At 65.7% G+C, this 57,671-nt stretch carries 49 protein-coding genes, 1 tRNA gene and 3 pseudogenes (1 of these 53 only partly in view); 34 read left to right on the top strand and 19 right to left on the bottom strand.

Annotated elements, in window-relative coordinates; translation table 11 throughout:
• Positions 1–102: 102 nt before the first annotated feature.
• A complete protein-coding gene (locus tag BST12_RS00795) occupies positions 103–957 on the top strand; it encodes a TIGR02569 family protein (RefSeq protein WP_083111084.1) in 855 nt (284 codons plus the stop codon).
• Here the strand turns inward: BST12_RS00795 and BST12_RS00790 are convergent.
• Both BST12_RS00790 and BST12_RS00785 read right to left on the bottom strand, forming a co-directional pair.
• Positions 954–1,262 carry an MGMT family protein gene (locus BST12_RS00790; RefSeq protein ID WP_083111083.1) on the bottom strand — a complete coding sequence of 103 codons (309 nt, stop codon included), beginning with the start codon at positions 1,260–1,262 and terminating at the stop codon, positions 954–956. The genes BST12_RS00795 and BST12_RS00790 overlap by 4 nt on opposite strands.
• 3 nt (positions 1,263–1,265) lie before the next feature.
• The gene (locus BST12_RS00785) at positions 1,266–2,051 is read right to left on the bottom strand and encodes an alpha/beta fold hydrolase (protein ID WP_083111082.1); all 786 of its coding nucleotides are present in this window, start codon (positions 2,049–2,051) and stop codon (positions 1,266–1,268) included.
• Between the two features lie 9 nt (positions 2,052–2,060).
• Here BST12_RS00785 and BST12_RS00780 point away from each other — a divergent pair, with 9 nt between their 5' ends.
• The 5 genes from BST12_RS00780 to nudC are packed head-to-tail and all read left to right on the top strand — an operon-like array spanning position 2,061 to position 11,496.
• The gene (locus tag BST12_RS00780) at positions 2,061–3,002 is read left to right on the top strand and encodes a DUF6159 family protein (RefSeq protein ID WP_245849988.1); all 942 of its coding nucleotides are present in this window, start codon (positions 2,061–2,063) and stop codon (positions 3,000–3,002) included.
• A 40-nt stretch (positions 3,003–3,042) separates the two neighbouring features.
• The gene (locus tag BST12_RS00775; RefSeq protein ID WP_083111080.1) at positions 3,043–6,165 is read left to right on the top strand and encodes an ATP-dependent helicase; all 3,123 of its coding nucleotides are present in this window, start codon (positions 3,043–3,045) and stop codon (positions 6,163–6,165) included.
• Positions 6,162–9,458 (top strand): ATP-dependent helicase, encoded by a 3,297-nt coding sequence (locus BST12_RS00770; protein ID WP_245849986.1) that lies wholly within the window; start codon positions 6,162–6,164, stop codon positions 9,456–9,458. The genes BST12_RS00775 and BST12_RS00770 overlap by 4 nt, the downstream gene beginning before the upstream one ends.
• A gap of 50 nt (positions 9,459–9,508) precedes the next feature.
• Positions 9,509–10,576 carry a potassium channel family protein gene (locus BST12_RS00765; RefSeq protein WP_083111078.1) on the top strand — a complete coding sequence of 356 codons (1,068 nt, stop codon included), beginning with the start codon at positions 9,509–9,511 and terminating at the stop codon, positions 10,574–10,576.
• Positions 10,576–11,496, top strand: coding sequence for an NAD(+) diphosphatase (nudC, locus tag BST12_RS00760; RefSeq protein ID WP_083111077.1), 921 nt, complete (start codon positions 10,576–10,578; stop codon positions 11,494–11,496). Before BST12_RS00765 ends, nudC begins: the two co-directional genes overlap by 1 nt.
• A 25-nt stretch (positions 11,497–11,521) precedes the next feature.
• Here the strand turns inward: nudC and BST12_RS00755 are convergent, their stop codons facing one another.
• Positions 11,522–12,199: a sensor domain-containing protein gene (locus BST12_RS00755; protein ID WP_083111076.1), complete on the bottom strand. Its 678-nt coding sequence runs from the start codon at positions 12,197–12,199 to the stop codon at positions 11,522–11,524.
• Positions 12,200–12,307: 108 nt separating this feature from the next.
• Complete coding sequence (mrx1, locus tag BST12_RS00750; RefSeq protein ID WP_083111075.1) at positions 12,308–12,553, bottom strand: mycoredoxin Mrx1; 246 nt, start codon at positions 12,551–12,553, stop codon at positions 12,308–12,310.
• Positions 12,554–12,659: 106 nt separating this feature from the next.
• On the opposite strand from mrx1, the gene BST12_RS00745 reads away from it, so the two are divergent.
• The 3 genes and pseudogenes from BST12_RS00745 (at position 12,660) to BST12_RS00740 (ending at position 15,438) form a co-directional block, all read left to right on the top strand.
• Positions 12,660–14,759, top strand: a complete 2,100-nt coding sequence (locus BST12_RS00745) for an ATP-dependent DNA helicase UvrD2 (RefSeq protein WP_170062031.1) — start codon at positions 12,660–12,662, stop codon at positions 14,757–14,759.
• 122 nt (positions 14,760–14,881) lie between these two features.
• Positions 14,882–15,178 (top strand): annotated as a pseudogene (locus BST12_RS34770) (hypothetical protein); the annotation flags it as partial.
• Positions 15,175–15,438: a WhiB family transcriptional regulator gene (locus BST12_RS00740; RefSeq protein WP_083111073.1), complete on the top strand. Its 264-nt coding sequence runs from the start codon at positions 15,175–15,177 to the stop codon at positions 15,436–15,438. The pseudogene BST12_RS34770 and the gene BST12_RS00740, both read left to right, overlap by 4 nt.
• On the opposite strand, the gene BST12_RS00735 is transcribed toward BST12_RS00740, so the two are convergent.
• Entirely contained in the window at positions 15,435–16,778 is a 1,344-nt protein-coding gene (locus BST12_RS00735) for a macrolide-binding ATPase MABP-1 (RefSeq protein WP_083111072.1), read from the bottom strand. The two genes, BST12_RS00740 and BST12_RS00735, sit on opposite strands and share 4 nt — an antisense overlap.
• 165 nt (positions 16,779–16,943) lie before the next feature.
• Here BST12_RS00735 and BST12_RS30545 point away from each other — a divergent pair, with 165 nt between their 5' ends.
• Positions 16,944–17,117, top strand: a complete 174-nt coding sequence (locus BST12_RS30545; RefSeq protein WP_139801423.1) for a hypothetical protein — start codon at positions 16,944–16,946, stop codon at positions 17,115–17,117.
• 1 nt (position 17,118) lies between these two features.
• On the opposite strand, the gene BST12_RS00730 is transcribed toward BST12_RS30545, so the two are convergent.
• Both BST12_RS00730 and BST12_RS00725 read right to left on the bottom strand, forming a co-directional pair.
• Positions 17,119–17,973, bottom strand: a complete 855-nt coding sequence (locus BST12_RS00730) for a cyclodehydratase (RefSeq protein WP_083111220.1) — start codon at positions 17,971–17,973, stop codon at positions 17,119–17,121.
• A gap of 38 nt (positions 17,974–18,011) precedes the next feature.
• A complete protein-coding gene (locus BST12_RS00725; protein ID WP_139801422.1) occupies positions 18,012–19,430 on the bottom strand; it encodes a zinc-dependent metalloprotease in 1,419 nt (472 codons plus the stop codon).
• 67 nt (positions 19,431–19,497) lie between these two features.
• Here BST12_RS00725 and BST12_RS00720 point away from each other — a divergent pair, with 67 nt between their 5' ends.
• The gene (locus BST12_RS00720) at positions 19,498–20,520 is read left to right on the top strand and encodes a YlbL family protein (protein WP_083111070.1); all 1,023 of its coding nucleotides are present in this window, start codon (positions 19,498–19,500) and stop codon (positions 20,518–20,520) included.
• Positions 20,521–20,578: 58 nt separating this feature from the next.
• Positions 20,579–23,560 carry a UPF0182 family protein gene (locus BST12_RS00715; protein WP_083111069.1) on the top strand — a complete coding sequence of 994 codons (2,982 nt, stop codon included), beginning with the start codon at positions 20,579–20,581 and terminating at the stop codon, positions 23,558–23,560.
• A gap of 79 nt (positions 23,561–23,639) precedes the next feature.
• Here BST12_RS00715 and BST12_RS00710 read toward each other — a convergent pair whose 3' ends face one another.
• The gene (locus BST12_RS00710; RefSeq protein WP_083111068.1) at positions 23,640–24,608 is read right to left on the bottom strand and encodes a GlxA family transcriptional regulator; all 969 of its coding nucleotides are present in this window, start codon (positions 24,606–24,608) and stop codon (positions 23,640–23,642) included.
• 113 nt (positions 24,609–24,721) lie between these two features.
• On the opposite strand from BST12_RS00710, the gene BST12_RS00705 reads away from it, so the two are divergent.
• Complete coding sequence (locus tag BST12_RS00705; protein WP_083111067.1) at positions 24,722–25,369, top strand: HD domain-containing protein; 648 nt, start codon at positions 24,722–24,724, stop codon at positions 25,367–25,369.
• Between the two features lie 85 nt (positions 25,370–25,454).
• On the opposite strand, the gene BST12_RS00700 is transcribed toward BST12_RS00705, so the two are convergent.
• The gene (locus BST12_RS00700) at positions 25,455–26,030 is read right to left on the bottom strand and encodes a peroxiredoxin-like family protein (RefSeq protein ID WP_083111066.1); all 576 of its coding nucleotides are present in this window, start codon (positions 26,028–26,030) and stop codon (positions 25,455–25,457) included.
• Positions 26,031–26,234: 204 nt separating this feature from the next.
• Here BST12_RS00700 and BST12_RS00695 point away from each other — a divergent pair.
• Positions 26,235–26,311, top strand: a tRNA-Met gene (locus BST12_RS00695).
• 80 nt (positions 26,312–26,391) lie between these two features.
• Here the strand turns inward: BST12_RS00695 and BST12_RS30540 are convergent.
• Positions 26,392–26,532 (bottom strand): transposase, encoded by a 141-nt coding sequence (locus tag BST12_RS30540; protein WP_139801421.1) that lies wholly within the window; start codon positions 26,530–26,532, stop codon positions 26,392–26,394.
• A 43-nt stretch (positions 26,533–26,575) separates the two neighbouring features.
• Between BST12_RS30540 and BST12_RS00690 the strand changes: the two genes are divergently transcribed.
• Positions 26,576–27,100 (top strand): hypothetical protein, encoded by a 525-nt coding sequence (locus BST12_RS00690; protein WP_083111065.1) that lies wholly within the window; start codon positions 26,576–26,578, stop codon positions 27,098–27,100.
• Positions 27,097–28,056, top strand: a complete 960-nt coding sequence (locus BST12_RS00685) for a hypothetical protein (RefSeq protein WP_083111064.1) — start codon at positions 27,097–27,099, stop codon at positions 28,054–28,056. Before BST12_RS00690 ends, BST12_RS00685 begins: the two co-directional genes overlap by 4 nt.
• On the opposite strand, the pseudogene arsB reads toward BST12_RS00685, so the two are convergent.
• Together arsB and BST12_RS00670 are read right to left on the bottom strand one after the other, a co-directional pair.
• Positions 28,044–29,515, bottom strand: a pseudogene (gene arsB, locus BST12_RS00675) (ACR3 family arsenite efflux transporter). The gene BST12_RS00685 and the pseudogene arsB sit on opposite strands and share 13 nt — an antisense overlap.
• A gap of 16 nt (positions 29,516–29,531) precedes the next feature.
• Positions 29,532–29,990: an ArsI/CadI family heavy metal resistance metalloenzyme gene (locus BST12_RS00670; protein ID WP_083111061.1), complete on the bottom strand. Its 459-nt coding sequence runs from the start codon at positions 29,988–29,990 to the stop codon at positions 29,532–29,534.
• A gap of 101 nt (positions 29,991–30,091) precedes the next feature.
• Here BST12_RS00670 and BST12_RS00665 point away from each other — a divergent pair, with 101 nt between their 5' ends.
• Genes BST12_RS00665 through BST12_RS00645 form a run of 5 tightly spaced genes read left to right on the top strand, consistent with a single transcriptional unit; the run spans position 30,092 to position 33,125 of the window.
• The gene (locus tag BST12_RS00665; RefSeq protein WP_083111060.1) at positions 30,092–30,451 is read left to right on the top strand and encodes an Rv2640c family ArsR-like transcriptional regulator; all 360 of its coding nucleotides are present in this window, start codon (positions 30,092–30,094) and stop codon (positions 30,449–30,451) included.
• A complete protein-coding gene (locus tag BST12_RS00660) occupies positions 30,438–31,106 on the top strand; it encodes a DUF1345 domain-containing protein (protein ID WP_372510954.1) in 669 nt (222 codons plus the stop codon). The genes BST12_RS00665 and BST12_RS00660 overlap by 14 nt, the downstream gene beginning before the upstream one ends.
• 42 nt (positions 31,107–31,148) lie before the next feature.
• Positions 31,149–31,988 carry a glucose 1-dehydrogenase gene (locus BST12_RS00655; RefSeq protein ID WP_083111058.1) on the top strand — a complete coding sequence of 280 codons (840 nt, stop codon included), beginning with the start codon at positions 31,149–31,151 and terminating at the stop codon, positions 31,986–31,988.
• Between the two features lie 22 nt (positions 31,989–32,010).
• The gene (locus BST12_RS00650) at positions 32,011–32,739 is read left to right on the top strand and encodes a DUF2652 domain-containing protein (RefSeq protein ID WP_083111057.1); all 729 of its coding nucleotides are present in this window, start codon (positions 32,011–32,013) and stop codon (positions 32,737–32,739) included.
• 32 nt (positions 32,740–32,771) lie between these two features.
• Positions 32,772–33,125 carry a nuclear transport factor 2 family protein gene (locus tag BST12_RS00645; RefSeq protein WP_083111219.1) on the top strand — a complete coding sequence of 118 codons (354 nt, stop codon included), beginning with the start codon at positions 32,772–32,774 and terminating at the stop codon, positions 33,123–33,125.
• Positions 33,126–33,128: 3 nt separating this feature from the next.
• On the opposite strand, the gene BST12_RS00640 is transcribed toward BST12_RS00645, so the two are convergent.
• On the bottom strand, positions 33,129–34,532 hold the full coding sequence (locus tag BST12_RS00640; RefSeq protein WP_083111056.1) for a flavin monoamine oxidase family protein: 1,404 nt from the start codon (positions 34,530–34,532) through the stop codon (positions 33,129–33,131).
• A gap of 128 nt (positions 34,533–34,660) precedes the next feature.
• Here BST12_RS00640 and BST12_RS00635 point away from each other — a divergent pair, with 128 nt between their 5' ends.
• Complete coding sequence (locus BST12_RS00635) at positions 34,661–35,629, top strand: alpha/beta fold hydrolase (RefSeq protein ID WP_083111055.1); 969 nt, start codon at positions 34,661–34,663, stop codon at positions 35,627–35,629.
• On the opposite strand, the gene BST12_RS00630 is transcribed toward BST12_RS00635, so the two are convergent.
• Positions 35,624–36,967 carry a flavin monoamine oxidase family protein gene (locus BST12_RS00630; protein ID WP_083111054.1) on the bottom strand — a complete coding sequence of 448 codons (1,344 nt, stop codon included), beginning with the start codon at positions 36,965–36,967 and terminating at the stop codon, positions 35,624–35,626. The genes BST12_RS00635 and BST12_RS00630 overlap by 6 nt on opposite strands.
• A gap of 82 nt (positions 36,968–37,049) precedes the next feature.
• Between BST12_RS00630 and BST12_RS00625 the strand changes: the two genes are divergently transcribed.
• Positions 37,050–38,036: a TIGR03617 family F420-dependent LLM class oxidoreductase gene (locus BST12_RS00625; RefSeq protein WP_083111053.1), complete on the top strand. Its 987-nt coding sequence runs from the start codon at positions 37,050–37,052 to the stop codon at positions 38,034–38,036.
• On the opposite strand, the gene BST12_RS00620 is transcribed toward BST12_RS00625, so the two are convergent.
• Both BST12_RS00620 and BST12_RS00615 read right to left on the bottom strand, forming a co-directional pair.
• Positions 38,019–39,134 (bottom strand): Rv3169 family protein, encoded by a 1,116-nt coding sequence (locus BST12_RS00620; RefSeq protein WP_083111052.1) that lies wholly within the window; start codon positions 39,132–39,134, stop codon positions 38,019–38,021. The genes BST12_RS00625 and BST12_RS00620 overlap by 18 nt on opposite strands.
• On the bottom strand, positions 39,134–40,279 hold the full coding sequence (locus BST12_RS00615; RefSeq protein WP_083111051.1) for a phosphotransferase family protein: 1,146 nt from the start codon (positions 40,277–40,279) through the stop codon (positions 39,134–39,136). The genes BST12_RS00620 and BST12_RS00615 overlap by 1 nt, the downstream gene beginning before the upstream one ends.
• A gap of 43 nt (positions 40,280–40,322) precedes the next feature.
• On the opposite strand from BST12_RS00615, the gene BST12_RS00610 reads away from it, so the two are divergent.
• The 11 genes and pseudogenes from BST12_RS00610 to BST12_RS00565 all read left to right on the top strand — a co-directional run bounded on the left by BST12_RS00610 (position 40,323) and on the right by BST12_RS00565 (position 53,451).
• On the top strand, positions 40,323–40,925 hold the full coding sequence (locus tag BST12_RS00610; protein WP_083111050.1) for a TetR/AcrR family transcriptional regulator: 603 nt from the start codon (positions 40,323–40,325) through the stop codon (positions 40,923–40,925).
• Positions 40,922–41,779: an SDR family NAD(P)-dependent oxidoreductase gene (locus BST12_RS00605; RefSeq protein ID WP_083111049.1), complete on the top strand. Its 858-nt coding sequence runs from the start codon at positions 40,922–40,924 to the stop codon at positions 41,777–41,779. The genes BST12_RS00610 and BST12_RS00605 overlap by 4 nt, the downstream gene beginning before the upstream one ends.
• A 186-nt stretch (positions 41,780–41,965) precedes the next feature.
• Complete coding sequence (locus BST12_RS00600) at positions 41,966–42,913, top strand: DUF4129 domain-containing protein (RefSeq protein ID WP_083111218.1); 948 nt, start codon at positions 41,966–41,968, stop codon at positions 42,911–42,913.
• Entirely contained in the window at positions 42,910–43,392 is a 483-nt protein-coding gene (locus tag BST12_RS00595; protein ID WP_083111048.1) for a hypothetical protein, read from the top strand. The genes BST12_RS00600 and BST12_RS00595 overlap by 4 nt, the downstream gene beginning before the upstream one ends.
• Before the next feature lie 18 nt (positions 43,393–43,410).
• Positions 43,411–44,382 (top strand): AAA family ATPase, encoded by a 972-nt coding sequence (locus BST12_RS00590; protein WP_083111047.1) that lies wholly within the window; start codon positions 43,411–43,413, stop codon positions 44,380–44,382.
• Positions 44,379–45,644, top strand: coding sequence for a DUF58 domain-containing protein (locus tag BST12_RS00585; RefSeq protein WP_083111046.1), 1,266 nt, complete (start codon positions 44,379–44,381; stop codon positions 45,642–45,644). The genes BST12_RS00590 and BST12_RS00585 overlap by 4 nt, the downstream gene beginning before the upstream one ends.
• Before the next feature lie 52 nt (positions 45,645–45,696).
• Positions 45,697–46,089, top strand: coding sequence for a hypothetical protein (locus BST12_RS00580; protein ID WP_083111217.1), 393 nt, complete (start codon positions 45,697–45,699; stop codon positions 46,087–46,089).
• 117 nt (positions 46,090–46,206) lie between these two features.
• Complete coding sequence (locus BST12_RS00575) at positions 46,207–49,392, top strand: PPE family protein (protein ID WP_083111045.1); 3,186 nt, start codon at positions 46,207–46,209, stop codon at positions 49,390–49,392.
• Between the two features lie 249 nt (positions 49,393–49,641).
• Positions 49,642–50,131, top strand: a pseudogene (locus BST12_RS34765) (PPE family protein); the annotation flags it as partial.
• Positions 50,132–50,181: 50 nt separating this feature from the next.
• Positions 50,182–51,507, top strand: coding sequence for a beta strand repeat-containing protein (locus tag BST12_RS00570; protein WP_372510952.1), 1,326 nt, complete (start codon positions 50,182–50,184; stop codon positions 51,505–51,507).
• 75 nt (positions 51,508–51,582) lie between these two features.
• Entirely contained in the window at positions 51,583–53,451 is a 1,869-nt protein-coding gene (locus BST12_RS00565) for a PPE family protein (protein WP_083111043.1), read from the top strand.
• On the opposite strand, the gene nuoN is transcribed toward BST12_RS00565, so the two are convergent.
• The 3 genes in view from nuoN to nuoL are tightly spaced (each overlapping or abutting the next) and all read right to left on the bottom strand, a layout consistent with a single transcriptional unit that may run on beyond the window.
• Complete coding sequence (nuoN, locus tag BST12_RS00560; RefSeq protein WP_083111042.1) at positions 53,448–55,022, bottom strand: NADH-quinone oxidoreductase subunit NuoN; 1,575 nt, start codon at positions 55,020–55,022, stop codon at positions 53,448–53,450. The two genes, BST12_RS00565 and nuoN, sit on opposite strands and share 4 nt — an antisense overlap.
• Positions 55,019–56,596 carry an NADH-quinone oxidoreductase subunit M gene (locus tag BST12_RS00555; RefSeq protein WP_169726721.1) on the bottom strand — a complete coding sequence of 526 codons (1,578 nt, stop codon included), beginning with the start codon at positions 56,594–56,596 and terminating at the stop codon, positions 55,019–55,021. The genes nuoN and BST12_RS00555 overlap by 4 nt, the downstream gene beginning before the upstream one ends.
• Positions 56,590–57,671, bottom strand: the 3' portion of a protein-coding gene (gene nuoL / locus BST12_RS00550; RefSeq protein ID WP_083111041.1) for an NADH-quinone oxidoreductase subunit L. 808 nt of this gene lie beyond the right edge of the window; the window shows 1,082 of its 1,890 coding nt (coding positions 809–1,890); its start codon lies off the right edge, out of view; it ends in the stop codon at positions 56,590–56,592. The genes BST12_RS00555 and nuoL overlap by 7 nt, the downstream gene beginning before the upstream one ends.

Here is a 57,671-nt window from a genome sequence, read left to right as displayed (position 1 = left end):
CAGCGCGTCGTGACGACGCGCATCGTCGCCCGACTAGTCGCATTGTCGCGCTCCTCAGCGCGTCGTGACGACGCGCATCGTCGCCCGACTAGGCTGACCCGTGTGACTGTCGAGCCGCCGCCCGAGCATGTGTTGGCGGCGTTCGGCCTGACCGGCGTGCAACCTGCGCTTTTGGGCGCCAGCTGGGAGGGCGGCTGGCGCTGCGGCGAGGTCGTGTTGTCGACGGTGGCTGATCATGCCCGCGCGGCATGGTCGGCGCGGGTGCGCGAGACGTTGTTCGTCGACGGGGTGCGCCTGGCCCGACCGGTCCGCTCGACGGACGGCCGCTACGTGGTTTCCGGCTGGCGGGCAGACACATTCGTCGCCGGGACACCGGAGGCCCGCCATGACGAAGTCGTCTCGGCGGCGGTGCGGCTGCACGAAGCCACCGGAAAGTTGGAGCGCCCCCGGTTCCTCACCCAAGGGCCGACCACCCCCTGGTCGGACATCGACGTCTTCATCGCCGCCGACCGGGCCGCCTGGGAAGAGCGGCCGCTGCAGTCGATTCCACCGGGGGCACGCACGGCCCCCGCGACCGCAGACGCCGAACGATCGATCGAACTGATCAATCAACTTGCCACCCTGCGCAAGCCGACCCGCAGTCCCAATCAGCTCGTGCACGGAGACCTTTACGGCACAGTGCTTTTCATTGGCACCGCCGCGCCCGGGATCACCGACATCACGCCGTACTGGCGGCCGGCGTCCTGGGCGGCCGGGGTGGTCGTCGTCGACGCGCTGTCATGGGGCGAGGCCGACGACGGACTCATCGAGCGGTGGAGCGCGCTACCGGAATGGTCGCAGATGTTGTTGCGCGCCTTGATGTTCCGCTTGGCCGTGCACGCCCTGCATCCGCGGTCCACCGCCGAGGCGTTCCCCGGTCTGGCCCGCACCGCGGCGCTGGTGCGGCTGGTGCTCTAACGCCGGCCGGGAAATTCGTGGCGGACCTCGGCCAGGGCGATCCGGCCGTCTACGGCCAGCACACCTTCGGCGCGCAGTAGCTCCAACTGACGGGTGCTCAGGTGCCGGGCCGGGCGGCCCGAGGCGGTGATCACCCGGTGCCAGGGCAGGTCAGAGGAGTCGACCCGCATGATCCAGCCGACGATGCGGGGGCTGGAAAGGCCTGCGACAGCGGCGATGTCGCCGTAGGTGGCAACCTTGCCGGACGGGATCGAGGCGACCAGCGAACGTACCAGTTCTACCTGCTCGTCGGTGATCGCCGCCATGGATCAGCGGGCCTTCAGCCGGTCGCGGATCACCGCGGCGGTCTGCGCGGGCATGGCTTGGGGCACCATGTGTCCGCACTCGAAGTCCAGCAGTTCGAAATCGTTCCCGAGTCGGTCTTGCAGCGCCGAGACGAGCTGCGGGCTGACGTACTGCGGGTCGGCGCGGGCCGCACGGACCAATGTGGTCGTCGTCCCCGCGTGCGGAAGCACGATGTCGCGCGCCAACTCACTCCAGTAGCACACCATCGCCGCCAGGTTTATCCGCCAGCTGCACCGTCCGTTCGGCAATGCGATGAGGTGCTCGGCTATTTCGGCATCGAGCACGGCCGGGTCCACATCCGACCAGGCGCCGAACGCCTTCTCCGCGCGCGCCTCCGCGGGGTCGGTGTAGTCGGGATAGGCCACCATCGCGTCGACGACCTCACGAACCCGGTCGCCGTCCAGGGCAACGGCGGGATCCAGCAGGACCAGCGCCGCCACCTGGTCGGGGTGAGCGGCGGCCAGTTGCAAGGCAATGGCGCCGCCGAACGAGTGCCCAACGACCAGCACCGGACCGTCGGCTTGAGCGTCGACCAGGGCGGCCAGCGCGGAAACATTGGCGTCGATGCTCCACGGTGCAGCCCACGAAGATCTGCCGTGGCCCAGCAGATCGGGTGCGGCGACGGTCGTTTCGGGCAGGTAGCCGGACAGCAGTTCCCAGGCCTGCCCGTGCTCGGTCACTCCATGGATCGCCAACACCTGCACCGGGCCGGCCGGACCGTAGCGGTGCACGTGAAGGTCGGCGGTCACGCGTCGATAATGCCAGCACCGCCGCGGCGGCTGTTACGCCCTCGCGGCTCCCGAGGCGGGCTAGGATACCGCTCACGTGAGGCGGTTGAGACCCTATGGGGGGCATCAATGGGCAGTATCAAACGTGGATGGGCGCTGACGGGACAAAGCTGGCAGGTCTTGAAGCGCGACCGATCGCTCGTCATCTTCCCGGTGCTGTCGTCCATCTTCGCGCTTCTCGCCGTGGCGGCCATCTGGGCATCGGCACTGATCGCAAAGGGTTTGTTCGGAGGACAGCAGACCGGCAAGCATGATCCTGTCCTGTATGTCGCCGGTCTGGCTACGGCGTACGTATCGACGTTCATCGCCATCTTCTTCAACGTGGCGCTCGCCGCGTGCGCGGTGCGGTCAATGCGTGGCGAGGACACCAAGGTCGCCGAAGGGATCAGCGCCGCGGCACGCCGGATCGGTCCCATCCTCGGCTGGACCTTCGTGGCGACAACCGTCGGCCTGATCCTGCGTGCGCTCGAGGAACGGTTGCCGGCGCTGGGCAGGATCGTCGTCTATCTGGCCGGCGCCGCCTGGGCCATCGCGACGTTTTTCGTGATCCCGGTGGTCGCGCTGGAAGGCACGGGTCCGATTCAGTCGCTGAAGCGGTCGGCCGGCGTGGTGAAGGCACGGTGGGGCGAGGGAGCGACGGGCGCCGCCACAATAGGTCTGGCAACCTTTCTGATCAGCCTTGGCATCGTGCTCGTCGGCGGTGCGGGTGGCGTCGCGCTGATCTCGATCCGCCTGCTGCCGTTGGGCATAGCCGTTCTGGCCGTTACGGTCGCGGCGGTCATCGTCGTCTCGTTCATCTCCAGCGCGCTGAGTCAGATATTCCGCGTCGCCGTCTACCAATACGCGGTCAGTGGCGAGGCGCCGGGTGAATTTGACCGCGAGATGCTGCAGTTGGCGTTCGTGCGGCGCTAATTCAAGGGGTCTTGTCAGACCCTTCTGATTGCATGCCGTTATGTCATTCAGTTGGGGAGCCGAGGCGCGGGGGATTCTGACATCGGGTGTGCGTGGCTTGGTGCGCATCCTCGGCGGTCCGGGCACCGGTAAGAGCAGCTTGCTGGTCGAGGCGGCGGTTGCGCACATCGAGGCCGGTGTCGATCCGGAATCGGTTCTGCTGCTTACCGGTTCGGGCCGGCTCGGGATGCGGGCGCGCAGCACATTGACGACGGTGTTGCTGGGGTCGCGCTGCGGTGGTCCGCGTCGTGCCGCGGTTCGAGATCCGTTGGTACGCAGCGTGCACAGCTATGCCTACGCGGTGTTGCGGCGGGCCGCCGAGCGTGCGGGGGACGCGCCGCCGCGGCTGGTCACCAGCGCCGAACAAGACGCCATCATCCGCGAATTGCTGGCCGGTGACCTGGAAGACGGATCGGCCGCGGCGACGAGCTGGCCGGCACATCTGCTGCCGGCGCTGAGTACCGCCGGTTTTGCCACCGAGCTGCGAGACATGTTGTCGCGCTGCTCGGAACGTGGTGTGGACCCCATGGATCTGGAACGACTTGGCCGTCGGTGCGGGCGCCCGGAATGGAGCGCCGCCGGTCAATTCGCCCGACAGTACGAGCAGGTGATGCTGTTGCGTGCGGCGGTGGGGACTGCCGCACCGCAAGCGAGCGCGCCGGCGCTGGGGGCCGCCGAACTGGTCGGGGCCGCGTTGGAGGTCTTCGCGGTCGATCCCGAATTGCTGGCCGCCGAACGCGCGCGGATCCGGGTCTTGTTGATCGACGACGCGCAGCAGCTGGACCCGCAGGCAACCCGGCTGGTGCGGGTGTTGGCCGGGGGCACCGAACTGACCCTGGTTGCCGGCGACCCGAATCAGGCGGTATACGGCTTCCGGGGTGGTGAGCGCACCGGGCTACTCGCCGACGAAAGCCCGGCGGTGAGATTGACTGTGTCACACCGTTGTTCGCCTGCTGTGGCGCGCGCCGTCAGCGGAATCGCCGGGCGGTTGCCCGGAGGCAGCGCCGGGCGGGAAATCGAGGGCACCGGAGACGACGACGGGTCGGTATCGGTGCGGCTGGCTGGGTCGGTGCACGCGGAGGCGGGCATGATCGCCGATGCGCTGCGGCGCGCCCATCTCATTGACGGGGTGCCCTGGTCGCAGATGGCGGTGATCGTCAGGTCGGTGCCGCGAGCCGCCGCGCGGCTGCCGCGGGCTTTGGCTGCCGCCGGGGTCCCGGTGGCCATTCCCGCGTCCGGCGGTTCATTGTCCGACGATCCCGCGGCGCGAGCCCTGCTCACTGTCCTGGCCGCGACCGCTGACGGACTCGACGGCGACCGGGCGCTGGCATTGCTGGCCGGGCCCATTGGCCGAGTCGATCCGGTCGCCCTTCGCCAGCTGCGCCGCACCCTACTGCGCAATCAAGTCAGCTGCGCGCCAAGCGAATTCGGTGACCTTCTGGTGGACACGCTCACCGGCGACACACCGCTAACGGGCCCGCAGTCAAGCGCAGTGCGCCGGGTGCGAGCCGTGCTGGCCGCGGCCGCTCGCTGCCACCGGGACGGACAAGACCCGCGGTACACACTGTGGGCGGCGTGGCATCGGTCCGGTCTGCAACGGCGCTGGCTGGCGGCCATCGAGCGGGGCGGTCCGGCCGGCGCCCAGGCCGCCCGGGACCTGGCAGCGGTGACCGGCTTGTTCGACATCACCGACCACTATGTGTCGCGCACCGCGGGCGCGTCGCTGCGTGGACTCGTCGAGCACGTCGCCGCCTTGCAGCTGCCCACTGTGAGCCGCGAGCCGGTAGCGCAGACGGAGCAGGTCAACGTGCTCAGCGCGCACGCCGCGTTGGGCCACGAATGGGATTTCGTGGTGATCGCCGGCCTACAGGAAGGGTTGTGGCCCAACACGATTCCGCGTGGTGGTGTGCTGGGCACCCAGCGGCTGCTCGATGAGCTCGACGGCGTCACGGCGGATGCGTCGGTGCGCGCGCCATTGCTGGCCGAGGAGCGCCGGCTGCTGGTCTCGGCGATGGGGCGGGCTCGACGGCGCTTACTGGTGACGGCGGTCGACAGTGACACCGACGGCGGCCAGCAGGTGGCGTTGCCGTCGGCGTTCCTGCACGAGATCGCGCAGTTGGCCGGCGATGACGATGCGATGCAGCCGGTCTCGGCTCCGCGGGTGTTGTCGACCGCCGCGGTGGTGGGCCGGTTGCGTGGTGTGCTGTGTGCGCCCGACGGCGTGGTGACTGAAGTCGCTCGGACTTGTGCCGCAAAGCAATTGGCCCGGCTGGCCAAAGCCGGTGTGCCAGGCGCCGATCCGGGCGGCTGGCACGGGCTGACTTCGGTCAGTACCACCGAACCCCTGCGCGATGCCGGCGATGTGGTCGCGTTGACACCGTCGACCCTGCAGACACTCAACGACTGCCCGCTGCGCTGGTTGGCCGAACGGCACGGGGCAACCAACGCGCGCGAACTTCGGTCCACCGTCGGTTCGTTGCTACATGCACTCATCGCCGATCCGGCCAAGAGTGAATCGCAATTGCTGGCCGAGTTGGACCGGGTGTGGAAGCAATTGCCCTTCGAGGCGCAGTGGTATTCGGCTAACGAACTTGCGCGGCATCGGGCCATGATCGCGGCGTTCGTCGACTGGCGCGCGCGCTCCCGGCACGAACTCACCGAAGTCGGCGTCGAGGTGGACGTCGACGGTGTCCTGGGCTCACTGCGCGAGGACGGTGGCGCGGTTCGGCTGCGTGGCCGCGTCGACCGGCTCGAATGTGACGCGGCCGGCCGACTGGTGATCGTCGACGTCAAAACGGGCAAGACGCCGGTGACCAAGGACGACGCCCAGCAGCATGCCCAACTGGCGATGTATCAGCTGGCGGTGGCCGAAGGTTTGGTGCCCGCTGGCGAAGAGCCCGGCGGCGCCCGACTGGTCTACGTGGCAAAGAGCGGAGCCGCCGGTGCTACCGAACGGCAACAGGATCCGCTGACCCCCACCGCGCGGGAGGAATGGCGCGAGCTGGTCCGGCGGGCTGCGGATGCGACCGCCGGGCCGCAATTCGTCGCCCGGCGCAACGCGGGCTGCTCGCATTGCCCGATCCGGCCCGCTTGTCCGGCCTACGCCGACGGGCCACAGTCGTGACTGCGGCCGCGGTGCGGTACAGCCCTGCCGAATTGGCTTGTGAGTTAGGTCTTTTCCCGCCCACCGACGAGCAGGCCGCCGTCATCTCGGCGCCGCCTGGCCCACTGGTCGTGATCGCCGGGGCTGGCGCCGGAAAGACCGAGACGATGGCTGCCCGAGTGGTCTGGTTGATCGCCAACGGCTACGCCGAAGCAAGCCAGGTGCTCGGGTTGACGTTCACCCGCAAGGCCGCGGGCCAGCTGCTGCGCCGCGTCCGCTCCCGGTTGGCCCGATTGGCCGGCCTCGGACTGGGCTCAGCGACGCCGGCAGCCGGCTCGCCGACGGTCAGCACCTACCACGCATTCGCGGGCTCGCTGCTGCGTGAGTCCGGCCTGCTGTTGCCCGTCGAGCCCGATACCAGGTTGCTCAGCGAGACCGAGCTGTGGCAGCTCGCCTTCGATGTGGTCAACGGCTATGACGGGCAGCTGAGCACCGACAAGAACCCCGCGGCGGTTACCTCGATGGTGCTGCGGTTGTGGGGTCAGCTCGCCGAACACCTGGTGGACACCCGGCAGCTGCGCGATACCCACGTCGAGCTGGAACGGCTGGTTCATGTATTGCCGCCGGGCCCCTACCAGCGCGACAGCGGTCCCAGTCAGTGGCTGCTGCGGATGCTGGCCACCCAGAATGAGCGGGCCGAGCTGGTGCCCCTGCTCGATGCTGTGCAGGAGCGCATGCGCGCGGGCAAGGTCATGGACTTCGGCATGCAGATGGCGTCGGCGGCTCGGTTGGCGGCGACCTTCCCGCAGGTCGGGCGCGATCTGCGCAGCCGTTACCGGGTTGTGCTGCTCGATGAGTACCAGGACACCGGGCACGCTCAGCGCATCGCGTTGTCGTCGTTGTTCGGCGGCGGTGTCGACGACGGGTTGGCGCTGACGGCAGTCGGCGACCCCATTCAGTCGATCTACGGCTGGCGGGGTGCTTCGGCGACCAACCTGCCGCGGTTCACCACCGACTTTCCCTTGTCGGACGGCAGCCCGGCGCCAGTCCTGGAGCTGCGCACCAGCTGGCGCAACCCGCCCCGAACGCTGCAGGTGGCTAACGCAATTTCGGCGGAGGCGCGGCGGCGATCGGTGAAGGTGCGCGCGTTGCGCTCGCGTCCGGACGCCCAGCCCGGGACTGTCCGCTGTGCGCTGTTGGCCGATGTGCGCGCCGAACGGGACTGGATCGCCGATCACCTGGAGAAGCATTACCAACGCGCCCGGGCCGACGGGGTCAATCCACCCACCGCCGCGGTGCTGGTACGCCGCAATGCGGACGCCGCACCCATCGCCGACGCCCTGCGCGCCCGCGGAATTCCGGTGGAAGTCGTCGGCCTGGCCGGCCTGCTGTCCATCCCCGAAGTCGCCGAGGTCGTTGCGATGTTGCGGCTGGTAGCCGACCCGACGGCCGGCGCCGCGGCGATGCGGGTACTCACCGGTTCGCGGTGGCGGCTCGGTGCCAAAGACCTCGCCGCGCTGTGGTGGCGCGCGCTGGCGCTGGTCGGCGGCCCGCCGCCCAACCCATCGCCTTCGCCCGAGTCGGTCGCGATGGCGACCCATATGGACACCGACACCGCGTGTTTGGCCGACGCCATCTGCGACCCCGGTCCACCCGACCGGTATTCGGTGGCGGGATACCAGCGCATCGCAGCGTTGGCCGGCGAATTGAACGCCCTGCGCAGCCACCTGGACCATTCGCTGCCCGACCTCATCGCCGAGGTACGGCGGGTATTGGGCGTCGACTGCGAAGTCCGGGCCGCGTCGGCGGCCGCGGGGGAGTGGGCGGGCGCCGAGCATCTGGACGCCTTTGCCGACGTCGTCGCCGACTACGCCGAAACAGCAAGCGGCACAGCCAATCAGCCCTCCGTGGCTGGTCTGCTTGCCTACTTGGACGTGGCCGCGGTGGTGGAGAACGGGTTGGCGCCGGCCCAAATCGTCGTTGCCCGCGATCGGGTCCAGGTGCTCACTGTGCACGCCGCGAAGGGTTTGGAATGGCAGGTGGTTGCGGTGGCACATCTGTCCGGCGGATCCTTTCCGTCGACAGTTTCGAGAAGCAGCTGGCTCACCGACCCCGGTGAGTTGCCGCCGCTGCTACGGGGCGATCGCGCCTCGACAGGAGCGCTCGGTATACCGGTCCTGGACACTTCGTCCGTCACCAACCGGAAACAGTTGTCGGACAAGATCTCCGAACACCGTCAGCAACTCGACCAGCGACGCGTCGACGAGGAGCGTCGGCTGTTGTATGTGGGCGTCACCCGGGCCGAGGACACCCTGCTGGTGTCGGGCCATCAGTGGGGGTCCAGCGGAATCAAACCGCGTGGCCCGTCGGATTTCCTGGTCGAGCTCAAAGACATCATCGACCGCTCGGCGCAGGGCGGTGATCCCTGCGGGATGGTCGAGCACTGGGCCCCCGCGCCGGCCGATGGCGAACGAAACCCATTGCGCGACAGTGTTATCGAAGCGATCTGGCCTGCTGAACCGCTGGCGCGCCGCGGCGACGTCGAGCGCGGGGCGGGGCTGGTGGCTGAGGCGATGTCGGCGGATGAAACCATTCCGCACGTCGATACCGGTGACGATGTAGGCGACGATGTCGAGGGCTGGGCCGCCGACGTTGATGCGTTGTTGGCGGAGCGTGCCCGTGCGACACAACCACCTGCCCTTTCGCTGCCGGCCCAGTTATCGGTGAGTGGCCTGGTGGAGCTGGCCCGCGACCCTGTCGGCGCCGCACTGCGACTGAAGCACCGGCTGCCCGCACGCCCGGATCCGCACGCCTTGTTGGGCAATGCTTTTCACTCCTGGGTCCAGCAGTTCTACGGCGCCGAGTTGCTGTTCGATTTAGGAGACATTCCCGGCGCCGCGGACTCCGCGGTTGGCGACTCCGAAGAATTGGCGGCGTTGCAGGCGGCGTTCGCCCAGTCGCAGTGGGCGTCTCGCACACCGATCGCGGTCGAGGTGCCATTTGAAATGCCGATTGGCGACACTGTGGTGCGCGGCCGCATCGACGCGGTGTTCGCCGACCCCGATGGCGGCTTCACGGTGGTGGACTGGAAGACCGGTGAGCCGCCACACGGACGCGAAGCCACGCGGCAGGCCGCGGTCCAGCTTGCCGTCTACCGGCTGGCGTGGGCGGCATTGCGCGGCTGCCCGGAATCCGCGGTGCGTACCGCGTTTTACTACGTGCGCACCGGATCCACCCTGGTCCCCGAGGTGCTGCCCGGTCCCGCGGAGCTGGCCGCCCTGCTGGCCGACTCCGGACGAGCTAGCGAGGCGTGAGCGTGGTTACATGTGTCTCGTGCGCTGGGTTGAGCCGATGACGGACCGCTGTGGGCAGCGTTAGGTCGCGCTTGAGCGGTCTGGATCAAAAGCTGACCGCCCAGCCCAGCTATGCGCTGGTCGGTGTGCTGCGGATCCCGCAGGGGCAGGCAAGCCCCGCTCGCATCATTTCTCGTCGCATCACCATCGCGCTGGTGGCGTTGTTGATCGCCGCGATCGCCGTTTATCTCGACCGCGACGGCTATCACGATGCGCGCGGCGAGCAAGTGACATTACTCGATTGCCTGTACTACGCGGCGGTGACGCTGTCGACGACCGGATACGGCGACATCACGCCGGTTTCTGAATTCGCCCGCGCGGTCAACGTCTTGGTCATCACACCCCTGCGGATCGCGTTCCTGATCTTGTTGGTCGGCACGACGCTCGAAGTCGTCACCGAAACGTCCCGTCAGGCACTGAAGATCCAGCGCTGGAGGAGCAAAGTGCGTAACCACACCATCGTCATCGGCTACGGCACGAAGGGAAAAACGGCCGTCGCCGCCATGCTCGGTGACGCGGTGACTCCGGGCGAAATCGTCGTCGTCGACACCGACCGGTCCGCCCTCGACCGCGCCGCGGCCGCCGGCCTGGTCACCGTGAACGGCGACGCGACCAAATCCGACGTACTGCGCCTGGCTGGGGCTCAACATGCCGCCTCGATCATCGTCGCCACCAGCCGAGACGACACCGCCGTGCTGGTCACGCTGACGGCGCGGGAAATCGCACCCAAAGCAAAGATCGTGGCGTCCATCCGGGAGGCCGAGAACCAGCACCTACTGCAGCAATCCGGCGCCGACTCGGTCGTGGTTTCCTCGGAAACAGCCGGCCGGCTGCTCGGCATCGCCACCACCACCCCGAGCATCGTGGAAATGATCGAAGACCTGCTGACACCGGATGCCGGGCTGGCCATCGCCGAACGCGAGGTGGAGACCTCGGAGATCGGCGGGTCTCCGCGGCACCTGCGCGACATCGTGCTCGGTGTGGTGCGCGACGGCCGCCTACTGCGCATCGGCGCGCCTGAGGTGGACGCCATCGAAGCCACCGACCGGCTGCTCTACATCCGCAACGTGGGGCACTAGTGCCCGAATTTCAACTGCACAGCGTTCCGTTGCTGTCGCGCGTCGGTGCCGACCGCGCCGACCACCTGCGCACCGACGTGGAAGCGGCCGCGGCGGGATGGGCGGACGGAGCGCTGCTGCGGGTGGATTCCCGCAGCCAGGTATTGGTTGCCAACGGCCGAGTGGTGCTCGGCGCGGCCGCGGCGCTGGGCGACAAGCCGCCGCCGGAGGCCGTATTCCTGGGCCGCATCGAAGGCGGCCGCCATGTCTGGGCCATTCGCGGCGCACTGGAGCCGTCCGAGGATCTGCACGCCGAGGTACTGAACATCCGCACGCTCGGCAAGATCATGGACGACATCAGCAGCCAATTGGTTTCCGCGGCGACGGCCCTGCTCAACTGGCATGAGAGTGCCCGCTTCAGTGCCCTGGACGGCACGCCCACGCGGCCGGCCCGAGGCGGCTGGTCGCGGGTCAACCCGCTCACCGGTCAGGAAGAGTTCCCGCGCATCGACCCGGCCGTGATCTGTCTGGTGCACGACGGCGGCGACCGGGCCGTGCTGGCCCGTCAGGCCGTGTGGCCGCAGCGAATGTTCTCGCTGCTGGCCGGGTTCGTCGAGGCGGGCGAATCGTTCGAAGTCTGCGTGGCCCGCGAGATCCGTGAGGAGATCGGGCTGACCGTTCGCGATGTGCGCTACTTGGGCAGTCAGCCCTGGCCGTTCCCGCGCTCGCTCATGGTCGGCTTCCACGCATTGGCCGACCCCGAGGAGGAGTTCTCGTTCAACGATGGCGAAATAACCGAAGCGTCGTGGTTCACCCGAGACGAGATCCGCGCAGCGTTGCAAGCCGGTGACTGGACCAGCGCGTCGGACTCCAAACTGCTTCTGCCCGGCTCGATTTCGATTGCCCGCACCATCATCGAATCCTGGGCCGAAGGCGACTGAGGCCGACTGAAGGACAACCAGCGGACTACTTGACCCGATCGCTGATGGTCTGAATGACGTTGGTGGCAATCCGCTCGGCCGGCTCGATACCCAGCACCCCGACCGACATCAAGACCGCGTTCTTGGCCCGATACAAATGGCTCCAGCCGTCATCGGTGATCCTCAGGGTGGAGGCGTCCGGCTTGTCCAGGGTGAAGTCGTAGTTCGGGTCATGCAGGGCCATGCACGCATTCAGCGAGGACTCCAGCTGGTCGAGGGCCTGGCGCGCGGTGTGTGCGTCCGGGTAGATCGCGACCGCCTGGCTGACGGAGTCGATCATGGCGGGCCCGCCGGGCCTCAGGTCGTCAGTCACTCCGCTGTAGCCCGCGCTGCGAAACTCCAGCCAGCCGCTGGCAAAGGTGAGATCGCTGGTTCCGGCCGCCCGGCACGGACCCGGAGCATTCATGTCCCCCTGCGGCGGATGGCGCAGGTCGGAATGTTCGTGCGAGGTCAGTTCGTCGTAGTTGGCGATGCGGCGCACTTCTTCGACGCTGATGATCAGCGCGTCGGCGCCCGAGGCGGTGGTGGTGGGCGTCGACTTGGCCGCCGTGCTGTTGTGAGAGCACGCCGTGATCGCAGCGACCGCAAAGCACGTGACGAAGGCCGACCTGCCCGCACGGGCAGCGGCGGTCCGAATTTTGCGGGTGGTGCCGTTGGGCCTCATCGTCGATAGCCGTTTTCTGCGGACTGCCGTCCGCGGTTGCTTTGGCGTTATGGTACCGACGGGTCTACCCCAAATGTGCGCCAACCACGCGGCCGTGTCGGTCCGCGATCAGCTGGCCAGCTTGTTTTTAACCTCACCCGCGCTCGGATTGGTCATCGTCGAGCCGTCGGCGAACTTCACCGTCGGCACCGTCCTATTGCCCCCATTGACCGAACCCACGAACTCCGCAGCCGCGGCGTCGTGCTCGATATCGACCTCGTCGTACGAAATCCCGTTGGCCTTGAGCGCTGTCTTGAGCCGATGGCAGTAACCACACCACGACGTGGTGTAGATGGTGAGCGCAGCATTGGTCATAGCCCGATAACGTAACCCGGCGAAGAACCATTCCGTGCACCGGCCGGCTGCGAAACGGCGTGGCGACACGCCAGGTTTGTCGGACACCCCTGTCAAGATGGACGCCATGCCGATGGTCGCTGACCAATTGACCACCGGGCTTGATGAAGAGCAGCGCGAAGCAGTGCTGGCTCCGCGCGGCCCGGTATGTGTGCTCGCGGGCGCCGGAACCGGCAAGACCCGCACCATCACCCACCGGATCGCCCAGCTCGTATCCAGCGGTCATGTCGCCGCGGGCCAGGTGCTGGCCGTGACGTTCACCCAGCGTGCCGCGGGCGAGATGCGATCCCGGTTACGAGCGCTCGACGCCACGGCGCAGGGCGGCTCCGGCGTCAGCGCCGTGCAGGCGCTCACCTTTCATGCCGCCGCGCACCGCCAGCTGCGGTATTTCTGGCCGCGGGTGGTCGGCGACACCCGTTGGGAGCTGCTCGACACCAAGTTCGCCGCCGTGGCCCGGGCCGCCAGCCGCTGCCGGCTCAATACCAGCACCGACGACGTACGCGACCTCGCCGGTGAGATCGAATGGGCCAAGGCATCCCTGATCGGCCCCGAGGAATACGCGGCCGCGGTGGCGGCCGGAGGCCGCGACATCCCGATGGACGCCGCCAAAGTCGCCCAGGTCTACACCGCGTACGAGGCGCTCAAGGTCCGCGACGAGAACCTCGCGCTGCTCGACTTCGACGACCTGCTGCTGCACACCGCCGCCGCGATCGAAAACGACGTCGCGGTGGCCGAGGAGTTCCGCGACCGCTACCGCTGCTTTGTCGTCGACGAGTACCAGGACGTCACCCCGCTGCAGCAGCGCGTGCTGTCCGCGTGGCTCGGCGGCCGAGACGACCTCACGGTCGTCGGCGACGCCAACCAGACCATCTATTCGTTCACCGGAGCCTCACCGCGCTTCCTGCTCGACTTCTCGCGGCGGTTCCCCGACGCCACGGTGGTGCGCCTGGAACGCGACTACCGGTCTACCCCGCAGGTGGTGTCGCTGGCCAACCAGGTGATCGCCGCGGCCCGCGGGCGCGTCGCGGGCAGCAAGCTGCAGCTGATCGGCCAGCGAGCGCCCGGTCCGGCGCCGTCGTTCCACGAGTACCCGGACGAGGCGGCCGAGGCCGCCGCGGTGGCGGCGTCGATCCATCGGCTCATCGAATCCGGCACTGCGCCATCCGAAATCGCCATTCTGTACCGGGTCAATGCCCAGTCGGAGGTCTACGAGGAAGCGCTGACCGAGGCCGGCATCGCCTACCAGGTTCGTGGCGGTGAGGGATTTTTCAACCGTCAGGAAATCAAGCAGGCGCTGCTGGCCCTGCAACGCGCGTCCGAGCGCGGCACCGAAGGGCCGCTGCCCGAGGTGGTTCGCGGCATCCTCGAACCGTTGGGCCTCACGGCCGAAGAACCCGTCGGTACCCGCGCCCGCGAGCGCTGGGAGGCACTCACCGCGCTGGCCGAACTGGTCGACGACGAGGTCGCGCAACGCCCGCAGCTGCAGCTGCCCGGTCTGCTGGCCGAGCTACGCAGCCGGGCCGACGCGCGGCACCCGCCGGTCGTGCAGGGGGTCACGCTGGCCTCCCTGCATGCCGCCAAGGGGCTGGAGTGGGATGCGGTGTTTCTGGTCGGCTTGGTCGACGGCACCGTGCCGATCTCGCACGCGTTGGCGCATGGTCCCGAAAGCGAACGCGTCGAAGAGGAGCGTCGCCTGCTCTACGTCGGAATCACCAGAGCGCGAGTGCATTTGGCGCTCAGCTGGGCGCTGGCACGTGCCGCCGGCGGGCGTCAGAGCCGTAAGCCGTCACGATTCCTCAACGGCATCGCGCCCCAGACGCAAGTCGAGCAGGCGGGCAAATCCCGACGCAACCGGGGCACGGCCACCCGGTGCCGGATCTGCAACAACCCGCTGACCACGCCGGCCTCGGTCATGCTGCGGCGATGTGAGTCATGTGCCGGCGATGTCAACGAGGAGTTGCTGCTGCAGCTCAAGGCGTGGCGGCTGGACATGGCCAAGGAGCAGAAGATGCCCCCCTACATCATCTTCAGCGACAACACCCTGATCGCGATCGCCGAGCTGCTGCCGGCCGACGACGCGGCGCTGATCGCCATTCCGGGGATCGGCGCCCGCAAGCTGGAACAGTACGGTCCCGACGTGCTCGCGCTGGTTCGCCAAGCGCGTTGATGGACGAAAACCGCTGGTCAGAAAATCGGTTGTCTCCGTCGGCGGCTAACGTCTACCCTCGTAGACGCATATCGCCGGCTCGCGCTGATGGCTGGCACGCGTACGAGAGGAGGGTGGCCACGATGATCGACAGCAATGCGTTCGGTGTAGGCGTGGCTGCCACGGTGCTAACCGCTGCAACTCCGCCCGCCGCCCATGCCGCCGTGCCGGCGGCAGCGGTCAAGCACCGTGTCGCCGCCGCGACTGAAGCGTCCGTGAATCGGGGCTCAACCTAGCTACCCAACGAGCCCGCCAGATGGCCACGGACCCGAAGTCAGCAGGATCCGTGGCCACAGTTTTTGGGTCGAGCACCTCCCGACCTGGTCCGGATCACTGAAAAGGACAGCCACCAGACCAGGAAGCAGGTGAATAGGACATGTCGGCCCCGACAGTCCCCAAAAGAAGGCAGCTGGCCCTGCCATGTCACGTCGGCGATCCCGACCTATGGTTCGCCGACACCCCAGCCGATCTCGAGCGTGCCAAGACGCTGTGCGTGGACTGCCCTGTCCGGCGGCAGTGCCTGGCTGCCGCGCTGGAACGCGCCGAACCCTGGGGAGTGTGGGGCGGCGAGATCTTCGAGCGCGGCTCGATCGTCAACCGCAAGCGTCCGCGCGGGCGTCCGCCAAAGGTCGCGGCTTAGACGACGGCCGTGTCGGGCTCGGCGAAGCCGGGAATCAGTTCCTCGGTCAGGGCCTTGATCGGTACGTGTGCATCCAGCTGGCACAGGATGGCTGCCACCGACGCGATCACCCGCATCGGAATCGCGAGCTTCGGTGGCAGGTCCATCTGCCGGGCCGCCTTGATCTGCGCCACCGAGCGGTCGATCTGACTCACCGTCATTCGCTGCAGCCACTTGCGGGTGTAGTGGAAGACCTCGACCTCGATGGGCTCGACATACTGACGCAGCATCTCGTCGATCTCGCGCACGGAAACCTGTTGCCCGCGCTGAATGAACCCGGCCTTCTCCATCGTCGGCAACAGCATGTCGTAGTTCTTGTCGCGGGCCAGGCGAATGGTCATCCCGAGCTCGATCGGGTAGCCGCCGGGCAGCGGCGCCACCGCACCGAAGTCGATGACGCCCATTCGGCCGTCGGGCAGCAGCATGAAATTCCCGGGGTGGGCATCGCCATGCAGCATTCCCACCCGGCTTGGCGCGTCGAAGGTGAGCTCGAGCAGCAGCGTGCCCATCAGGTCGCGTTGTTCGGGCGTCCCGTGCCGGATGATCTGGGACATCGGCACGCCGTCGATCCACTCCTGGATCACCACCTTGGGCGCGCTGGCCACGATGTGGGGCACCACAAAGCGTGGGTGCCCGGCGTACGCCTTGGCGAAGGCGCGCTGGTTGTCGGCCTCCAGCCGATAGTCGAGCTCCATCTCGGTGCGCTCGATCAGTTCGTCGACGACCCCCTGCACGTCGGCGCCCGGTGAAAGCTGCTTGAGCACGCCCACCATCCGCTGCATGGTTTTCAAGTCCGCCCGCAACGCCTCGTCGGCACCCGGGTACTGGATCTTTACGGCAACCTCGCGGCCGTCGGACCAGACCGCTTTATGTACCTGGCCGATGCTGGCCGAAGCCACCGGAGTGTCGTCGAACGAGCTGAACCGCTCCCGCCACTTGGTACCGAGCTGCCCGTCGAGCACCCGATGTACCTTCGCCGCGGGCAGCGGCGGGGCGTCCTTCTGCAGTTTGGTCAGCGCCTCGCGGTAGGGCTCGCCAAATTGCTCGGGAATGGCGGCTTCCATCACCGACAGCGCCTGGCCGACCTTCATCGCCCCGCCCTTGAGCTCACCCAGAACGGTGAAGAGCTGGTTGGCCGCCTTCTCCATCAACTCGGCGTTGACTTCGTCTTTGGATTTGCCGGTCAGCCGTTTACCGAAGCCCAGAGCCGCCCGGCCGGCCATGCCGACCGGCAGGCTGGCGAGCTTCGCGTTGCGCGCGGCGCGGCCACGCTTGATGTCTGCCACCCACCCATCATCCATGACCGCTGGTCGTTCGGGCCATTGATCTGACAACAACCGTTCGCAAGCTCCTCGTCAACCTGTGCGCCGGCGCTGCCGAGACCCCGCAACGTAGGTAGTGTCTTGCCCGTCGCAACGGCGCGATCTGTCGAAACCCCATGTCCGGAGGGTGGCCCGCGAAAAACCATGTCAGCTAAAACATCTCAGCACGACGCCGCCGAAGCTCTATTCAGGGCGATCATCGAAACGCTGGACAAGCACCGCAAGGACCGCACCCTGACCGAGGGCGTGCTCGACGACCTGGCCAGGGCCTATGCCTCCATCGCGACGAACGTGCCGGAGCAGGGACGTCAGGGATAGCTCAACAGGAGCACAGTGGGTGCTTGGTCCACTGACGCGCCACGATGGACCCTGCGTTGAGGTCGAATTCCAGCGTGGCATTGAGCGCCGAGGGCGGATCGGGTGCCGCGTCCTGGCCGCGCACCGCCGCGATCACCCGGTTTACCTGGCTGAGCGCCAGCGCCGCGGTTGCTAACAAGGTGGCCCTATCGGCCACTCCGACGGTGTCGCGCAGTTGGGCGGCAATGGCCGGCCATGCGGCGTCGCGGTCGCTGCGATGCAGATCTGCGCAGCCCAGGCAGCTCGTCACACCGGGGATGACCAGCGGCCCGACGAGCCCGGTTCCATCGCGAACCCGAACCGGAAGATGCGCGACACCTTTGTGGTGCAGGTCGCGCACCAGACGCGGATCGGCCACCAAGTAATCCGACAGCACCACCAGGTCCACGGTGGCCGCTGTCATCGCCGCATGCGGCTGACTGCTTTGCCCCACCCGGGCGCCCGAGCAGCGCAGCGTCTGCGCGAGCAGATCCGACAGCGGTCCGCGACCATGCACCCGAATCGACGGGGAGCGGCCCCGGGCAGCACGGCATCCCCGGGTGGCCACACCCGCGTCAACGAGCTGCGTCACCAGATTGGTCAGCTCGTCGCCATCGACCAAGCCACGCTCGGCGGCTTGGCGGCGCAACTCGGGCATCGCCATCGGTGAGCGCATGGAGCGCAAGAGTGTGGCCAAACCCGCCACGCTCAGACCGCCGGGCGGACGAACCAGCACCGCGCGGCGCGGGTCCCAGCCCACCTGCACGGCGCCGTCCGGCCGCATCAGCACCGGCATCGCCGGATCCAGGGCATACGAGGAGGGCGCGACCTGCGGCATGAGCTGAAACTGTGCCACGCCGGCGGCGACGGCTCAGTTCAGTTATCCACAGAACCGGGGTCGTCGGGGTCCTGGCGGTCGTCCTCGAACTCGGCATCTAATTGGGCATCGAATTGGGCGAGGGCCTCGTCGATACCACTTGTATCGCCGCCGATGATCCGGTCGATGAACGCGGCCGGGTCATCGAGGTCCTCGGAGTGGGGGAGCAGGTCCGGGTGCTGCCAGACGCCGTCGCGGGCATCGATACCGGCTGCCTGCGTCAGGCGCTCCCACAGTGCGCCGGCCTCGCGCAGCTTGCGTGGCCGCAGTTCCAGGCCGACCAGCGTCGCGAAGGTCTGTTCGGCCGGGCCGCCGCTGGCCCGGCGCCGGCGCAGCGTTTCGGACAGCGCTCCCGTGCCAGGAATCCGTTCGCCAAGCGCATCGGTGACCACGGTCTGCACCCAGCCCTCGATCAGCGCGAGCAGTGTCTCGAGCCGCTCGAGTGCCTGGGTTTGCGCCGGCGTCGCCTTGGGCTCGAACACGCCCTGGCTCAGCAACTGCTCCATGGCCGCAGGATCGGCCAGCGACGCCGGGTTGAAATCGCGGGCCAGCTCCTCGATTCCGGTCATGTCGATCTTCATGCCCATGGCGTAGGCCTCAACGGCGCCCAGCAACTGGCTGGCCAGCCACGGAACGTGGCTGAAAAGCCGGTGATGAGCGGCTTCCCGGGCGGCCAAAAACGTCAAGATCTCGCTGCGCGGCTGCTCGAGCCCCGACGCGAAGGATTCGACGGCATCCGGCAGGATCGCCCCGACGCCCTTGGGGCCCAGCGGCAGACCGATGTCGGTGGACGTCAGCACCTCGCGCGACAGCCGGCCCAGTGCCTGGCCCAGCTGCGAGCCGAACGCGATCCCACCCATCTGCGACATCATCGACAGCAACGGGCCGGCCATGTTCTTGGCCTCCTCGGGCAGCGACGACACCCACACCGAGGAAATCTGCTGGGCCATCGGATCGCACAGCCGCTTCCAGGTCTCGAGGGTGTTGTCGACCCAGTCGGTCGGGCTCCACCCCACCGCCTTGGTGGTGCCGGCGGGCAGCGTGGTGGCACCGTTCAGCCAGGTCTCGGCCAGGTGCACCGCATCGGCGATTGCCGAGTTGGTGGTCGCCGGAATGGGCGCGACGAACCCGATCGAACTCGACGCGACCTGTCGAGCCAGGTCGTAGTTCACCGGACCTGCGTCTTTACCCGCTGCCATCGCGGTTCCGACGCCGCCGAACATCTCGCCAAGCCGGGTGAAAAGCTGCCCCAGATCGGCCATGTTGAACTCCCCGCCCTGACCGAACGCGCCGAAGGGTCCCGACGGATTACCCCCCGAGCCGGAGTCGGGATCGTTCTTTCCGCGCTTGTCGCGATCGGGGTCTTCTCCGGAGGAGAAGCCGAAAGGCAGGTCAGCCATGAGGTCAACGGTACCCACCCGGGGAACAGAAAGCGGCATCCGCCGTCACGCTCGCAGCTGAACGGGTCCGGTTAGTGTATGCGGCGTGAACAGGCGGATTTTGACCCTGATGGTCGCGTTGGTGCCGATTGTGGTGTTCGGCGTGCTACTCGCGGTGGTGACGGTGCCGTTTGTGTCACTGGGCCCGGGACCAACCTTCGACACGCTGGGTGAGGTCGACGGCAAGCAGGTCGTCCAGATTGAGGGAACCGCTACCCACCCGACGTCGGGCCATCTCAATATGACGACGGTCTCCCAGCGCGATGACCTGACACTGGGTGAGGCCCTCACCCTGTGGCTGTCGGGCCAGGAACAGCTGGTTCCCCGCGACCTGGTCTACCCGCCGGGCAAGTCGCGTGACGAAGTCGACAAGGAGAACAATGCCGACTTCAAACAGTCCGAGGACAGTGCGGAATACGCCGCATTGGGGTACCTGAAGTACCCGGTTGCGGTTACCGTCGCCACCGTCAGCGATCCCGGACCGTCGCTGGGCAAGCTCAAGGCCGGTGACGCTATCGACGCCGTCAACGGCACTCCGACGGCCACCGTCGAGCAGTTCACCACGCTGCTGAAGAAGACCAAGCCCGGCCAGGTGGTGACCATCGATTTCCGCCGCAAGAACGAGCCGGCCGGCGTCGCCGAGATCACGCTGGGCACCAACAAGGATCGCGACTACGGATTCATGGGCGTCGCCGTGCTCGATGCGCCGTGGGCACCCTTCGTCGTCGACTTCAACCTCGCCAACATCGGTGGACCATCGGCCGGCCTGATGTTCAGCCTGGCCGTGGTCGACAAGCTCACCACCGGCGACCTGGTCGGATCGACCTTTGTGGCGGGCACCGGGACCATCTCCGTGGACGGCAAGGTCGGGCCCATCGGAGGGATCACCCACAAGATGGCCGCCGCCCGTGCGGCCGGTGCGACGGTGTTCCTGGTGCCGGCCAAGAATTGCTACGAGGCGACCTCCGACATCCCGTCGGGGCTCAAGCTGGTCAAGGTCGAGACGCTCGGTTCTGCGGTGGACGCCTTGCATGCGATGACGTCGGGTGCGCCGACGCCGAGTTGCTAACACCCCTCGATGCGTACAGTTGTGTCCGTCGGGAAAAAAGAGCAGGGGAGCGTAGCCAGTGGGAATGCGGCCCGCCGCGAGGATGCCGAAACTAACTCGGCGTAGCCGGATTCTGATCCTGATCGCACTGGGTGTGATCGTGTTGCTGCTGGCCGGTCCACGGCTGATCGACGCCTACGTGGACTGGCTGTGGTTCGGCGAGCTGGGCTACCGCTCGGTGTTCACCACCGTTCTGGTCACCCGCATCGTGGTGTTCCTGGTGGCCGGGCTGCTGGTCGGCGGGATCGTGTTCGGCGGGCTGGCACTGGCCTACCGCACCCGCCCGGTGTTCGTCCCCAACAACGACAACGATCCGATTGCTCGCTATCGCTCCATGGTGATGAGCCGGTTGCGGATGGTGGGCATCGGCATCCCCACGGCGATCGGTGTGCTGGCCGGTGTGGTGGCGCAAAGCTACTGGGTGCGGATTCAGCTGTTCCTGCACGGCGGTGACTTCGGTGTCAGCGATCCACAGTTCGGCAAGGATCTGGGCTTCTACGCGTTCGAGCTGCCGTTCTACCGGCTGCTGCTGAGCTACCTGTTCGTTGCGATCTTCCTGGCGTTCATCGCGAACCTGGTGGCGCACTACCTCTTCGGCGGCATCCGGTTGTCCGGACGCAGCGGCGCGCTGAGCCGCTCGGCGCGCGTGCAATTGGTCAGCCTGGTCGGAATCCTGGTGTTGCTCAAGGCCGTTGCCTACTGGCTGGATCGCTATGAGCTGCTGTCACATACCCGCGGCGGCAAGCCGTTCACCGGCGCCGGTTACACCGACATCAACGCGGTGCTGCCGGCCAAGCTGATCCTGCTGGCCATCGCGGTGATTTGCGCGGCCGCGGTATTTTCCGCGATTGTCTTGCGGGACTTGCGGATTCCCGCTATCGGCCTGGTGCTGCTGCTGCTTTCGTCGTTGATCGTAGGCGCCGGCTGGCCGTTGATCGTCGAGCAGATCAGCGTCAAACCCAATGCGGCGCAGAAGGAAAGCGAATACATCAGCCGAAGTATCACCGCGACCCGGCAAGCCTACGGGCTGACGTCGGATGTGGTGACCTATCGCAACTACACCGGCGACGGCCAGGCCACGGCCCAGCAGGTCGCCGCCGACCGCGCCACCACCTCCAATATCCGGCTGCTCGACCCCACGATCGTCAGCCCGGCGTTCACCCAGTTCCAGCAGGGCAAGAACTTTTACTACTTCCCCGACCAGCTGTCCATCGACCGCTACGTGGACCGCAACAACAACCTGCGCGACTACGTCGTCGCTGCTCGTGAGCTCAACCCGGACCGCCTGATCGACAACCAGCGCGACTGGATCAACCGCCACACCGTGTACACGCATGGCAACGGATTCATCGCCTCACCCGCCAACACCGTGCGCGGCATCGCCAACGACCCCAATCAAAACGGCGGCTACCCCGAGTTTTTGGTCAATGTCGTGGGCGCCAACGGCACGGTCGTTTCCGACGGGCCGGCGCCGCTGGATCAGCCGCGCATCTACTTCGGGCCGGTTATCTCCAACACCTCTGCCGACTACGCGATCGTCGGAAAGACCGGTGCCGACCGGGAATACGATTACGAGACCAGTACGGAAACCAAGAACTACACCTATACCGGCAGCGGGGGAGTCGCGATCGGGAGCTGGATCTCCCGTAGCGTGTTCGCCGCGAAATTCGCCGAACGAAACTTCTTGTTCTCCAACGTCATTGGATCCAACAGCAAGATCTTATTCAACCGCGACCCGGCGCAGCGGGTCGAGGCGGTGGCGCCGTGGCTGACCACCGACAGCTCGGTGTATCCGGCGATCGTCAACAAGCGGCTGGTGTGGATCATCGACGGCTACACCACCTTGGACAACTACCCCTATTCGGAGCTCACGTCGTTGTCGTCGGCGACCGCGGACTCCACCGAGGTCGCCTTCAACCGGCTGGCTCCCGACAAGAAGGTCTCCTACATCCGTAATTCGGTGAAGGCGACGGTCGACGCCTACGACGGCACCGTCTCGCTGTACCAGCAGGATGAGAATGACCCGGTGCTGAAGGCCTGGATGTCGGTCTTCCCCGGCACGGTCAAGCCCAAGAGCGACATCACTCCCGAGCTGGCCGAGCATCTGCGTTACCCCGAGGATCTGTTCAAGGTGCAGCGCATGCTGCTGGCCAAATACCACGTCAACGACCCGGTGACGTTCTTCTCCACCTCGGATTTCTGGGACGTTCCGTTGGACCCGAACCCGACGGCCAGCAGCTATCAGCCGCCGTACTACATCGTCGCGAAAAACATTGCCAAGAACGACAATACGGCCTCATACCAGTTGACCAGCGCGATGAACAGGTTCAAGCGCGACTATCTGGCTGCTTACATCAGCGCCAGTTCCGATCCCGCGACGTACGGCAGGATCACCGTGTTGACCATCCCGGGCCAGGTCAACGGTCCCAAGCTGGCCAACAACGCGATAACCACCGATCCGGCGGTGTCCCAGGACCTCGGTGTGATCGGGCGAGATAACCAGAACCGCATCAAGTGGGGCAATCTGCTCACGCTTCCGGTGGGCCAGGGCGGATTGCTCTACGTCGAACCGGTTTATGCCTCGCCGGGCGCCAGCGACGCCGCATCTTCGTATCCGCGACTGATCCGGGTGGCGATGATGTACAACGACAAGATCGGGTACGGGCCGACTGTGGGCGATGCCCTGACGGGGCTCTTCGGGCCGGGGGCAGGTGCCGCCGCGACGGGGATACAACCCACCGACGCCGGCGTGCCGGCGGCGCCTCCGGCGAACCCGCCGCCGCCGTCCAACGGGCCGGTGTCGCCCCCGCCGACCGCGGTGGTGCCGCCGCCACCGGACGCGTCGGTTACCTTGTCGCCCGCCAAAGCCGCTGCGATGCAAGAGATTCAGGCAGCTATCGGCGCGGCGCGGGATGCGCAGAAGAAGGGTGATTTCGCCGGGTACGGCGCTGCTCTGCAACGCCTTGACGAAGCCATCACCAAGTTCAACAACACCAAGTAATTCCTGTCCGCCGCGAGCGTGCATGTCTGTACGTTGACACGCCGCGCGCGCTGGCATTTTGCGCACGCTCGTCGCGGTGTTAGCCGCGCGCGGCGGTGCGGAATCTGTCGCGGTATGCCTTCGGGGTTATCCCGAGATGGCTGAGGAAAACCCGGCGCAGCGTTTCGGTACTGCCGAAGCCCGCCATGCGCGCGGTATCGGCGACGGAGCGGCCGGCGTCGAGTGCTGCACGCGCGTAATCGATTCGGACCATTTCTACGTAGCGCGCGGGCGTCGTGCCTAGCTCCGACTGAAACAGCCGGGTCAGCTGCCGGGTGCTCAAAGATGCCCGAGCGGCAAGTCTTTTCACGCTGTGGTCGGCGCCGGGATCGGTGGTTACGGCGTCGGTGACCACCCGCAGTGCGGATTCGGCCGGCGGATCGGTCTCGACCAGGGTGGAGAATTGTGATTGTCCGCCAGCGCGTTTGAGGTATACCACCAAGGACCGTGCTACCTCGCGGACCAACTTCGCACCGTAATCCGCCTCGACCATCGCCAGTGCCAGGTCGATGCCAGACGAGACGCCCGCCGAGGTGAACACGTCGCCGTCGCGGACGAAAATCGCGTCCGGCTCGACGCCGATGTCTGGGAAGGCTCGCGCGAGCCGTCGCGCATGGCGCCAGTGCGTGGTGGCGCGCCGGCCGTTGAGCAGCCCGGCCTGCGCCAGGATGAAGGAACCCGTGCATACCGATGCCAGACGCCGGGTGCGGGGCGGCACCGTCTTGAGCGCCTCGACGAGGGCCGGATCGATCGGCCGGCCCACCAGGTCGTCCCCGCCGGCAACGACGACGGTATCAACGGATTCGATCGACGAGATGCTGCGCGTGACCGCGAAATGTGTTCCTATCGACGTGATTACGTCGCTTCCATCCACCGATGCGATTTCGAGCACGTAGTTGGCGCCGAACCGGTTGGCTTCGGCGAAGACCTCAGCGGGTCCCGCCGCATCGAGCAGCTTCACACCGTCGAAGACGACAATCACCACCACTCGAGCCGCTTTGGCAGTCATCCACCCATTGTGCGGACCATGTCGCAATTTGTGGGAAGGACGGCTGGAACGACCCCGTCGGATCACCGTCCGTCGCCGGACACTGGCAACAACACAACAAAGGAGGCGCGACCATGACCACTTCGATTGAAACCATTGCCGGGATCGTCTTACCCGACACCCCGCTGGTGCGCGAGGCAACCGACTTCATTCGTAGCGCTGAAGACGATCTGCTGTTCGACCATTCGCGTCGGGTGTTCCTGTTCGGCGCGCTACACGGCCGCCGGCTCGGTTTGCGACCCGACCTGGAGCTGCTCTATGTGGGGGCGATGTTTCACGACCTCGGCCTGACCTCGCGCTATCGCTCCTCTGAGCGGCGTTTCGAGGTTGACGGGGCCAACGCGGCGCGCGACTTCCTGCTGGAGCGCGGTGTAGAGCCGGGCGACGCGGACAAGGTGTGGCTGGGCATCGCTTTGCATACGACGCCAGGTGTGCCCGAGTTGCTCGAACCCGAAATCGCTTTGGTCACAGCCGGTGTCGAGACCGACGTAGTGGGTATCGGTCGCGAGGACCTGTCCCCGGAAGCGCTTGCCTCGGTTATCGCTGCCCACCCCCGCCCGGATTTCAAGAACCGCATCCTGGTTGCCTTCAACGAAGGCATGAAACACCGGCCGCACACCACTTACGGCACGATGAACGCCGACATACTCGCGCACTTCGACCCGACATTCGTCCGCGAGGACATGGTCGACCGGATCCGCAACAACGGTTGGCCGGAGTAGCGGGGACGACCGGGCGCGCCATCCGTCCGGGAGACGCGACAGCGCAAACCAGTCACGGTCGTGCGGCCAGGCGAGCGAAGAACTCTCAACGCAGTTGGGCGAGTAACTCGTCGACCGACCATTGATCATCGGCATGCGTGCCGTACTTGCAGGCGATGACAAGGCCATCTGAGCCGATCAGAAAGTCGGCGGGCAACCCTAACCGGCCGCCCGTGGGGTGCAGGTTCGGCGGGCGTGCGTCGGCGCGATCCCCGGTAATCGTGGGCAGTAGCCGCCGCTGAGCGACCATTCCTCTGAACACCGGCGCCACCGCCCGCGGATTGAGTACCGCGCGCGGCGACGACTCAACTCCGAACTCCGCGTAGAGCCGCTTCTCGGGGTCCCCGACTACCGCGAACGGCAGATCGCTGACATGCCGGCGCAACTCCTCGTCGGTGGAGTGGAACACCACGACCTCGCGGATGCCGGCCGCCTCGATCTCGTCGTGCCGCCGCAACACCGACTGCAAATGCATGTTGCAGATTGGGCACCCAGCGAACCTCCGGAACTGCAAATGGATTACGTGCTGCGGGTCCGGAACCAGCACCGCAGTGCCAGAGACTGTGTTCAGCTCCCGGGCCGCGACGACGCTGCCCGGGCTGATCGTCGTGCTCTGAGTCATGCTCTTAAAGACTCCTTCGTGATCAAGATGCGTCGCCGACAATCGGTCGGCCCCCGAAGAGTCAACTCACCCGAACGGGTTCACTATTCCGCGCCCGGCAGGTTGAACCTATCGACGCACGGAGTGCCGCGGGTCGAACGTCTGCGCAGTTAGACGCGCGATTTGGCTAGGGTCCTCAGTGTTGGGTAGCCTTGCGTTTACCGACGCGGGGTGGAGCAGCTCGGTAGCTCGCTGGGCTCATAACCCAGAGGTCGCAGGTTCGAATCCTGTCCCCGCTACCAGTGTCCTGTCTCGGGACATCGTTGACAGGTGTCCCGAGACATGGTTTACAGGCTCTTCGGATATTGCCAGGGTGCGGTGTTCATCGGACGACGATGGATGTGAGGACCCGCCAGTTGGGCTTGCCGGCGTAGAGCAGTGCGCGAATGCGGTAGTTCTCGAAGTTGGTGAAGCCGTAGCCGATGCGTTTGATGCGTTTGATCAGGTTGTTGAGGGGCGACACTCAGTAGAAAAATCTGTCGGTGCCTGGCCGTAGGGTCGGAGCTATGAAACGGGTCGTCGGCATAGGGTTGCTGGCCTCGGCGTTCGCGCCGTTGGTCGCGTTGCTCGCCGTCCTCAAGCTCAGCGATTTCGGCTGGGTCAGCTGGGTGATCCTGGGGGCGGCCGCGGCGGCAGTTCTGCTCCTTGCCGTCGTGTTGCGGAGTCTGTCGAGGATCCAGCCGCGAAGTGTCGAGACCACGTCGGTTCGGCGTGCCGATGAGCGGGTGCTGGCTTTCACCTCGAGTTATGTCGTACCGCTCGTTGTTGCGCTGTTCGGCGGGGCCAGGGGGCCCGCCGTCGCCGCCACCTGGGCGCTCGTGGTGCTGCTGGTCGTGATCTACGTTCGTGCCGGTCTCTACCACTTGAATCCGGCCCTTGCCGTTTTCGGCTTCCGCCTCTATGAGGTGACGGCTACCAACGGCACCGTCACCATGCTGCTGGCCAAGCGCAATCACATCCCGCAGCGCGGGCCGCTCGAATGTCGCTACCTTGGCGACGACGTCGCGATCCAACTGAAGGGGCGCACATGACCGCGGATACAGCCCGGGAGGCGCTCACCGAAGCTGTCGGCAAAAGCATTGCCGCCCTTGCGAATTTCGTGATTCGCGGCGAGGCGCTGGCCGGCGCACAGGTGTCGAGGTTCGACGTAGTCAGTGACATGGCTGCCGACGTGATCAAAGACGTCGTGGGAGCCGCGACAGGTCTGTCGCAGAAGCAATTCCTTGACTACGACCCGTCCTACCAAACCAGCTCAGCCCAGGTGCTCGTGGAAAACCTCAGCGAGATCCCCGAGCTCGCCGCCGTCGACGCCGAGATTCGGCGCGGCGACGTTCCCAACGACGCCGGTGGTGGCCAGGCGGTCGCAATGGCCCACGCGGTCGGCACCGGACCGAGCCAGATCGTCGCCCACCGCTTGAAGGGTCCCGGCATCGCGACCCGCAAGCGCGGAATCACCCTCATACCTCGCGATGGCATCTATCGGCCGATCGAAGGCGAAGTGCTCTATTACGAACCGCGATTCGACGTATTCACCTGCGCGGGGTTCGCCTACTTCACGACAGTGACGCTGATCCAGACCAAACTGCAGGCCGACCAGAAGGCGCGCCGATTGGCCCGCGAAACCCTTGCCACCGTCACCGCGAAGGTCCGCATCGACGGGTTCGCCGACTTGGAGAACGCGGTGATGGATGACCCCACTATGCGAGCCAAGATGGCCTACGTCGCGCGACTCGTGCAGTCCGACCGTGAATACGCCAAGAACCTGACGACCAAGAAGCTGATCAAGTTCGTCGAAGAAAACCCCGACTACAACATTCCGGTAGCCACGGTGGACGGCGCGAAGGTTCTCCGCTTTGACCCATCGCCGCAGCACCGCCACCAGATTCCCCGTCTGCTGGCCGACGACTATCTACACAGTTATCTCACTAATCGCAACTATGAGGCGGGGTCAAAGCAGCGCGTCCAAACGGGAGGTCACGCGTCTTGAACAGGCAGTAGTTCGTCAATCAAGGCACGCACTAGTTCAGCGATGTCGTCACGAATTCGGCGTACGACGTCAAGCGGTTGGCCGGCGGGGTCGTCAAGTTTCCAGTCGCGATAGGACACCCCGGGATAGAAGGGGCAGGTGTCGCCGCAGCCCATGGTGATCACGACGTCGCTGGTTGCGACGGCCAGATCGGTGAGGACTTTGGGCGCCGCCGCGGTGATGTCGATGCCCAATTCGGCCATCGCAGCAACGGCCACAGGGTTGATCTGCTCGGCGGGTTCGGTTCCCGCGGAACGCACTTCGATGCGGTCACCGGCGAAGTGGGTCAGCAGTGCGGCCGCCATTTGGGATCGACCGGCGTTGTGCACGCATACGAACAGGACGCTGGGGCCGGTCATGTCGGGAAGCGACGCCGCAGCGCCAGGGAGACGTAGACCAGAGCGACCAGGACCGGCACCTCGATCAGCGGGCCTACCACGCCGGCCAGTGCCTGGCCTGAGGTGGCGCCGTACGTGGCGATCGCCACGGCGATGGCGAGCTCGAAGTTGTTGCCGGCGGCAGTAAAAGCCAGGGTCGCGGTGCGTGCATAACCGAGTCGAACGGCGTAGCCGAAGGCGAAGCCGCCGCCCCACATGATCGCGAAGTAGGCCAGCAACGGCAGGGCAATGCGGGCCACGTCCCAAGGCCGAGTGGCGATCTGGTCTCCCTGCAGCGCAAACAGGATCACAATCGTAAACAGCAGCCCATAGAGCGCCCACGGCCCGATCCTCGGCAGGTAGCGGGTTTCATACCAGTTGCGGCCCTTGGTTTTTTCGGCCCAGCGTCGGGATAGATATCCCGCCGCCAATGGCACGCCGAGAAACAGGAGCACCGACTTGGCGATCTGCCAGGGGGAGACGCTGATGTCGGTCTGAGCCAGCCCGAGCCAGCCGGGCAGTACTGCGAGGTAGAACCAGCCCAGAACTGCGAACATCGCGACTTGGAAAATCGAGTTGAGCGCGACCAGGACCGCGGCGGCTTCACGGTCGCCGCAGGCCAGGTCGTTCCAGATGACGACCATGGCGATGCAGCGGGCCAGCCCGACGATGATCAAGCCGGTGCGGTATTCGGGCAGATCCGGCAGCAGCAGCCAGGCAAGGGTGAACATCACCGCAGGCCCCAGCACCCAGTTGAGCAGAAGTGAGGACACCATTAGCGTGCGGTCGCGAGTGACCGTGTCCAGCCGGTCGTAGCGGACCTTGGCCAACACCGGATACATCATGATCAACAAGCCGAGTGCGATCGGCAACGAAATGCCGTCGAGCTCAACGGCACTCAGCGCCGTGCCCAAGCCTTTGACAAATCGGCCCAGCAACAACCCGGCAGCCATGGCCGCCGCAATCCAAACCGGCAGCAGCCGATCAAGAGTGGGAAGCCTTGTCGCAGCGGCGAGCCCAGAACGAGGGACGGTGTCAGTCATCGACGTGCTGCCGAACTCAGCAGCATGACGGCGCGGTCTGGGCGGCGGCACCGCCGCAGCACACGCCGTCGCCGTTCTCGGCGGGGTGCTGAGGGCTTGCGCCGAAGGTGTCGGAGTCGGCCAGCACCGTGTAGACCTCCCACCGCTCGCCGCCCGGCCCGGTGACCCAGACCTTGTCCTGGGTGGCAAAGCAGCACGTGGTGCCTATTTCTTCCTCGGTGAACATCCCGGCAGACGCCAGCCTGCCGATCTCGGCGTGCACGTCTTCGCTGGATTCGACCTCCACCCCGAGGTGGTTAAGTGTGCCACCCTGCGTGGGGTTTTCCAGCAGGACCAGCTTCAACGGCGGATCGGCGATCGCGAAGTTGGCGTAACCGGGCTTGACCTTGGCCGGTTCGGAACCAAACAGCTTGGAATAGAACGCAATTGCGTCGTCGAGGTTGTCGACGTTGAGAGCCAGCTGCACTCGAGACATGGAAAATCCTCCAAACCTGTGAGACATATATCGAAGTAGTTCGACGACACTCAGCATGCCACCTTTTTGATATATGTCAAACTTTGTGGCAATGTGGCCCTATGCCCAGAGCGCTGCCGGTGATCGACACGACCGCACCGGTCTGCTGCGCCCCGGTGGCTTCAGGGCAGTTGTCAGACGACGATGCACTGCAGATCGCGTTGCGGCTACGGGCGCTGGCCGACCCGGTCCGGGTCAAGATCATCTCGTACTTGTTCAGTTCATCTGCGGGCGAGGAGATTTCGGGCGAACTTGCCGCGGTACTGGACCTCAGCGAGTCGACGGTCAGTCATCATCTGACTCAGCTGCGTAAGGCCGGGTTGGTGGTCTCGGACCGGCGCGGAATGAAGGTGTTCCATCGGGTGCGTCCGGATGCGCTACAGGCTCTGTGTGCCGCACTGGATCCAAATTGCTGCACTTAGGGTAGCCATGGCGACGGTACGCACGCGCGTAGTGATTCGGCTGATCGTGGCGGCACTGCTCGGAGTCGCGACGGCAATGCTCATCAGTTCGGCGGCAGGCTTGCGATACGCGCCGGCCGCGGGCTGGATCGCTGCGGCGTTCGTCTACCTCGCCTGGACATGGATCGTCGTGCTGCCGATGGACTCCGTCCAGACCCGCGAACATGTCCGCCCCGAGGACCCGCCGAGGGGCTGGGTCACCGACGCCATCATCCTGGTGGCGAGCGTGGCGAGTGTGGGTGGTGTCGCGCATCTGCTCGCCGCGGGTTCCAAGGCGGGGGTCGAGAAGGATGTCACGGCTGCGGTCGGGGTGGTCAGCATTGTCGCCGCGTGGTTCGTCGTGCACACCGTCTTCAGCGTCCGCTACGCCGACATCTACTACTCCGAGCCCACCGGCGGGATCAACTTCAATGGCGCCGAAGAGCCGCGATTCCTGGACTTCTTCTACCTCGCGTTCACCGTCGGCATGACCTACCAGGTCTCCGACACCAGCTTGCAGACAGGCAAACTGCGTGCCATTGCGCTTTGTCAGGCGGTGCTGTCCTACCTCTTCGGGGCGGTAATTCTAGCGGTCACGATCAATCTGGTTGTGGGACTGAGTAATTCGGGAAATTGACGCCTCAGGTTTACCCCCGCCGATAACGGTTATGCCCTGCACATGGGATTTCCCGAACAGCAGCAATCCGTCCCCGGTGTACAGGCGCAGATGGATCCCGTCCCGGACTGCGGCGAGCACAGCTATACCGGATCGGGCAAGCTGACCGGCAAGAGCGCGGTGATCACCGGCGGCGACAGCGGAATCGGCCGAGCCGTCGCGATCGCCTTCGCTCGAGAGGGCGCCGACGTGCTCATCGCCTACCTGAATGAGGACGACGACGCTCAGGACGTCGCGCGGTATGTCGAAGACGCGGGTCGCAAATGCGTGCTGGTTCGGGGTGATCTGGCCGATGCGCAACAGTGCCGCGCGGTCGTCGAGCGGGCCGCGTCGGAGTTCGGTCAGATCGACGTGCTGGTCAACAACGCCGCCTTCCAGATGACCCACGAGAGCCTGGAAGAAATCAGCGACGAGGAATGGGACCACACGTTCCGGCTCAATGTCGGGGCCTATTTCTACCTCGCCAAGGCGGCGCTGCCGCACATGCGCGAAGGCTCGTCGATCATCGGTAGTTCCTCGGTGAATTCCGACTCTCCCAATCCCACGCTGGCGCCATACGCGGCGACCAAGGCGGCGATAGCGAATTTCTCGGCCAGTCTTGCTCAACTCCTCGGCCCACGCGGCATTCGGGTCAATAGCGTTGCCCCCGGCCCGATCTGGACGCCGCTGATCCCGTCGACAATGCCTGCGGAGAAAGTGAAGTCGTTCGGGGACAACGTGCCGCTGGGGCGCGCCGGACAGCCGGCCGAGCTGGCCTCGATCTACGTATTGCTGGCCTCCGACGAGGCGAGCTACATCTCGGGCGCACGGGTGGCGGTCACCGGGGGCAGACCAATTCTCTAGCGACTAGTAAACTGCCGAATTCATGGCGATCCGGCGTGCAGTTCTGCTCATCGCGGATATCGGCGGGTACACGCGTTACATGACGTGGAACCGGATGCACCTGGCGCACGCCCAGCAGGCGGTGGCCGCGCTGCTGGAGGCGGTCATCGATGCCGGCAAAGGCCTCAAGCTGGCGAAGTTGGAAGGCGATGCCGCATTCTTCTGGGCGCCGGGGGGCAACGCCAGAATGGTGTGTGAACGGTTGGCGATCATGCGGCAGGCATTTCTGGCCCGTAAGGAACGGATCAAGAAGGACGCATCCTGCACCTGCCAGAGCTGCGCCCAGTTGGGCAACCTTTCGCTCAAGTTTGTGGTGCACGAGGGCGAGGTGGCCGAGCAAAAGGTGAAGCGCCGCGTCGAGCTCGCCGGTGTCGACGTCATCCTGGTGCACCGGATGCTCAAGAACTCGGTACCGATACCCGAATACGTGCTGATGACCGACGTGGTGTCGCAGTGCCTGGAGGAGTCGATGCGTCAGCGTTCGCTGCCGCTCACCCACGACTTCGAAGGCATCGGCCAAACGTCCACCTTCTACATCGACCTCGCCCTGCCGGTGGAGGTGCCTGAGGTGCCCGAGCGCAGCCCCGTCGGCCGGTTCTCGGCGAAGATGAAGTTCGAGATGCAGTCGCTGCCGTTCATCTTGGGTGTCAAACAAGCCTGTGCTGGTTTCCGCAACCTGGGCCGCGGCAACAGGGAAGAGCTGCCGGCTTGAGCCAACCAGACCCAGTGGCCCTGCTGCGCGAGATGTTCGACCGAATGGTCGTCGCTAAGAACGCCGAGCTGATCGAGCACTACTACCACCCGGACTTCGTGATGTACTCCGACGGGCTGAGCCAAACTTGCGCCGAGTTCAGCGACAGCCACCGCGAGCTATATGCCAGCGACATCAGCTACGCCGTCGAATACGACGAGCAGGCCTGGGTGGCGGCCCCCGACAAGGTCGCCGCGCGGGTGTGGATCACCACGTCTCGTCCCGGCGAGCAGCCGAGCCGCATCGAGGTGGTGCTCATCGCGGGGTTGCGCGACGGCCGGATCCACCGGGTCTGGGAGACCACCTGGCCGAGCTGGCGTGAGCTACCCGCGTTCGAAAAGTATTGAGCATCAACGTAACCGGTTCATCAGCTCAGCCGCAGCGTGCCGCCCGCTGAGCAGAGCGCCGTGCACGGTGGCCGGATTGTCGGTGCCGACGGCCTCGCCGGCCAGATACAGCCGGTCGCTGATCGGCTGCTGCAGCCGGCGCCGGTCGTCCAGTCCTGAGCCGGGAGCGTGAAATGAATACGAGCCCACTGCATATGGGTCGACGCTCCACGTCGACGACTTGATCTCCAGGGGCGCGATGTCAGCTCCGAACAGCCGCCGGGCGATCGGCAGCGCGCTGTTCATCAAATCACCGCCAGCGGCTGACTCCACATACCGGCCCCGGTGACCCGCGTTGAAAGCCAACACAATTGGTCCCGCGTCGGCCGGCAAGCTCAACCATTGCGCCCACATGCCGTCGTCAGCGCCCAGATACTGGTAGAACGAATTCGGAACGTCCCAGGTTCGCTTGTCGAACCGGAAGTAGCTCTTGGACAATACGCCGAATCCCAAGGCGCTCACCGCATGGGCGTGTCCGTCGGGTAGCGGTGGATCGAAGGTGATGGCACCGGATTTCAGCACGCCCAGCGGAACGGTGACGATCGCGGCCGGGCCCTCGAACATCTGGTTGCCCGCCCGCAGCGTCACCGAATCATCGTGTCGCTCAACCGATGTGACGACGGTATTGAGGACGATCTGCAGCCCTTCGGCCAGCAGCCGCGGGATTGCGTCGTAGCCGCTGGTGATCACCAGCTGCGGGCCGTCGGTGTAGCGGCCCAGATCGTACGTTGTAGCGGACAGCTGGCTCGCGTCGGCGGCGAACTCCTCCTCGATCTCGGTGTTGACGAAGAAGGCCAATTCAGCGCGCTCGGTGTCGGAAAGCTCCTCGCGTTTGGCCGAGGCTTCGACCACGGCGCCCAATGACCCGCCGTCGACGTCGTCGCCGGCATCTTCCACGAAATGCCGCCACTTGGTTTGGCTGGCCTGGGTGTAGGTGAGCGGAGCCAGTCGAGGGTCCACCGCGAGTTCCGTCCACTTGTAGTACTCGGTGGGACTGCGCTGCGCTGACACCTTGTCGGCCAGCTCGTCCAGCGGATTGTTGGTTGCGCCATGGATCCAGGACGCACCCATTTCCAGCGGCACCCCCCAATCGCGATTGGTATGCACGCGGCCGCCGATTCGATTGCGGGCCTCGATCACTCGCACCGGCCATCCGGCGTCGGCCAGGCTGCGCGCGGCACCCAAACCCGCCATCCCGGCGCCGATCACGAGCACTGACTTGGTGTCCGGTGGCGCGGTGGTGGTAGTGCCCGGACGCGAAATCTTGGTGCTGCGCGCCGGCGGACGATTGGTTGTGCAGCCCGCGGCCAGCCCGGCGCCGGTCAAGCTCGCCGCCGCCAGGAATTCCCGACGGGATAACTGGGACACGAGTGTCAGCCTCTCACATCTCGTGCCTGGAAATCTGGTCCAAACTGCGACGGCTTCCCATTACGTGCAGGTAAACTCGCGTCCAACCGGAAGGCGGCAATGCGGCCGCGTTCGAAGGGGGAGCGGCGATGAGTGCTCGGAAGTCGACCCGGGGCAGTACGCGACTCCGGCTGCCCGAGGAGTTGCCGCCCAGCCGCGACCTGACGGTCCGCGCAGCCGACGGAACCCCATTGCACACCCAGGTGTTCGGGCCGTCCGATGGCTACCCGATAGTGCTGACCCACGGCATCACTTGCGCCCTGCGGGCGTGGGCTTACCAAATCGCAGACCTTGCCTCCGACTACCGGGTGATCGCCTTCGACCACCGGGGTCACGGACGCAGCGGCATCCCGCGCCGGGGTGGCTACAGTCTCAAACACCTTGCGTCCGACCTGGATTCGGTACTGGACGCGACGTTGGCTCCGCACGAGCGCGCGGTGATCGCCGGGCATTCGATGGGCGGCATCACCATCGCAGCCTGGTCGCAACGCTACCGCCACAAGGTTTCCCGGCGTGCGGACGCCGTGGCGATGATCAACACCACCACCGGCGACCTGGTGTCCAATGTGCGCTTCCTGCCGGTGCCCAAGGGGTTGGCGGGGGCCCGGGTCCTGGCCGGCCGGAGCCTGATCGGCGCCCTGGGCGGCTTCCCGCTTCCGGGCGCGATCCGGATACCGGCTCGGCAGCTGGTCGCGATGATGGCGGTTGCCGCCGATGCCGACCCAAGTGCGGCAAACCTGATCTACGAGTTGTTCGTGCAGACGTCACCGGCGGGGCGCGGTGGCTGCGCCAGAATGCTCGTCGGGGAAATGGGATCGCGCTACCTCAACCTGGACGGTCTGACGGTGCCGACCCTGGTTATCGGTAGCGAACGTGATCGGCTGACGCCGATCAGCCAGTCTCGCAAGATCGCGGCCACCGCGCCCAACGTCGTCGGTCTGGTCGAACTGCCCGGCGGCCACTGCTCGATGCTGGAGCAACCGCACGAGGTCAATCGCCAGCTGCGCGTCCTGGCCGAATCGGTCGCCCGGTCTCGGGTGCACCGAATCAGCTCATAGCAGGGCCGCGATCTCGGCGGCCGCCCGCTGGCCGGACCTGACCGCGCCGTCGAAGTATCCGGTCCATTCGTCCGCGGTTTCGGTGCCCGCCCAATGAATCGGCCCGACCGGCGCACGTAACCATCGCCCGTATCGCGTCCACGAGCCCGGCGGCACCGCGGCCGTCGGGCCGCCCGGTGCGAATTCCTCTGTGCCCCAGCGGAAATCGGTATAGTCGAGGGGTTTGAGCGCCTCCTCGCCGAACAGTGCCGCGAAGCACCGCAACGCATCGCGGCGGCGCTGCTCGGTGGGCAGCGAATCGAACGCGCGGGCATCGACGAATCCCAACAGAACACCGGGGCCGTCATGAGGACTTACGTCGAAGGTGATGAACACCGGACCCCGGTCGGACAGAGCCTGGCCGGAGAAACCGTTGGTACGCCAGAACGGCGTCTCGTATGCGGCGTAGGCCTTGCTGAGCCGGCCCTGTGGCCAGTTTTTGGCGAGCTGTTCGTATTCGGGCGGTAGCGGGGGACTGAACTCGATGGCTGCGCGATGGGCCGGTGGGATCGCTACGATGACGAACCCGGCATCGGCCTGGCCCTGATCGGAAGTGATCGTCACACCCGCGCCGTGCCGCTCGATGCGACGGACCGGCGCGTTGAGCACCACCCGGGAGCCGAGTTCGGCGGCGGCCAACTCGGCGATCTGTTGAGTGCCACCCGGAAACAGGTCCTGCTGGGCACCGTTCTCGACGTCGAGCAGCCGGTCCAGGCCGCCCGCGGCGCGGACATATCGGGTGGCGTGCAGCATCGACACGTCGTCGGGTTCACATCCCCAAGTCACTCGCGTCATGATCGCCATCAGGTCGCGCGAGGAGGCGGTCGCGTGGACCAAACGCAACCATTGACCCAACGACACCTCGTCGAGTTGGCGAGCCCGTCGGGCGTCCCACGGTGCCGAAATCGGGACGTTGCGTGAAATTCTTTCGAATTGCCAACGCAACCGGCCGATGTCGAGTAGCCCAGCCAGCGACAGCCGGGGAATCGTCCCGCGGTAGGCGCGTGGCCCGCCCCGCCAGTGGATGACGTTCTTGCCCTGATGGGGGGTCGGGGTGGTCGGCACCTGCAGCTCGGCCGCCAACGCTCGGACCGCGTCCTGGGTGGGGCCCACGAATGAGCCGCCCATATCGGCTGGTAATCCTGCGACGCTGCCAGTGAAAGAGCGACCGCCAACACGCTCGCGCCCCTCGAATACCAGCACATCGTGGCCCTGTCGGGTCAACTCACGGGCTGCAGACAGCCCGGCGAAGCCGGCCCCCACCACGACAACGTCGACAATCCGCGGAGGGTTTGTCACGCCCTATAGTGAACCCCATTTAGTCGGCTCCCCGTAGGATAAATTTCGATCGTCAGTTGCTTCCCCTGGTCAGGCGGGCACTTTGCAGGTCTACACCGCCCTGTATGGGCTCACCGATGCTGCCGAGCGCGCGCGGGAATTGCGCGACGCCGGCGCTAGCGGGGTGGCCACCTTCGAAGGACCGCACGACGTTTTCGCCCCGCTGACCCTGGCCGCCACGGTGGGCGGTCTGGACCTGATGACCAATGTGGCGATCGCCTTTCCGCGAAATCCGATACACCTTGCCCATCAGGCCAACGATCATCAGATACTGAGCGGCGGCCGGTTCATCCTCGGTCTGGGCACCCAGGTGCGGGCCCAGATCGAGAAGCGCTTCGGCGCCCAGTTCGACCGGCCGGTGGCCCGGATGACCGAACTGGTCGCTGCCTTGCGGGCGATCTTCGAATCGTGGAATACCGGTTCCCGCTTGAACTTTCGCGGCGACTTTTACCAGCACACGCTCATGACGCCGACTTTCAACCCCGGTCCGAATCCGTATGGCCCGCCGCCCATCTACGTCGGCGCGCTGGGTCCCAAGCTCACCCAGGCCGTCGCCGCGCATGCCGATGGCCTGCTGGTGATGCCGTTCGGCTCCAAACGGTTCCTGCACCAGCACACGATGCCGGCGGTGCGCGAGGGCCTCGCCGCCGGCGGACGGCGAGCCGAGGACTTCGCCATCATCCCCGAGATCATCGTGTCCTCGGCTGACAGCGATGCCAGCACGCGTCGGCTGCTGGCGTTCTACGGGTCGACCCCGGCCTATCGTCCGGTGCTGGCCGCCCATGGCTGGGAGGATCTGCAACCCGAACTCAACGCGATGTCCAAGCAGGGCCGCTGGCAGGAGATGGCCGACCTGATCGACGACGAGATCCTGCACACCCTGGCCGGTTGCGGTACCCCCGCCGAGATCGCGGCCTACATCCGGGACCGGGTCTCGGGTGTCTCGGACACGGTGTGCCTCTATCAGCCCTCGCCTATCGGGCTGCAGACGCTGGCCGAGATTGTCGACGAGCTACGGCGCGACCGTTAGCCAGTCGGCGAATCCCGACGGGTCGTGGCGGCCGAGTGCGCCGTGTTCGTAGAGGCCCCAGCCCTCGACTGGATCCGCGTCGCCGTCGCGGCAGACCGCGCGCCCCACGTGGTCGATGACGCCGAAGCCGGACCGCCCGATGATGGCCGGGTCGTTCATGTCGTAGGTCAGCCGCTCGACGAACTTTTCGCCCTTCCACATGCCGTGCAGCCAGTCCGCGTCGCCGCCGTAGCCGCCGCCGACGTGAATCGGCACCGCCAGTTTGGATTCCACGTCGAAGTGGACCGGCGTGCCGTCGGGAGCGGTCGCGTCGATGGTGGCCCCGGTCGGGATGCGGGTGCCGGAGCGGTAGTGGGTCGTCACCCGCGGCCAGCCCAACTGTTCGATGCGGCCGTCGCGCCACACCCGGGTGCAATCGTTGACGGACCGGAAGCCGTTGGGCGCCTCCTGGATGATCAGCACAACGGCGAAGTCGTCGAACGCCATCGGCATGTACAGCCACCACATGCCTTCGAACGGCGGGTCGGCCGGCCGGCCGGCCGGTTCGGGCTCACCGATCGGCCGGATGCCCCACGAGCGGTCGCGGCTGCCGATCCACGTCGCGGGGTCGACGGAGATTTCCTCGCCGTCGACGACGAGGTGTCCGCTCCAGCTGCCGACTTGGGCGAACCGTTGCGCGTCCAGGGTGACCCGGTTGCCCGTGCGCATCAGGTGCGGCTGTTCCTGGACGACATCGAAAAGCCCCTGCCAGGTGAGATCGGCTGCGACGCCGTCGGTTTCGTCGAGGACCAGCCGAAGTTTGCGTAGCGGCTCGATGACCTCGATTCGATAACCGTTGACGTGCTGGTGCAGCCGGTCGGAGTCGATGGCGTCCGACAAGTGCACCGCGGTCTGGGTATGCCCGCGGCGCACGAGCACGAAGGCATCCTTGACGCCGAGGTTGGGGTAGTAGCCGATGCCGCTGATCACGAAGATGTCGCCGGTGCGGTCGTGGGCGTTGAAGTAGGAGCGGTCGTAGAAGTTACGGTCGGAGGAACCGGGCCAGGCGATCGGCTGAGGTACCTGGTGTACCGGAAACTCGTCGAGTGGGCCTAGCATTACTGCTCCTCTCCGATGAGACGCTTCATCAATCCCGCGTGGTAGAACAGCGACTCTGGGCAATTGGGGTCGTCGGGCTTTTCGATCTCGCCGAAGTGCACTCGCCGCGCGCTGGTGCGCATGAACACACACGCCCACATCACGCCGGAGTACACGTAAAACCAATGCAGGTCAGCAAGTTCCACGCCGGTGAGTTCTTGATAGGTGGCGCGCACGTCTTCCTCACGCAGCACGTCCGGCAGGCCTGGCAGCGTCGCCAGGGCGGTCATCTCCTGGAACACCATGTGGGCGTAGACAATCCAGGCGACGTCGAGCTCGCGCGGGCCCAGCGTCACCATCTCCCAGTCCAGCACCGCGACCGGGGCGAAGTCGCGGTACAAGACGTTTCCCAGCCGGGCGTCGCCCCACAGCAGTACCGGCTCACGCGCGGCGGCATCGGATGGCCAGTTGCTTTCCAGCCATTCGAAGGTCCGTTCCAGCAGTGCCGAACGGCCGATGTCCGGCACTGCGAAGTCGTACCAGGACCGCACCCAGCTGAAGTGCCGGCGCAGTGCGGTGTCTCCGGTGCGGCCCTCGGTGAGAAAGCCAAACGTCTTCTCCGCGTTCGGGATTGAATGCAGCTTCGCCAGCACTGCGATGGTGGCGTCCTGCAATTGTCGTTGCCGCTCGGCCGGTGCGTCGGCGAACCAGTTGTTGCCGAAGGTGTACGGCATCACGTCCGGCGGCACCACGCCGTCGACGTAGTCCATCAGGAAGAAAGGAGTGCCCAAAACCTCGCCGGTGGTTTCGATCCAGCGCACGTTGGGAACCGGGATGTCGGTGAGCTCGCCGACTTGGCGGATCACTTCGAATTGATGGTCAAGCCGATAGGTGGGGAAGACCGGCACGTCGCCCGCAGCTGGCGCCACCCGGGCCACCAGCTTCTGCTCAATCGGTTGGCCGCCGGATTCCCAGCGGGCGGTCAAGATGATGGTTTCCGACGACATGCCTGTAGAGTCCACGCCGCTTTCCACGGTCACCTCGGGTGTCACGCCGCCGGGTAGTACCGTGCCCAGCCATCGCGACATCACCGCCGGCAGTGTGGTCACGTCACGGCTCGAGCGCTGGAGACGGTCGACGTTGTCGGGGGCCGGGTCTTTGGCCACGGGGCTTCCTTCGTGGGGTAATTACGATACGGTAGGTAGCGTTATGAAAGCAGACCCGTCCTCCGTTGACAAGGGCCCCGGCGCCGGGCGGCCCCGGGATCCGCGCATCGACTCGGCCATCCTGTCGGCGACCGCGGAACTGCTTGTGCAAACCGGCTATTCGAACCTCAGCCTGGCTGCCGTCGCCGAACGGGCCGGAACCACGAAATCCGCGCTCTACCGACGCTGGTCGAGCAAGGCCGAATTGGTGCACGAGGCGGCTTTCCCGGTGGCGCCCACCGCGCTCGAGGCTCCGGCCGGCGACTTCGCCGCCGATATCCGGATGATGATCGAGGCCACCCGCGACGTCTTCACCACCCCGGTAGTGCGGGCCGCACTGCCCGGCTTAGTGGCCGACATGACGGCCGACCCCGAACTCAACGCCCGTGTCCTGGCCCGCTTCAGCGACCTGTTCACCCTCGTGCGGGTGCGGCTACAGGAGGCCGTCGAGCGTGGTGAGGCGCATCCCGACGTCGTCCCGGAACGCCTGATCGAATTGATCGGCGGAGCCACCATGCTGCGAATGCTGTTGTCTCCGGACGACAAACTCGACGACACCTGGGTCGAGCAGACCACCGCCATCGTCGTGCACGGAGTGACGCAATGAGACTTGCCGGCCGCACCGCCATCGTCACCGGCGCCAGTCGCGGACTGGGCCGGGCGATCGCCCTGTCACTGGCGGCCGAGGGTGCTGCGGTGGCCGTCGTGGGGCGTACCGAACGGGTGTGGGACGACCGGCTGCCCGGCACTATCGGCGAGACGGTCGCCGACATCGAGGCGGCCGGCGGACAGGCGGTGGCAGTACGCGCCGATCTGACCGACCGCGACGACATTGCGCGGCTGGTGCAGGAGGCGCGAGATGCCTTGGGTCCCATCGCGATTCTGGTCAACAATGCCGCGTTCACAGCACCGGGACGTCCGCCGGCGCCCGGCGATCAGCCGCGGGTCAGATCCGCCCAGGCGGCCAAGCCCGGGTGGCCGGGGTTTGTCAGCACGCCGCTGGCCGCATTCCGCCGGCATTTCGACGTCGCGGTGTTCGCCGCCTATGAGTTGATGCAACTGGTCTCGGTGGACATGATCACCGCCGGTCGCGGCTCGATCATCAACATCACCTCGATAGCGTCGCGGCTGCCCGGCAACGGCCCCTACGCCGACCGCAGCGGCGGCGTCCTGCCCGGTTACGGCGGATCCAAGGCGGCCCTCGAGCACCTCACCCAATGTGCGGCGTTCGATCTCGCCGAGCACAACATCGCCGTCAACGCGCTGGCGCCGTCCAAGCCGATCCTCACCCCGGGGCTGTCCTATTACGCGCGCGAGTTCGACGACGTGGCTTCCGCGGACGAATTCGCCCGGGCCGCAGTGCAACTCGCGCTGGTGGACCCGGCCGTCGTCACCGGGCGCACGATCGGTCACCTGCAGGTGCTGGACGGCAGCTTCACCCCTTTTGCCCCGAAGCTGTAGTTACCGTGAGCGTTTTCGGCGTGTCGTCGCGGCAACTACAGTGTCGCGGTGGGTTCGGGGGGTCCCGCAAGCGGGATCGAATATGTGTTCGACCGATAAATCGCCAACGGTGACAAGCTGGACCCATGCGGCTCGGCGCCGCTAGCCTTCGGCTATGAGGCGCACTACTGCCTCGGGGTGGCGTTGATGTCTGACAAACCCACGGGCCGCGTTATCGTCCTGATCGCTCTGTTGATCTTGGTTGCCGCCGCGCTTCGCGGCTACCTTCCGGCGAACCACGGATCGCGACTGGCGGAGGCCGGTGGAAACCGGGCGGCGCTGGCGATACTCGTCACCGCCATCGCCGCGACGCTGGCCATACTGGCGTTCTCCATCATCGCGCGCTTGCGTGATCCACGCACCATCGCGTCCAGCGTGGGGCAGCTGCCGGAAATGGTGGGCCGCGGCACGGGCCGGCCGAATTGGCGGGTGGTGCTGATCGCGCTCGGAGCGATCGTGGCCTGGCTGTTGGTCGCGCTGCTGCTGTCGCGCATACTCGCGCCGCACGAAGTGAACATGGACGCACCCAGTCCGGATTCGAACGCATCGACGTCGGCGCCCGGCACCACACCGCCACCCAAGCCGCTACCGCAGCAGAAGAGAAACGGGGACATGCTCGGCATCCTGATCGCCAGCACGCCCGTGCTGCTATTGGTCGTTGCGGCCGGAGTGATCGTGTCCCGGCGGCGGCGCCCGACGGCGACAACGGCCCTTGCCGCCGAAGGCGACACCCCGACGACGCCGCCACCTCCGAAGGCGGCCGAATCACTGGCGCGGGCAGCCGAAGTCGGGCTCGCCGAAATCGCCGACCTGAGTCGCGAACCCCGCGAAGCGATTATCGCGTGCTACGCGGCGATGGAACGTGAACTGGCCGATGTGCCCGGTGCTGCTCCCCAGGAATTCGACACCCCAACCGAAGTGCTGGCCCGGGCCGTGCAACGTCATGCGTTGCAGGCGGATAACGCCGTCCGGCTGGTAGAGCTGTTCGCCGAAGCCCGATTCAGCCCGCATGTGATGAACGAGGGGCATCGCAAGGTGGCGGTGCGAGTGCTGCAGCTGGTTCGCGACGAACTGAGCACCCGGAGTGCGGCATGAAAAGGCTTATCGCCCTAGGTCTTTTCCTGATGGTCGGGATAGAGTTGCTGGCGCTGATATTGCAGGATCGCCGCTATGTGGTAGCCGCGGCGGGCGTCGCCCTGGCTCTGGTGTTGCTCAACATCCGCCGCGTCCTCGGACACCCGAACGATCCCTCGGCCGACCCGGAATCCGACGATCTGGCGGAGGGGTTGCGCCGCTGGTTGTCCAATACCGAGACGACCATCCGCTGGTCGGAATCCACTCGAACGGACTGGGATCGCCACCTGCGGCCGATGCTGGCGCGGCGCTTCGAAATCGCCACCGGGCACCGGCAGGCGCGCGACCCGGCCGCCTTCTTCGCCACCGGCCAAATGCTTTTCGGCACCGAGCTATGGGAATGGGTGAACCCCAACAACGTCACACGCACGGGTGACAGCGCGCCGGGACCCGGTCGCGCTGCGCTGGAAGAAATCCTGCACAAATTGGAACAGGTATGACTGAATCATGACTGACTCATGACTATGCCGGCCGCCACGACCACCGCCCACTGCGAGGCGGTGCTCGACGAGATCGAACGTGTCGTCGTGGGTAAGCGCTCGGCTCTCACGCTCATTCTCACCGCCGTCCTGGCGCGCGGACATGTACTGATCGAAGATCTTCCCGGCCTGGGCAAGACGCTGATCGCGCGATCCTTCGCCGCGGCGCTGGGCCTGGAATTCACCCGGGTGCAGTTCACTCCCGACCTGCTGCCCGCCGATCTACTCGGCTCGACCATCTACGACATGCAGTCCGGGCGTTTTGATTTCCGGCGCGGGCCCATTTTCACCAACCTGTTGCTCGCCGACGAGATCAACCGCACCCCGCCCAAGACGCAGGCCGCACTGCTGGAGGCGATGGCCGAGGGCCAGGTGAGCATCGACGGCCAAACCCACCGGCTGCCAATGCCTTTCATCGTTCTGGCCACCGACAACCCGATCGAGTACGAGGGCACCTATCCCTTGCCGGAGGCACAGCTGGACCGGTTCGCGATCCGGCTGGAGCTGCGCTACCTTTCGGAACGGGACGAGACCTCGATGCTGCGCCGCCGCCTGGAACGCGGTTCGGCAGAGCCGACGGTGAACCAGGTGGTGGACGCACACGATCTGCTGGCCATGCGGGAATCGGTCGAGCAGGTGACGGTACACGAGGACGTGCTGCACTATGTGGTTTCGCTGGCTACCGCGACCCGAAACCATCCGCAGGTGGCGGTGGGCGCCAGCCCGCGCGCAGAACTCGACCTGGTCCAGCTTGCGCGCGCCCGTGCCCTGCTGCTCGGGCGCGACTATGTGATCCCCGAAGACGTCAAGGCGCTCGCCATCGCCGCGGTGGCGCACCGGATCACACTGCGTCCAGAAATGTGGGTGCGCAAGATTCAGGGCGCTGACGTCATCGGAGAGCTGTTGCGGCGCTTGCCTGTTCCGCGCGCAGGTACAGGCGGATCGGGGTGATCCAAACCCGCGAGGTCGAGCTGCGCTGGCGTGCTTCACAACTGACGCTGGCGATCGCCACCTGTGCCGGATTTGCCCTTGTCGCAGCGGTCATCGGCGGAAAATGGCAGCTGATCGCATTCGTCGCACCCTTGCTGGGAGTACTCTGCTCGATCAGCTGGCAGCACCCCGCTCCGACGATCAAGGTGCACGCCGAACCGGATGCGCAACGATGCTTCGAAAATGAGCAGGCCCGGGCCAGAGTGTGGGTGACGACGGAAACACCCACCGCAGCAGTCGAATTCGTTGTCTTCGCCCCCGAACCCATGCGGCTTGAAGCCGTCGAAACCGACGATCGGGAAGTGAAAACCGTTGCGGCGGTGACGCCACGCTGGGGACGGTATCCCATCCGGGCCCGGGTGGACCTCATCGCGCGCGGCGGACTGCTGCGGGGATCGGGGACGGTCGACGCCGCCGACGTCATCGTCTTTCCGCTGACTCCGCCACAGTCGACGTCGATTCCGCAGACCGAGTTGCTGGATCGGCTGGGTGCCCACCTCACCCGGCATATCGGCCCCGGCGTCGAATACGCCGACATTCGCCCCTATGTGCCCGGAGATCAGCTGCGCGCGGTGAACTGGGCGGTGAGCGCGCGCCGCGGCCGGTTGCATGTGACGCAGCGGTTGACCGACCGGGCCGCAGACGTGGTGGTGCTGATCGACACGTATCAACAGCCGTCAGGCCCGGCCACCCTGGCCACCGAACGGGTGGTGCGGGGCGCGGCCCAGGTGGTCCAGACCGCGCTGCGAAACGGCGACCGGGCCGGGATCGTCGCGCTCGGCGGGAATCGTCCGCGCTGGCTGGGCGCCGATATCGGCCAGCGCCAGTTCTACCGCGTGCTCGATACCGTGCTGGGAGCCGGTGACCGCTTCGAAAACACCACTGGCACACTGGCGCCGCGCGCCGCGGTGCCCGCCGGGGCGATCGTCGTCGCGTTCTCCACCCTGCTCGACACCGAATTCGCGCTGGCGCTCATCGATTTGCGCAAGCGCGGCCATGTCGTGGTCGCGGTCGACGTTCTGGACAGTTCGCCATTTGAAGGTGAGCAGGACCCGCTGGTCATGCGAATGTGGTCGCTGCAGCGCTCCGCCATGTATCGCGACATGGCCACCGTCGGTGTGGATGTGCTGTCCTGGCCAGGCGAGCGGTCACTGGAACAGTCGATGAGTGCGTTGCCCGACCGGCGCCGTCGGCTGCGCGGGCGGCTAGCGGTAAGGCGCTGACGTGGTGGCGCTACTGCAACCTCAGATCTTCGCGCCGGCATTCGGAGTGCTGATGGTGGGGGCCGCGACGGTTGGAGCGCACGGTCCAGCCGTTGTCGCCGCGATTGCCGCCGTCGTCGCTGTCGCGGCCGCAACGGTGTTTCGTTCTGCGGCAACGCTTGCCGTGCTGCTGACGGTGTCGGTGCTATTGGCCGCCGATCCGCCCGAAGTGCTGGCCGCGTTGTCGGGACTGTGCGCGGTTGGCTATCTGGTGTGCCGGCACGCGCCCGGTGGGCCCGCGGGTGTCGTCGTGGCGAGCTGGCCAACAATCGTTTCGGCCCTGGGGTTTACCTTCGCCGGTCTGGTCGCGGTGTCGTTTCCCGTGCAGCTGCCGTGGTTGCCCTTGGTGGCCCCGCTCGCGGTATTGGCGATCTACGTAGTGGCCACTCGTCCGTTCGCTGGTTAATTGCTCGGAAGCAAATTGACTGAACCGCGAATATGGCGCCGATATTTTTCCTAGAGTCCTATTTACAGGTCGAAAATCGGGGCGACCTGCGCTGGGTGAAGCGGAAGGGTACCTCACATGAACTACTCGGTCTTGCCGCCGGAGATCAATTCGCTGCGGATGTTCTCGGGCGCGGGTTCGGCGCCGATGCTCGAGGCCGCCCTGGCCTGGGACGGACTTTCCGCTGAGCTGGCGTCGGCGGCCGAGTCGTTCGGCTCGGTGACATCGGGTTTGACGGGTCAGGCTTGGCAGGGGGCGGCCGCTGCGGCGATGTCCGCCGCGGCGGCCCCGTACGCAGGGTGGTTGAGCGCCGCGGCGGCTCGGGCCGCTGGAGCGGGGGCTCAGGCGAAGGCCGTGGTCAGTGCTTTTGAGGCAGCGCGGGCAGCGACCATTCATCCGTTGGCGGTGGCGGCCAACCGTAATTCGTTCGTGCAGTTGGTGTTGTCTAATATTTTCGGCCAGAACTCTCCTGCGATCGCCGCGGCCGAGGGCATCTATGAGGAGATGTGGGCCGCCGATGTGGCGGCAATGGTGGGATATCACGGCGGGGCCTCGGCAGCCGCGGCGGCGTTGCCGTCCTGGCTGCAGGGCTTACCCGGCCTCGGTGCGCCGGCCGCTGCCGCCATCCAGGCGGTGAACACCGGTTTGGGCAATCTGGGCAGTTGGAACCTGGGTGGGGGAAACAACGGCTCCTTCAACCTCAGCGGCGGTAACCACGGCAGCGTCAACCTGGGTGGGGGAAACTCCGGCAACCTGAACTTCGGCAGCGGAAACTTCGGCTCCTACAACCTGGGCAGTGGCAACACCGGCTACAGCAATTTCGGCCTCGGAAACCTGGGCCATCTCAACTTCGGTTTGGGCAACCGCGGTGACGGCAGCTTCGGCTTCGGCAACTTCGGCGGTGGAAACTTCGGTGGCGGCAACAGCGGCGAAACCAATTACGGCAGCGGGAACAATGGTTCGCTCAACCTGGGCAGCGGCAACCATGGTTTCTACAACGTCGGGTTCGGCAATAACGGCAACTTCAACTTCGGCTTCGGCAACAACGGCAACAACAACATCGGGTTCGGTCTCACCGGTGATAACCAGGTGGGGATCGGCGCGCTGAACTCGGGCGTCGGAAACCTCGGGTTCGGGAACTCGGGCAAGAACAATATCGGCTTCTTCAACTCCGGAGACGGTAACTTCGGCATCTTCAACTCGGGCAACGGAAACTTCGGCTTCGCCAACGCCGGTACCACCAACACCGGCTTCTGGAACGGCGGCGGCCTCAATACCGGTTTCGGCAACGCCGCGGAGCAAAGTTTCGGCTTCGGCAACACCGGTGCGGCAAATGTGGGCTTCGGCAGCTCGGGCTTCAATAACATGGGCTTTGGCAACTCGGGCATCGGCAATACCGGCATGTCCAATTCGGGTAACTACAACACCGGCTGGTGGAACGCCGGTGACACCAACACCGGCTTTGGGAACGCGGGCAGCATCAACACCGGCTTCATGAACGCCGGCGACCTGAACACGGGCGTCGGTAGCGCGCTCACCCCGGCCGGTGTGACGTCGTCGGGCTTCGGGGTTACCGGTGCGGGCAGCTCGGGCTTCTACAACTCGGCCATTGACTCATCCGGCTTCCAAAACACAAATGGCGGTTTCGGTTTCGGCCACGCCTCGGGTTTCAACAACTCCAGTGACTACAACGCCGGCTTCAACAACTCGGGCCATTTCTCCACCGGCGTCGGTAACACCGGAGACAACAGTGTGGGCTTCTACAACTCAGGAATGGCGAACTCGGGCATTTCACACTCGGGCAGTGGCAGCTCCGGTGTAGGTAACGCGGGCGACGGCAGCGCAGGGTTCTTCAACCAGGGCGACAACCAGGCCGGCTTCTTCGGTCGCGCCGGTGCGCCGGCATTCCTGCTTGACCTCGGCCCTGCGGCTCCCATCGTCACTGCGCTGACGGCGCCTACGCCGTTCACCCCGCCCGATATCAACACCGGGCTTGGCAACCTGGGCGTCTGGAACCTCGGCGGTGGCAACCACGGCAACTTCAACTTCGGTCCCGGAAACGTCGGCAATGTCAACTTCGGTGGCGGAAACAACGGGAACATCAACCTCGGCGGCGGAAACTCGGGCTTTGCCAACCTGGGCAGCGGAAACTTCGGCAACATCAACTTCGGCTGGGGCAACTTCGGCAACCTCAACCTGGGCAGCGGCAACTTCTTCGGCAGCGGAAACTTCGGCTTTGCCAACGTGTTCGGGGACGGCAACCTGGGCAGCGCAAACCGCTTCGGCAGCCACAACTTTGGTAGCGCGAACATCGGATCCTTCAACCTCGGCAGCGCCAACATCGGTTCGTCCAACGTCGGATTCGGCAACATCGGCAACCTCAACTTCGGCTTCGGCAACCACGGCAACAACAACATCGGTATAGGCCTGGAGGGCGACAACCAGATTGGCATCGGGGCGCTGAACACCGGCACCGGCAACATGGGCTTCGGCAACACCGGTTCCAACAACATCGGCTTCTTCAACTCCGGTGACGGAAACTTCGGCTTCTTCAACTCCGGTAACGGAAACTTCGGCTTCGCCAACTCGGGCGGCACCAACAGCGGCTTCTGGAATTCCGGCAGCATCAACACTGGCTTCGGAAACTCGGGCGGCCTGAACTTCGGCTTCGGAAACGCCGGCAGCAACAACGTTGGCTTCGGGAACGCGGGCGGTGCCAACCTAGGTTTCGGTAACGCCGGTCATGACAACAGTGGCGCATTCAATTCTGGCGGTGCGGTTTTCGGGACGGAGGGTAAGAACACCGGGTTCTTCAATGCCGGCAGCTTGAACACGGGCTTCGGAAACGCCGGCAACGTCAATACCGGTTTGTTCAACTCGGGCGACTTCAACACCGCTGTCGGCAGCTCGGTCACTCCGGTCGGGGCGACCTCGTCGGGCTTCGGAAACACCGGTACCAATGTCTCTGGTTTCTTCAACTCGGGTGACCGGACTTCGGGTTTCCAGAATATCGGCGACGACAGTTCGGGTTTCTCGAACACTGGTGACGGACAGACCGGCTTGTTCAACACCGGCCACGACAACACCGGCATCGCCAATTCCCAGGCCTTCAACTATGGCGTGGGAATCTCGGCGCCGTTGGGATCCAGCTCAGGCATCTACCACTCCGGGTCTGGCAGCTCGGGTATCGGCAACGCCGGTGATAACAGCGCGGGTCTGTTCAACCAGGGCGACAACCAAGCGGGCTTCTTCGGTCAGCCATAACGGGCGTTCGGGCCGCCCAGCTACCCGCGGGAGCGGGCGGCCCAGTTGTCGATGCCGTGTGCCCAACGATCGTTGCGTGCGTTAATCCACTTGTGCTGGAACTATTTTCACCGATTCCCTGATTTCGGCCTGAGTTTTCCCTAAAGTCCATTTGTACAGGTCGAGCGAAGGGGGCCGATCGCCTGACGTGATGCGAGCAGGTGGATCGGAGCGGGGTGGCCTGTAGTCGCTCAGCGAAAGGGGACGCTCATGAATTACTCGGTATTGCCGCCGGAAATCAACTCGTTGCGGATGTTCTCTGGTGCGGGTGCTGCGCCGATGCTGACGGCGGCGGCGGCGTGGGACGGGCTGTCGGCTGAGTTGGGGTCCGCGGCGGAGATGTTCGGGTCGGTGACGTCGGGGCTGGCGGGTCAGGCCTGGCAGGGGGCGGCCGCGGCGGCGATGGCCGCCGCGGCCGCACCGTATGCCGGGTTCTTGAGTACGGCTGCGGAGCGGGCCGCGGGCGCGTCGGCTCAGGCCAAGGCCGTTGCCAGTGCGTTTGAGGCCGCGCGGGCGGCCACGATTCACCCGCTGGCAGTGGCGGCCAACCGAAATGCGTTCGTGCAATTGGTTTTATCGAACCTGTTCGGTCAGAACGCGCCGGCGATTGCGGCTGCCGAGGGTCTGTACGAGGAGATGTGGGCCACCGATGTGGCGGCGATGGTCGGGTACCACGGTGGGGCTTCGGCAGCCGCGGCTTCGTTGCCGTCGTGGCAGCAGGCGCTGGCGGGGTTGCCGGGTATCGGGCAGGTGTTCAGCCCCCTGCTAGGGGGCGTGCCCGCGGCGGCTGCCTCAAGCGTCGTCGGTCTCCCTGACATCAACACCGGTCTGGGCAACAAGGGCAATTGGAACTTGGGTGGCGGCAACACCGGAAGCGCGAATCCGGGCAGCGGAAACACCGGCAACGGAAACACCGGCATCGGCAATTTCGGCAACGCCAACCTCGGCGGCGGCAACGTCGGCTCGGGGAACCTCGGTGTCGGCAACGTCGGTAACAGCAACGTCGGCGGCGGCAACAACGGTCACGTCAACTTCGGTAGCGGCAACCAGGGCACCAACAATTTCGGCTCAGGCAACCAGGGCGATGGCAACCTCGGCGGCGGAAACATCGGCAACAACAATTACGGCAGCGGAAACATCGGCTCGCAGAACATCGGCAGCGGCAACCAGGGCAGCTTCAACACCGGGTTCGGCAACACCGGCAGCAACAACTTCGGGTTCGGCAACAACGGCAACAACAACATCGGTTTCGGGCTCACGGGCAACAACCAGATCGGGTTTGGCGCGCTGAACACCGGCGTCGGAAATATCGGTTTCGGCAACACCGGTGACCACAACGTCGGGTTCTTCAACTCCGGTGATGGAAACTTCGGCATTTTCAACTCCGGCAATGAGAACTTCGGCGTCGGCAACGCGGGTCACACCGACACCGGCTTCTGGAACGCCGGCAGCATGAACGCAGGTTTCGGGAACGCCGGCGTTCAGAACTTCGGCTTCGGAAATGCCGCCGGGGCCGATGTGGGCTTCTTCAACGGCGGCAACGGCGCGAACGTGGGCGTCGGAAATACCGGTTCGTTCAACACGGGATTCTTCAATGGGGGCAGCCTAAACACCGGCGTCGGCAATTCGTCCAGTCTCAACACCGGCTTCTTCAATTCGGGTCATACCAACACCGGCTTGTTCAATTCTGGTGACTACAACACCAGTATCGGCAGCGCCCTGACCGTGCCCGGGGTGACCACATCCGGCTTCGGCAATACGGGTAACGACGTATCGGGCTTCTTCAACCACGGCGACGCCATTTCCGGCTACCAGAACGTCCTCGGAGGTGGGAACGTATCGTCGGGTTTCTTCAACACCGATGCGAATACCGAGGGTTTCTCTAACTCCGGTCTGGGCAGCAGAGGCTTCGGTAACACCGGGCTCGGCGCCAACGGCTTCTTCAACTCCGGCATAGCCAACATCGGCATTTACAACTCCGGCGTTGGCAGCACCGGCGCCGGAAATACGGGCGACCACAGCGCAGGATTCTTCAACCAAGGCGATCACCAGGCGGGCATCTTCGGTCCGGCCTAGCCCTCAGCGCGCCTGCGCCAGCGCCGCAATCGCAAAGTTGCGATCGGTAGCAGCTGGATTCGCAATGATGCCGCTATGACGAGTTTCTTTGTGACCCCGCCTGAGGTGCTTTCGGCGCAGATATTCACCGGCGCAGGTTCGGGTCCGATGCTTGCGGCGGCGGTCGGGTGGGACGGGTTGGCCGCCGAGTTGGGTTCGGCGGCAGACTCGTTCGGGTCGGTGACCGCGGGACTGACCGGTCAGGCCTGGCAGGGTGCGGCCGCGACGGCGATGGCCGCGACGGCGGCTCCGTACGCGGGGTGGTTGAGCACGGCCGCGGCGCGCGCCGCCGACGCGGCGGCGCAGGCTAAAGCGGTGGCCGGTGCGTTCGAGGCGGTGCGGGCAGCGACGATCCACCCGTTGGCGGTGGCGGCCAACCGCAATGCGTTCGTCCAACTGGTGTGGTCCAACCTATTCGGCCAGAACGCGCCGGCCATCGCGGCAGCTGAGGCAGGGTACGAGGAAATGTGGGCCGCCGACGTGGCCGCGATGGTCGGCTATCACGGGGGAGTGTCGGCCGCCGTCGCGCAATTGTCCTCGTGGACGCAAGCGCTGTCCGGCCTGGGGGGATCGGGGCAAGGGCCGCACGCGGCAGCGGCCAACCCGTTCGGAATTCCGGACATCAACACCAGTATCGGCAACAAGGGCTTCTGGAACCTGGGCGGTGGAAACACCGGCGACAACAACATGGGCAGCGGAAATACCGGTACGTCGAACATCGGCAGCGGCAATCGTGGCAATGCGAACTTCGGCAGCGGAAACCTCGGAATCAACAACTGGGGTTCCGGTAACCGGCAGAACAGCAACATCGGCAGCGGCAACTTCGGCGACAGCAATATCGGTGGCGGCAACCACGACAGCATGAACATCGGCAGTGGCAACACCGGCGGACACAACTTCGGCAGCGGAAATGCGGGACCGGGGTTCGCCGGCGGCTTCAGCAACTGGGGATCCGGAAACTTCGGCGCCGGCAACGGCGGCAGCGGAAACTTCGGCGACACCAATATCGGCTACGGCAATCACGGCAGCGGCAACATCGGCTTCGGCAACAAGGGTGACGGCAACATCGGATTTGGGCTCACCGGCAACCACCAGTTCGGGTTCGGCGCCCTGAATACGGGTATCGGCAATGTCGGCCTCGGCAACTCCGGCAACAACAACATCGGTTTCTTCAACTCCGGCAACAACAACGTCGGTTTCTTCAACGCCGGTAACGGCAACTTCGGTTTCTCCAACGGCGGCAACACCAACACCGGCTTCTGGAACGGCGGATCGTTCAACACCGGCTTCGGAAACGGCGGTCACCACAATTTCGGGTTCTGGAACGTCGGCGCCGACAACGTGGGCGGCGGCAACTCGGGCTCGGCCAACATGGGTTTCGGAAACTCCGGCTCCCTCAACACCGGCAACTTCAACTCAGGTGGCTCGCTGCTGAACGGCACCGACACCGGGAGCTTCAACTCGGGTTCGGGGAACACCGGTTACTTCAACTCGGGCGACCTCAACACCGGACTGTTCGATTCGGGCGACGTGAACACCGGCCTGGGCAGCTTCTCGGACCAGTCCGCTGCGAGTTCGGGCGTCGGTAACTCCGGCAACAGTTCCTCCGGGTTCTTCAATTCGGGCAATCACGTCTCCGGTTTTCAGAACTCCAGCACGGGCGCATTACCGGTGTCGGGTCTGTACAACGTAGTGACGGGCAGCACCGGCGGCGCCGCCGGTATCTACAACGTCGGCGGCATCCTCAACGTGGGGATCGGCAACATCGGCACGTTCAACATCGGCATCGCGAACTCGGCCAACAACGCGCTGAGCACCGCCACCTCGGGAGTGGCCAACTCGGGTCACAACACCTCAGGGCTGTTCAACAGCCTCAACAACCACTCGGGGTTGTTCAACTTCTAATGCAGCAGCTGGGCGGCCTGGTTGGCCAGGTCGAGCACCGGCTGGGGGGCAATCCCCAAAACCACGGTGACCACCGCACACACCGCAATGGCGGCCTTGCTCAACACCCCGGGCGCCACCACTTGCGGGGTGTCGTCGGTTCCCTGGGTGAAGAACATCAGCACGATCACGCGGACGTAGAAGTAGGCGGCCACCCCGCTGGAGATCACGCCGATGATCACCAGTGGCACCGCCCCGCCCTCGGCGGCGGCCTTGAACACCGCGAACTTGCTGACGAATCCACTCGTCAGCGGGATACCGGCGAAGGCCAGCAAGAACATCGAAAGCATCACGCCCACAATGGGTGAGCGCTGACCCAGGCCGGCCCAATGCGACAGATCCGCATCCTCCACACCGTCGGCATTACGGATAAGGCTCACGATCGCGAATGCGCCCACGGTGCTGAAACTGTATGCGACCAAATAGAACAACGTCGCCGACAGTCCCGCGGAGTTGTCGGCGATCACCCCGGTGAGGATGAAGCCGACGTGCGCGACCGAGGAATAGGCGAGCATCCGCTTGACGTCGGTCTGATTCACCGCGGTGATGGTGCCCACCGCCATGGTCAGGATCGCGATCGCCCACAGCACCGGGCGCCAGTCGTGGTGCAGGGGCGGCAGCGTGACGTAGACGACGCGAAGCAGTGCGCCGAATGCCGCGACCTTGGTGGCGGCCGCCATAAAGCCGGTGATCGGGGTGGGCGCACCCTGGTACACGTCGGGAATCCAGGAGTGGAACGGGACTGCGCCGACCTTGAACAGCAGACCCACTGATAACAGCGCGACACCGACCAGCGCCAGCGTGGTATCGCTATGTGCGGCCAGTGAGTCCCGGATGCCGGTCAGGGTGAGCGTGCCGGTTGCGCCGTAGAGCAACGCGACGCCGTAGAGGAAGAACGCCGACGAAAACGCCCCCAGCAGAAAGTACTTCATCGCGGCTTCCTGCGAGAGCAGGCGGCGGTGGCGGGCCAGCCCGCACATCAGATACAGCGGCAGCGACAGGACTTCCAGCGCGACGAACATCGTCAACAAGTCGTTGGAGGCGGGGAACACCATCATGCCGCCGACCGACAGCAGTGCCAGCGGGAAGAGCTCGGTCTGGGCCGCGCCCGCCTGTTCCGCCTCGCGTTCGATATCGCTGCCGGGGACCGCGGAAGCTTGTGGCGTAAAGGAATCCAGCCCACCGGCCGCCACGGCGACTTTCTTCGCCGCACTGACCTGGCGGCGTTCGGCCATGAAGATCACCGCCAGTACGGCGACCAACACGATGGTGCCCTGCAGGAACAGTGCCGGCCGATCCACCGCCACCGCACCGAGCACGGCTCGGCGGCCGGACACCGGAAGCGACTTGGCCACCACGATGATTGCGATGAATGCGGCCACTAACCCGCCGAGGGCGAGGACGACCTGCATGCCGTATCGCAGCCGCCGCGGCGCGAACGCTTCCACCAGCACACCGGCCACCGCGACCGAGAAGACGATGAGCATCGGACACAGCAGGAAGTATTCGATGCTGGGACTGGGCAGGGTCATTGATGTGGTCCTTCGGCTGTGCGGGAAACACCCGTACCGACTGGCACTTTGGGCGCGGGATCGTGCTGGCCGATGGTGGTCATGGTGTTCTCAACTGCCGGGTTGATGACGTCGAGCACCGGCTTGGGATAGACCCCGAGCACCAGCAGCAGCGCGATCAGCGGTGCGACGACGACCAATTCGCGCGGCACCAGGTCACCGATCTTCTCGTTGCCCTTGGCCACCGGACCGGTCATCACGCGTTGGTAGAGCCACAGCATGTAGATGGCGGACAGCACCAGCGCCGTGACACCGAACGCAGCAGCCAGCCAGTAGCGGTTGAAAGTGCCTAACAGCACCAGGAATTCGCTGATGAACGGGGCAAGTCCGGGCAGCGACAGCGTGGCCATGGCAGAAACCAGGAAGGTGCCGGCCAGAATTGGCGCTACCTTCTGCACTCCGCCGTAGTCGGCGATCGAGCGGCTGCCGTGCCGGGCAACCAGGAAGCCGGCGATCAGGAACACTGCCGCCGTGGAAAGGCCGTGGTTGAGCATGTACAACGTGGAGCCACTTTGACCCTGGCTGGTCATCACGAAGATGCCCGCGATGATGAAGCCGAAGTGAGAAATCGAGGTGTAGGCGATCAGCCGCATGATGTCGGTCTGGCCGATCGCCACGACGGCGCCGTAGATGACACCGATGATGGCCAAGGTGACGATCAGCGGACGGAAATACGTTGAGGCGTCCGGGAACAACTGCAGGCAGTAGCGCAGCATGCCGAAGGTGCCGACCTTGTCCATGATCGCCATCATCAGCACCGCACTCGCCGGTGGCGCCTCCACTGCGGCATCGGGCAGCCACCGGTGGAACGGCCACAGCGGCGCCTTGATGGCGAATGCGAACATGAAGCCCAAGAACAAAGCCTTGAACACGGCCGGGTCCACGCCGTAGCGGCCGTGGCGCACGTCGTCCACGATCTGCTGGAAATCGAAGGTGCCCGAACCGTGCTTGGTGGTCACCACATACAGCCCGATCACCGCCGCCAGCATGATCAGTCCGCCGAACAGGTTGTACAACAAGAACTTAACCGCGGCGCGCGAACTACCCGGACCCTGGCCGAAGCCACCGATCAGGAAGTACATCGGGATCAGCATGGCCTCGAAGAACACGTAGAACAGCAGCACGTCGAGCGCAACCACCGAGATCAGCACCATCGACTCGATGGCCAACGTCAGAGCCACGTAGGCGTGCACGCTACGCGGGTTGCGTTCGCCGGCCTCATTCCAGCCGGCCACCAGCAGCAGCGGGATCAGCACAGCGGTCAGGATCACCAGCACCACCGCGATGCCGTCCACGCCGAGGGTGTAGCCGGCCCCGAAAGCCGGAATCCAGGAACGCTTTTCGAGGAACTGGTACGTATCGCCGCCGGGCTTGAACCCGACCGTGATCTTGATGGCCACGGCCAGGGTCAGCAGGCTGACGATCAGGCCGGTCCACTTGGCGAGCTGGCGCAGCCCCGGGGGCAGCAGGATGATCAGCACCGAACCCGCCAGCGGCACCAGCCACAGCGCGGACAGCCAGGGCAGGTTCACCACAGGTTCACCGCCAGCAGCACCGCGGCCACCAGGGCCGCCCCGACCAGCATCGACAGCGCGTAGTTGCGGGCGAATCCGGTTTGCATTCGCCGCAATCGATTCGAGGTCTGGCTCACCAGTGCCGCGAGCGCGTTGACCGAGCCGTCCACACCGGCGTCGTCGACCGCGACCACAGCTTTGGTCAGTTGTGCGCCAGGGCGCATGAACACCTCCTCGTTGAAGGCATCGCCGTAGGCGTCGGCGCGGGCGGCCGTTGTGAGCACCGAAACCTGAACGGGCGCCACCCTGGGGATCTCGGCCTTCCCGCCGTACATCCGGTAGGCGACCGCAATGCCGATCGCGACTACCGCCAGTGCCAGGGTGGTGTTGAGCCAGACCGGAACGGCGTGCGTGACTTCTTCGTGCGCCCCCACCACCGGCTCGAGCCAGTGCTGCAGGGTGCCGCCGATGGCGAACAGGCCGCCGGAGAACACCGACCCTACGGCCAGCAGGATCATCGGCCACGTCATCAAAGCCGGCGCTTCGTGCGGATGGGAGTCCGGCGCCCAGCGCTTGGCGCCGAAGAACGTCATCAGCATCACCCGGGTCATGTAGAACGCGGTGACGCCGGCACCCAGCAGCGCGGCCCCGCCCAGCACATAGCCGCGGGTGCCGCCGGCGGCCAGTGCCGCCTCGATGATGGCGTCCTTGGAGAAGAAGCCCGCAAACGGCGGTACCCCGATGATCGCCAGATATCCCAGCCCGAACGTGATGAAGGTGACTGGCAGGGCGGCGCGCAGACCGCCGTAGCGGCGCATGTCCTGCTCCTCGTGCATGGCGTGAATCACCGCACCGGATCCCAGGAACAGCCCCGCCTTGAAGAAGCCGTGGGTGAGCAGGTGCATGATCGCGAACGCGTAGCCAGCGGGGCCCAGTCCGGCAGCCAGCACCATGTAGCCGATCTGGCTCATCGTCGAGGCCGCCAGCGCGCGTTTGATGTCGTCCTTGGCGCAACCGATGTAGGCGCCGAGCAGTAAGGTGACGGCGCCGACGATGACCACGCCCAACTGGGCGTCGGGCGCCAGGTTGTACAGCG

This window comes from Mycobacterium angelicum, from assembly GCF_002086155.1.
Classification (GTDB): domain Bacteria; phylum Actinomycetota; class Actinomycetes; order Mycobacteriales; family Mycobacteriaceae; genus Mycobacterium; species Mycobacterium angelicum.
Note: the sequence above shows the minus strand (reverse complement) of the source record. Positions and strands in the feature narration are given on the sequence as shown.

Coding starts and splice junctions, on each gene's coding strand:
- BST12_RS00790 (WP_083111083.1), bottom strand. CDS start 1,262: ATGGCGGCGATCACCGACGAGCAGGTAGAACTGGTACGTTCGCTGGTC.
- BST12_RS00780 (WP_245849988.1), top strand. CDS start 2,061: ATGCCAGCACCGCCGCGGCGGCTGTTACGCCCTCGCGGCTCCCGAGGC.
- BST12_RS00775 (WP_083111080.1), top strand. CDS start 3,043: ATGTCATTCAGTTGGGGAGCCGAGGCGCGGGGGATTCTGACATCGGGT.
- BST12_RS00755 (WP_083111076.1), bottom strand. CDS start 12,199: ATGAGGCCCAACGGCACCACCCGCAAAATTCGGACCGCCGCTGCCCGT.
- mrx1 (WP_083111075.1), bottom strand. CDS start 12,553: ATGACCAATGCTGCGCTCACCATCTACACCACGTCGTGGTGTGGTTAC.
- BST12_RS00745 (WP_170062031.1), top strand. CDS start 12,660: ATGCCGATGGTCGCTGACCAATTGACCACCGGGCTTGATGAAGAGCAG.
- BST12_RS00740 (WP_083111073.1), top strand. CDS start 15,175: ATGTCGGCCCCGACAGTCCCCAAAAGAAGGCAGCTGGCCCTGCCATGT.
- BST12_RS00735 (WP_083111072.1), bottom strand. CDS start 16,778: ATGGATGATGGGTGGGTGGCAGACATCAAGCGTGGCCGCGCCGCGCGC.
- BST12_RS30545 (WP_139801423.1), top strand. CDS start 16,944: ATGTCAGCTAAAACATCTCAGCACGACGCCGCCGAAGCTCTATTCAGG.
- BST12_RS00730 (WP_083111220.1), bottom strand. CDS start 17,973: ATGCCGCAGGTCGCGCCCTCCTCGTATGCCCTGGATCCGGCGATGCCG.
- BST12_RS00710 (WP_083111068.1), bottom strand. CDS start 24,608: ATGACTGCCAAAGCGGCTCGAGTGGTGGTGATTGTCGTCTTCGACGGT.
- BST12_RS00705 (WP_083111067.1), top strand. CDS start 24,722: ATGACCACTTCGATTGAAACCATTGCCGGGATCGTCTTACCCGACACC.
- BST12_RS00700 (WP_083111066.1), bottom strand. CDS start 26,030: ATGACTCAGAGCACGACGATCAGCCCGGGCAGCGTCGTCGCGGCCCGG.
- BST12_RS00690 (WP_083111065.1), top strand. CDS start 26,576: ATGAAACGGGTCGTCGGCATAGGGTTGCTGGCCTCGGCGTTCGCGCCG.
- BST12_RS00685 (WP_083111064.1), top strand. CDS start 27,097: ATGACCGCGGATACAGCCCGGGAGGCGCTCACCGAAGCTGTCGGCAAA.
- BST12_RS00670 (WP_083111061.1), bottom strand. CDS start 29,990: ATGTCTCGAGTGCAGCTGGCTCTCAACGTCGACAACCTCGACGACGCA.
- BST12_RS00665 (WP_083111060.1), top strand. CDS start 30,092: ATGCCCAGAGCGCTGCCGGTGATCGACACGACCGCACCGGTCTGCTGC.
- BST12_RS00655 (WP_083111058.1), top strand. CDS start 31,149: ATGGGATTTCCCGAACAGCAGCAATCCGTCCCCGGTGTACAGGCGCAG.
- BST12_RS00650 (WP_083111057.1), top strand. CDS start 32,011: ATGGCGATCCGGCGTGCAGTTCTGCTCATCGCGGATATCGGCGGGTAC.
- BST12_RS00645 (WP_083111219.1), top strand. CDS start 32,772: ATGTTCGACCGAATGGTCGTCGCTAAGAACGCCGAGCTGATCGAGCAC.
- BST12_RS00635 (WP_083111055.1), top strand. CDS start 34,661: ATGAGTGCTCGGAAGTCGACCCGGGGCAGTACGCGACTCCGGCTGCCC.
- BST12_RS00620 (WP_083111052.1), bottom strand. CDS start 39,134: ATGCTAGGCCCACTCGACGAGTTTCCGGTACACCAGGTACCTCAGCCG.
- BST12_RS00610 (WP_083111050.1), top strand. CDS start 40,323: ATGAAAGCAGACCCGTCCTCCGTTGACAAGGGCCCCGGCGCCGGGCGG.
- BST12_RS00605 (WP_083111049.1), top strand. CDS start 40,922: ATGAGACTTGCCGGCCGCACCGCCATCGTCACCGGCGCCAGTCGCGGA.
- BST12_RS00600 (WP_083111218.1), top strand. CDS start 41,966: ATGTCTGACAAACCCACGGGCCGCGTTATCGTCCTGATCGCTCTGTTG.
- BST12_RS00595 (WP_083111048.1), top strand. CDS start 42,910: ATGAAAAGGCTTATCGCCCTAGGTCTTTTCCTGATGGTCGGGATAGAG.
- BST12_RS00590 (WP_083111047.1), top strand. CDS start 43,411: ATGACTATGCCGGCCGCCACGACCACCGCCCACTGCGAGGCGGTGCTC.
- BST12_RS00580 (WP_083111217.1), top strand. CDS start 45,697: ATGGTGGGGGCCGCGACGGTTGGAGCGCACGGTCCAGCCGTTGTCGCC.
- BST12_RS00575 (WP_083111045.1), top strand. CDS start 46,207: ATGAACTACTCGGTCTTGCCGCCGGAGATCAATTCGCTGCGGATGTTC.
- BST12_RS00565 (WP_083111043.1), top strand. CDS start 51,583: ATGACGAGTTTCTTTGTGACCCCGCCTGAGGTGCTTTCGGCGCAGATA.
- nuoN (WP_083111042.1), bottom strand. CDS start 55,022: ATGACCCTGCCCAGTCCCAGCATCGAATACTTCCTGCTGTGTCCGATG.